Origin of the sequence: Phenylobacterium sp. CCH9-H3 (assembly GCF_001557235.1) — a bacterium.
Taxonomy (GTDB): domain Bacteria; phylum Pseudomonadota; class Alphaproteobacteria; order Caulobacterales; family Caulobacteraceae; genus Phenylobacterium.
Window position 1 is genome coordinate 1 of sequence record NZ_LSJI01000247.1, and the last position, 57645, is coordinate 57645.

The 57645-nt window shown below is 68.4% G+C and carries 53 protein-coding genes; 40 read left to right on the forward strand and 13 right to left on the reverse strand.

Going from position 1 to position 57645, the window contains the following annotated elements; all coding sequences use genetic code 11:
- The coding region (locus tag AX721_RS21920) for a TonB-dependent receptor (RefSeq protein WP_369807992.1) at positions 1-1898 on the forward strand (1898 nt) is incomplete at its 5' end.
- 33 nt (positions 1899-1931) lie between these two features.
- A complete protein-coding gene (locus AX721_RS21925; RefSeq protein ID WP_068878099.1) occupies positions 1932-2354 on the forward strand; it encodes a hypothetical protein in 423 nt (140 codons plus the stop codon).
- Positions 2355-2405: 51 nt separating this feature from the next.
- Here AX721_RS21925 and AX721_RS21930 read toward each other — a convergent pair whose 3' ends face one another.
- From AX721_RS21930 to AX721_RS21940, 3 genes are all read right to left on the reverse strand, one after another.
- On the reverse strand, positions 2406-3221 hold the full coding sequence (locus tag AX721_RS21930; protein ID WP_068878100.1) for an arylamine N-acetyltransferase: 816 nt from the start codon (positions 3219-3221) through the stop codon (positions 2406-2408).
- A 56-nt stretch (positions 3222-3277) separates the two neighbouring features.
- Complete coding sequence (locus tag AX721_RS21935; protein WP_068878101.1) at positions 3278-4489, reverse strand: LLM class flavin-dependent oxidoreductase; 1212 nt, start codon at positions 4487-4489, stop codon at positions 3278-3280.
- Positions 4490-4576: 87 nt separating this feature from the next.
- On the reverse strand, positions 4577-5587 hold the full coding sequence (locus AX721_RS21940) for a DNA topoisomerase IB (protein ID WP_068878102.1): 1011 nt from the start codon (positions 5585-5587) through the stop codon (positions 4577-4579).
- 71 nt (positions 5588-5658) lie between these two features.
- Here AX721_RS21940 and AX721_RS21945 point away from each other — a divergent pair, with 71 nt between their 5' ends.
- The 6 genes from AX721_RS21945 to AX721_RS21970 all read left to right on the forward strand — a co-directional run bounded on the left by AX721_RS21945 (position 5659) and on the right by AX721_RS21970 (position 11061).
- Positions 5659-6486 (forward strand): 23S rRNA (adenine(2030)-N(6))-methyltransferase RlmJ, encoded by an 828-nt coding sequence (locus tag AX721_RS21945; protein ID WP_068878103.1) that lies wholly within the window; start codon positions 5659-5661, stop codon positions 6484-6486.
- A 70-nt stretch (positions 6487-6556) separates the two neighbouring features.
- Entirely contained in the window at positions 6557-7081 is a 525-nt protein-coding gene (locus AX721_RS21950) for a hypothetical protein (RefSeq protein ID WP_068878104.1), read from the forward strand.
- A 37-nt stretch (positions 7082-7118) separates the two neighbouring features.
- Positions 7119-7682, forward strand: a complete 564-nt coding sequence (locus AX721_RS21955; RefSeq protein ID WP_068878105.1) for a sugar transferase — start codon at positions 7119-7121, stop codon at positions 7680-7682.
- A gap of 187 nt (positions 7683-7869) precedes the next feature.
- Positions 7870-9834, forward strand: a complete 1965-nt coding sequence (locus tag AX721_RS21960) for an AsmA family protein (protein WP_255373689.1) — start codon at positions 7870-7872, stop codon at positions 9832-9834.
- Between the two features lie 58 nt (positions 9835-9892).
- Entirely contained in the window at positions 9893-10387 is a 495-nt protein-coding gene (locus AX721_RS21965) for a cytochrome c (RefSeq protein WP_197422674.1), read from the forward strand.
- Between the two features lie 2 nt (positions 10388-10389).
- Entirely contained in the window at positions 10390-11061 is a 672-nt protein-coding gene (locus AX721_RS21970) for a cytochrome b/b6 domain-containing protein (RefSeq protein WP_068878107.1), read from the forward strand.
- A 39-nt stretch (positions 11062-11100) separates the two neighbouring features.
- Here the strand turns inward: AX721_RS21970 and AX721_RS21975 are convergent, their stop codons facing one another.
- The gene (locus AX721_RS21975; RefSeq protein WP_068878108.1) at positions 11101-11433 is read right to left on the reverse strand and encodes a hypothetical protein; all 333 of its coding nucleotides are present in this window, start codon (positions 11431-11433) and stop codon (positions 11101-11103) included.
- Between the two features lie 172 nt (positions 11434-11605).
- Between AX721_RS21975 and AX721_RS21980 the strand changes: the two genes are divergently transcribed.
- The 4 genes from AX721_RS21980 (at position 11606) to AX721_RS21995 (ending at position 14591) form a co-directional block, all read left to right on the forward strand.
- Positions 11606-12361: a hypothetical protein gene (locus AX721_RS21980; protein ID WP_068878109.1), complete on the forward strand. Its 756-nt coding sequence runs from the start codon at positions 11606-11608 to the stop codon at positions 12359-12361.
- 53 nt (positions 12362-12414) lie between these two features.
- Positions 12415-13557 carry an L-lactate dehydrogenase gene (locus AX721_RS21985; RefSeq protein WP_068878110.1) on the forward strand — a complete coding sequence of 381 codons (1143 nt, stop codon included), beginning with the start codon at positions 12415-12417 and terminating at the stop codon, positions 13555-13557.
- A gap of 110 nt (positions 13558-13667) precedes the next feature.
- Positions 13668-13847: a hypothetical protein gene (locus AX721_RS21990; RefSeq protein ID WP_068878111.1), complete on the forward strand. Its 180-nt coding sequence runs from the start codon at positions 13668-13670 to the stop codon at positions 13845-13847.
- Between the two features lie 75 nt (positions 13848-13922).
- Entirely contained in the window at positions 13923-14591 is a 669-nt protein-coding gene (locus tag AX721_RS21995) for a phosphatase PAP2 family protein (RefSeq protein WP_197422675.1), read from the forward strand.
- Here the strand turns inward: AX721_RS21995 and AX721_RS22000 are convergent.
- Entirely contained in the window at positions 14588-15868 is a 1281-nt protein-coding gene (locus AX721_RS22000; RefSeq protein ID WP_068878113.1) for an amidase, read from the reverse strand. The two genes, AX721_RS21995 and AX721_RS22000, sit on opposite strands and share 4 nt — an antisense overlap.
- A 46-nt stretch (positions 15869-15914) precedes the next feature.
- Here AX721_RS22000 and AX721_RS22005 point away from each other — a divergent pair, with 46 nt between their 5' ends.
- Both AX721_RS22005 and AX721_RS22010 read left to right on the forward strand, forming a co-directional pair.
- Positions 15915-17330, forward strand: a complete 1416-nt coding sequence (locus tag AX721_RS22005; protein ID WP_068878114.1) for an AMP-binding protein — start codon at positions 15915-15917, stop codon at positions 17328-17330.
- Between the two features lie 45 nt (positions 17331-17375).
- Positions 17376-18146 carry an SDR family NAD(P)-dependent oxidoreductase gene (locus tag AX721_RS22010; RefSeq protein ID WP_068878115.1) on the forward strand — a complete coding sequence of 257 codons (771 nt, stop codon included), beginning with the start codon at positions 17376-17378 and terminating at the stop codon, positions 18144-18146.
- Here the strand turns inward: AX721_RS22010 and AX721_RS22015 are convergent.
- Entirely contained in the window at positions 18143-18544 is a 402-nt protein-coding gene (locus tag AX721_RS22015) for a hypothetical protein (protein ID WP_068878116.1), read from the reverse strand. The two genes, AX721_RS22010 and AX721_RS22015, sit on opposite strands and share 4 nt — an antisense overlap.
- A gap of 157 nt (positions 18545-18701) precedes the next feature.
- On the opposite strand from AX721_RS22015, the gene AX721_RS22020 reads away from it, so the two are divergent.
- The 4 genes from AX721_RS22020 to AX721_RS22035 all read left to right on the forward strand — a co-directional run bounded on the left by AX721_RS22020 (position 18702) and on the right by AX721_RS22035 (position 25009).
- On the forward strand, positions 18702-19520 hold the full coding sequence (locus AX721_RS22020; protein ID WP_068878117.1) for an acyl-CoA thioesterase II: 819 nt from the start codon (positions 18702-18704) through the stop codon (positions 19518-19520).
- A gap of 97 nt (positions 19521-19617) precedes the next feature.
- Positions 19618-21720 carry a M13 family metallopeptidase gene (locus AX721_RS22025; protein ID WP_068878118.1) on the forward strand — a complete coding sequence of 701 codons (2103 nt, stop codon included), beginning with the start codon at positions 19618-19620 and terminating at the stop codon, positions 21718-21720.
- A 4-nt stretch (positions 21721-21724) separates the two neighbouring features.
- Positions 21725-22537 carry an RNA methyltransferase gene (locus AX721_RS22030; protein ID WP_068878119.1) on the forward strand — a complete coding sequence of 271 codons (813 nt, stop codon included), beginning with the start codon at positions 21725-21727 and terminating at the stop codon, positions 22535-22537.
- Positions 22538-22603: 66 nt separating this feature from the next.
- On the forward strand, positions 22604-25009 hold the full coding sequence (locus AX721_RS22035) for an ATP-binding protein (RefSeq protein WP_068878120.1): 2406 nt from the start codon (positions 22604-22606) through the stop codon (positions 25007-25009).
- On the opposite strand, the gene AX721_RS22040 is transcribed toward AX721_RS22035, so the two are convergent.
- Positions 25006-25980, reverse strand: a complete 975-nt coding sequence (locus AX721_RS22040; RefSeq protein ID WP_068878121.1) for a glycosyltransferase family 2 protein — start codon at positions 25978-25980, stop codon at positions 25006-25008. The two genes, AX721_RS22035 and AX721_RS22040, sit on opposite strands and share 4 nt — an antisense overlap.
- A gap of 344 nt (positions 25981-26324) precedes the next feature.
- On the opposite strand from AX721_RS22040, the gene AX721_RS22045 reads away from it, so the two are divergent.
- The gene (locus AX721_RS22045) at positions 26325-27089 is read left to right on the forward strand and encodes a class I SAM-dependent methyltransferase (RefSeq protein ID WP_082765227.1); all 765 of its coding nucleotides are present in this window, start codon (positions 26325-26327) and stop codon (positions 27087-27089) included.
- A 27-nt stretch (positions 27090-27116) separates the two neighbouring features.
- On the opposite strand, the gene cysN is transcribed toward AX721_RS22045, so the two are convergent.
- Both cysN and cysD read right to left on the reverse strand, forming a co-directional pair.
- Complete coding sequence (gene cysN, locus AX721_RS22050) at positions 27117-29021, reverse strand: sulfate adenylyltransferase subunit CysN (protein WP_068878123.1); 1905 nt, start codon at positions 29019-29021, stop codon at positions 27117-27119.
- Positions 29021-29974: a sulfate adenylyltransferase subunit CysD gene (cysD, locus tag AX721_RS22055; RefSeq protein WP_082765228.1), complete on the reverse strand. Its 954-nt coding sequence runs from the start codon at positions 29972-29974 to the stop codon at positions 29021-29023. The genes cysN and cysD overlap by 1 nt, the downstream gene beginning before the upstream one ends.
- Before the next feature lie 288 nt (positions 29975-30262).
- Between cysD and AX721_RS22060 the strand changes: the two genes are divergently transcribed.
- Complete coding sequence (locus AX721_RS22060) at positions 30263-31567, forward strand: MFS transporter (protein WP_068878124.1); 1305 nt, start codon at positions 30263-30265, stop codon at positions 31565-31567.
- Here AX721_RS22060 and AX721_RS22065 read toward each other — a convergent pair.
- Both AX721_RS22065 and AX721_RS22070 read right to left on the reverse strand, forming a co-directional pair.
- Positions 31564-32184 carry a CatB-related O-acetyltransferase gene (locus tag AX721_RS22065; RefSeq protein WP_068878125.1) on the reverse strand — a complete coding sequence of 207 codons (621 nt, stop codon included), beginning with the start codon at positions 32182-32184 and terminating at the stop codon, positions 31564-31566. The two genes, AX721_RS22060 and AX721_RS22065, sit on opposite strands and share 4 nt — an antisense overlap.
- A 53-nt stretch (positions 32185-32237) precedes the next feature.
- Positions 32238-33101: a glycosyltransferase family 2 protein gene (locus AX721_RS22070; RefSeq protein WP_068878126.1), complete on the reverse strand. Its 864-nt coding sequence runs from the start codon at positions 33099-33101 to the stop codon at positions 32238-32240.
- An 85-nt stretch (positions 33102-33186) separates the two neighbouring features.
- Between AX721_RS22070 and AX721_RS22075 the strand changes: the two genes are divergently transcribed.
- The 18 genes from AX721_RS22075 (at position 33187) to AX721_RS22155 (ending at position 51877) form a co-directional block, all read left to right on the forward strand.
- Positions 33187-34755: an AlkA N-terminal domain-containing protein gene (locus AX721_RS22075; RefSeq protein ID WP_231733134.1), complete on the forward strand. Its 1569-nt coding sequence runs from the start codon at positions 33187-33189 to the stop codon at positions 34753-34755.
- Positions 34736-35254, forward strand: coding sequence for a methylated-DNA--[protein]-cysteine S-methyltransferase (locus tag AX721_RS22080; protein ID WP_068878127.1), 519 nt, complete (start codon positions 34736-34738; stop codon positions 35252-35254). The genes AX721_RS22075 and AX721_RS22080 overlap by 20 nt, the downstream gene beginning before the upstream one ends.
- 229 nt (positions 35255-35483) lie before the next feature.
- Complete coding sequence (locus tag AX721_RS22085) at positions 35484-37436, forward strand: right-handed parallel beta-helix repeat-containing protein (protein WP_068878128.1); 1953 nt, start codon at positions 35484-35486, stop codon at positions 37434-37436.
- Positions 37437-37581: 145 nt separating this feature from the next.
- The gene (locus AX721_RS22090) at positions 37582-38469 is read left to right on the forward strand and encodes an endonuclease/exonuclease/phosphatase family protein (RefSeq protein ID WP_156467324.1); all 888 of its coding nucleotides are present in this window, start codon (positions 37582-37584) and stop codon (positions 38467-38469) included.
- Between the two features lie 82 nt (positions 38470-38551).
- A complete protein-coding gene (locus AX721_RS22095) occupies positions 38552-38785 on the forward strand; it encodes a hypothetical protein (RefSeq protein ID WP_156467325.1) in 234 nt (77 codons plus the stop codon).
- A 145-nt stretch (positions 38786-38930) separates the two neighbouring features.
- Positions 38931-41435 carry a hypothetical protein gene (locus AX721_RS22100; protein WP_068878131.1) on the forward strand — a complete coding sequence of 835 codons (2505 nt, stop codon included), beginning with the start codon at positions 38931-38933 and terminating at the stop codon, positions 41433-41435.
- A 36-nt stretch (positions 41436-41471) separates the two neighbouring features.
- Positions 41472-41879 (forward strand): DUF4112 domain-containing protein, encoded by a 408-nt coding sequence (locus AX721_RS22105; RefSeq protein WP_068878132.1) that lies wholly within the window; start codon positions 41472-41474, stop codon positions 41877-41879.
- Positions 41880-41963: 84 nt separating this feature from the next.
- A complete protein-coding gene (rfbB, locus tag AX721_RS22110) occupies positions 41964-43013 on the forward strand; it encodes a dTDP-glucose 4,6-dehydratase (RefSeq protein WP_068878133.1) in 1050 nt (349 codons plus the stop codon).
- Entirely contained in the window at positions 43010-43885 is an 876-nt protein-coding gene (gene rfbA, locus AX721_RS22115; protein WP_068878134.1) for a glucose-1-phosphate thymidylyltransferase RfbA, read from the forward strand. Before rfbB ends, rfbA begins: the two co-directional genes overlap by 4 nt.
- Before the next feature lie 280 nt (positions 43886-44165).
- Positions 44166-44768: an FxDxF family PEP-CTERM protein gene (locus AX721_RS22120; RefSeq protein ID WP_068878135.1), complete on the forward strand. Its 603-nt coding sequence runs from the start codon at positions 44166-44168 to the stop codon at positions 44766-44768.
- 181 nt (positions 44769-44949) lie between these two features.
- Positions 44950-45417, forward strand: coding sequence for a DapH/DapD/GlmU-related protein (locus AX721_RS22125; RefSeq protein WP_068878136.1), 468 nt, complete (start codon positions 44950-44952; stop codon positions 45415-45417).
- 38 nt (positions 45418-45455) lie between these two features.
- Positions 45456-45692, forward strand: coding sequence for a hypothetical protein (locus AX721_RS22130; RefSeq protein WP_068878980.1), 237 nt, complete (start codon positions 45456-45458; stop codon positions 45690-45692).
- On the forward strand, positions 45682-46416 hold the full coding sequence (locus AX721_RS22135) for an SDR family NAD(P)-dependent oxidoreductase (protein ID WP_068878138.1): 735 nt from the start codon (positions 45682-45684) through the stop codon (positions 46414-46416). Before AX721_RS22130 ends, AX721_RS22135 begins: the two co-directional genes overlap by 11 nt.
- A 20-nt stretch (positions 46417-46436) precedes the next feature.
- Positions 46437-47876 (forward strand): AMP-binding protein, encoded by a 1440-nt coding sequence (locus tag AX721_RS22140; protein WP_156467326.1) that lies wholly within the window; start codon positions 46437-46439, stop codon positions 47874-47876.
- Positions 47876-48949: a hypothetical protein gene (locus AX721_RS22145; protein ID WP_068878140.1), complete on the forward strand. Its 1074-nt coding sequence runs from the start codon at positions 47876-47878 to the stop codon at positions 48947-48949. The genes AX721_RS22140 and AX721_RS22145 overlap by 1 nt, the downstream gene beginning before the upstream one ends.
- A 4-nt stretch (positions 48950-48953) precedes the next feature.
- The gene (locus AX721_RS22150) at positions 48954-50183 is read left to right on the forward strand and encodes an acyl-CoA reductase (RefSeq protein ID WP_068878141.1); all 1230 of its coding nucleotides are present in this window, start codon (positions 48954-48956) and stop codon (positions 50181-50183) included.
- A 243-nt stretch (positions 50184-50426) separates the two neighbouring features.
- A complete protein-coding gene (locus tag AX721_RS28835; RefSeq protein WP_369796595.1) occupies positions 50427-50885 on the forward strand; it encodes a 4'-phosphopantetheinyl transferase superfamily protein in 459 nt (152 codons plus the stop codon).
- 68 nt (positions 50886-50953) lie between these two features.
- Positions 50954-51877, forward strand: a complete 924-nt coding sequence (locus AX721_RS22155; RefSeq protein WP_068878142.1) for an EpsD family peptidyl-prolyl cis-trans isomerase — start codon at positions 50954-50956, stop codon at positions 51875-51877.
- Between the two features lie 93 nt (positions 51878-51970).
- Here AX721_RS22155 and AX721_RS22160 read toward each other — a convergent pair whose 3' ends face one another.
- On the reverse strand, positions 51971-53326 hold the full coding sequence (locus tag AX721_RS22160) for an ATP-binding protein (protein WP_068878143.1): 1356 nt from the start codon (positions 53324-53326) through the stop codon (positions 51971-51973).
- A 381-nt stretch (positions 53327-53707) separates the two neighbouring features.
- On the opposite strand from AX721_RS22160, the gene AX721_RS22165 reads away from it, so the two are divergent.
- Together AX721_RS22165 and AX721_RS22170 are read left to right on the forward strand one after the other, a co-directional pair.
- The gene (locus tag AX721_RS22165) at positions 53708-55057 is read left to right on the forward strand and encodes a Wzz/FepE/Etk N-terminal domain-containing protein (RefSeq protein ID WP_068878144.1); all 1350 of its coding nucleotides are present in this window, start codon (positions 53708-53710) and stop codon (positions 55055-55057) included.
- Entirely contained in the window at positions 55030-55713 is a 684-nt protein-coding gene (locus tag AX721_RS22170; RefSeq protein ID WP_068878145.1) for a CpsD/CapB family tyrosine-protein kinase, read from the forward strand. The genes AX721_RS22165 and AX721_RS22170 overlap by 28 nt, the downstream gene beginning before the upstream one ends.
- On the opposite strand, the gene AX721_RS22175 is transcribed toward AX721_RS22170, so the two are convergent.
- The gene (locus AX721_RS22175) at positions 55710-57347 is read right to left on the reverse strand and encodes an O-antigen ligase (protein ID WP_068878146.1); all 1638 of its coding nucleotides are present in this window, start codon (positions 57345-57347) and stop codon (positions 55710-55712) included. The genes AX721_RS22170 and AX721_RS22175 overlap by 4 nt on opposite strands.
- Between the last annotated feature and the right edge of the window lie 298 nt (positions 57348-57645).

The following is a 57645-nucleotide window of genomic DNA, read 5'->3' on the forward strand; positions in this document are numbered from 1 at the left end:
CGCCGGAGGCCCTGCGGGGCGAGCCGCGCCTGGACGAGGCGCTGAAGAGCGCCCCGGGCGTGTCGCTCTTCCGTCGCACCGGCTCGGGCGCGGCCAACCCGACGACCCAGGGCCTGTCGCTGCGGGCCATTGCGCCCTCCGGCGCCGGCCGCGCGCTGGTGACGCTGGACGGCGCGCCGCAGAACGATCCGTTCGGCGGCTGGGTGATCTGGAGCGGCCTGCCGTCCGAGGGGATCGAGAGCGCCACCGTCGTGCGGGGCGCCGGCGCGGGCCCCTATGGCGCCGGAGCGCTGACCGGCGTGGTGGCCCTCGAGGAGCGGGCGACGCCACAGGGCCTGGCGATGTTCGACGTTTCCGGCGGCGAGCGCGGCAGCTACCGCGCCGCGGTGGTCGCGGGCGGCCCGGGCGTGCTGGTGACGGCCGCCGGGTCCAGGACGGACGGGTACTACGCGGTGCGCGGCGCGCGGCGCGGAGCCGCCGACACGCGTCTTCGGCTCGACGACGCCTCAGTGGCGGTGCGGCTGCAGCGCGAACTGGGGGACGTGCAGGCGGCGGCGCGCGTCTCGGCCTTCCAGGTGAACCAGGAAGCGGGCCTGCGAGGCGCGCGCTCGAACAGCACCGGACTGTCGGCGGCGCTCACCCTGGCGCAGCCGGCTGCAGAGGGCGTCGGCGGGTGGCGGCTGCAAGGCTGGGTTCGCAAGAGCGACCTGGAGAACAGTTCGGTGGCGGTTGCGGCGGGCCGGGTCGCCACGACGCCGGCCAACGACCAGTACAGCACCCCCGCCACCGGCTATGGCCTGAACGCCGCCTGGCAGGGCCGGCGGGGGCCGCTCAACTGGGAGGTGGGCGCCGACGTGCGCCTGGCCGACGGGACCGAGCACGAGCGGTTCCGCTTCATGAACGGGGCCTTCACGCGCGACCGCGAGGCGGGCGGCAAGACCCTGGTGGCCGGCGCCTACGTCGAGGCGGCCCTCGACGAGGGGCCATGGCTGCTCACCGGCGGCCTGCGGCTGGACCGTTCGCGCGCCTACGACGCCGTCCGCATCGAGCGCGACACGGCCACGGGCGCCGTTACGCTCGATCAGGCCTCGCCGAATCGTTCGGACACTACGCCCACCGGCCGCGTGGGCCTGCGCTATGCGTTCAGCGACGACCTCTACCTGCGGGCCGCGGCCTATGCTGGGTTCCGCGCGCCGACCCTGAATGAGCTGCACCGGCCGTTCCGGGTGGGCAACGACATCACCGAGGCCAACCCCACCCTGAAGCCGGAGACGCTGCGGGGGATCGAGGCGGGCCTTGGCGGGACCGCCGCGTCGGTCCGCTGGTCCGCAGGCGCGTTCTACAACCTGCTCAAGGACCCGATCGCCAACGTGACCGTCGGCGTGGGACCGGGGACGTTCCCTGTCGCCGGCTTCGTCCCCGCCGGCGGAACCTTGCGCCAGCGGCGCAACGCCGGCGAGATCGAGGCCTGGGGGCTGGAAGGCGAGGCCTCGGGCGACATCGGCGCGGCCCTCGGCTGGCGCGCTGCTGCGGCCTACACCGACGCGGAGGTGGACGGCGGGACGGCCACGCCGCAACTCACGGGGCTGCGCCCGGCCCAGACGCCGAAGTGGACGGTCACCGGCGGGCTGCGTTTCCAGCCGCTGGACGCCCTGACCCTGAGCGGCGACGTTCGCTACGAAAGCGCGCGGTGGGAAGACGACCTGAACAGCCGTCGGCTCTCTGCCGGTGTGCAGGTGGACGCGCGGGCGGCCTGGCGCGTCGCCGAGCACGCCGAGATCTACCTCGCGGCCGAGAACCTCTTCGACGCGACCATCGAGGTGGGCGAGACGGCGGATGGGGTCGAGAGCTATTCCGCGCCCCAGACCTTCCGGATCGGCTTCACCTACCGCCGTTAGCGGCGCTACCGTGCCCCGAAAGGGGAGGGTGGCATGAAACCGGCGGATTTTGGCAAGGCGGTGCTGGCCGCGCTGGCCGTCCTGGCGCTGAACCTGCTGGCGACGACAGCGATCATCTTCGCGTGGGCCATGCTGGTCGAGCCGCGGCGGGACCAAGCCTACTACAACCAGCTCGCGCCGCAGATCGGCGCCGTTTCGGGCCCGGTGGGCGGCGTGCTGCTCATGTTCGTTGCGGCCTGGGTGCTGGGTCGGCGACGCCCGGCGCGGGACGCGGTGGCGTTCGCCGCCACCATGTGGGTGGCCTACGCGGCGCTCGACCTGCTCAGCGGCCTGCCGATGGTTCCGCTGGCCGAACTGCTGACCGTCCGTTTCGCCCTGTCGCTGCTTGCCGCAGGTGTCGCCGCCCTCCTTGGCGGCGTGCTCGCGCGTCGGCGCAACACAGCTCCATCCCTTTGATTTGAGCGCAATCTCTTCGCCGAACCGGGTTCCGCTTCGGTGGATTGCGCTCTAGGCCGGCTGGGGCGCGAACAGTTCGTCGTGCCGCGCGAGGATGCGCGGCCAGGCCTCGGCCGCTTCAGGCAGGTCCAGGTCGAACTCGCGCTTCAGCAGCGCGATGAAGTCATCCGCGGTGTCGAGGAGCAGGTCCGTCTTCCACGTAGGCGTGATCCGCCGGAACACGCGGCCGCGAAGCATGCGAATTTCACCTTCCGTATGCCGCTGGGCGATGGCGGTCATCACGAAGACCGAGGCCGGCGAGGTCTGGAGCTCGTGGCACTTGGCCGCCAGCAGGGCCGGGTCGGCCGGGTCCAGGGTGAAGTCGAAGTTGGGCGCGCCGCCGTTGGCGTGGTTCTGCAGACGCCACCAGCCAGCCCCGATCTGCTCCAGCCGGAAGTCGTAGCCGTCGCAGGCGAAGGCGCCTTCGCGCAGTGGATAAGGCTCGCGCGGCCCGTCGCCGAAGCCCACGTCGGCGATCCAGGGCTCGCCATCCAGTTCGACAAGCAAAACCAGATGGTTGCCGATCGCCTCGTCGCCGCGCAGCTCGCGCATCACCCCGCCCGCCAGCTGCGTGACTTTGAACCCGATGGCCTCAAGAACGGCGCCCAATACCCCGTTCATCTCGTAGCACCAGCCGCCGCGGCCCTGCCGCACGATCTTGTCGAAGGCCGCGGCCGGACAGGTCGTGAGCGGCCGGCCGAGCTGGACGTCCAGGTTCTCGTAACTGACGGCCAACGCGTGAGCGCGGTGCAGGGCGCGCAAGGTCGCCAGGTCCGGGCGGGCGAATCCCTTGAATCCGATGCGGTCGAAATAGGCCTGAAGGTCCATGGACCAGCGTTAGCGGACCGGTGAAAGCTTCACCAGTCCGCTTCCGGGGTGGACAATCAGTCCGCTTTCGGCGGCGCTGCGGCCCCGACCAGAGCGGCGAGTTCGGGGCGGATGTCGGCGGCGCCCTTCTCGGCGATGTGCTGGGCGATGCGCGCGCCCATGGCGGCCATGGTCTGGCCCGTGAACTCGGCCTTGTTTCCGCCGACCCAGGCGATGGAGGCTTCCCGGTTGTCGTTGAGCTGCTGGAACCGCGGCGCGACATAGCGGGCGAAGAGCTCGTAGCTGCGCTTCTTGGCCTCCCAGGGCGCCCAGTTGTGGTCCATCAGCAGGAAGGCGCCGAAGCCGCCGCTCTGGTCCACCAGCTGCTGGATCCGGGCGGCCGCGTCATCCGGCGTGCCGATGATGGCCGTGCCGCTCTCCACCAGCGCCTTGACCGGATCGGGCCCCTCGGGAACCACCGGCAGGTTGGCGATCTCGCGGAAGTAGTAGATCCACTTGTCCAGGCCGAACCGGCACTCTTCCATGGCCTGCTCGCGGGTTGGGGCGATGTGCATGGGCCCAACGAGGCGCCAGGCGGACCGGTCCATGGTCTTGCCGTGGTCGCCGGCCATCTCGGTGGCGATGTGCCAGTTGGAGGCCAGGGCGTTGAAGGCCGCCGTGCCGGTGGCGCCCAGCGACAGCAGGCCCAACCCGTGCCGGCCCGCCGCGCGGGCGCCCGTGGGCGAGACCTGGCTGGCTACGGCGATCTCGACCGAGGGCCGCGAGTAGGGCGTCATCTGCAGGCGCGCCTGCCAGAGTTCGAACCAGTCGGACTTGTGGGTGACCTCCTCGCCCCGCAGCAGGCGGACGATCACCTCCAGCGCCTCGTCCATGCGGTCGCGCTGCGCTTCCGGCGGGATGCCCATCATGCGGGCGTCCGAGATCAGGGCGCCTGGCCCGACCCCGAACATTGTCCGGCCGCGGGTCATATGGTCCAGCTGGTTGATCCGGTCAGCCAGCATCAGCGGATGATGATAGGGCAGGGACGAAACGCCCGTACCTAGCCGGATGTGCTTCGTTCGCTCGGCGGCGAAGGCGATGAAGATCTCGGGGCTGGCGATCAGTTCGTAGCCGGCGGAGTGGTGCTCGCCGAACCAGGCTTCCTCGAAGCCGAGCGCGTCCATGTGCTGGACCAGTTCCAGGTCGCGTTCGAGGGCGAGGGTCGGGTTCTCCTCCACCGGGTGGAAGGGCGCGATGAAGGCGCCGAAGCGCAGGCGCGGGGCGAGCATGGGAATCCTCCGACAGCGCGGTTCGCCCGCGCCTTATCGGCGATCACCATAGCCGCGGTTACTAGACGCGGCGAGACTGCCGCCACGTCAGCGGGCCGCCTCCAGGAACCGCAGTACGGCAAGCTCGAACGCGCGCTCCTCCTTGCCGGGCTTGAGGTCGAGCTTTCCCTCGGCATAGGCGTCCAGGATGGCCGGGTGGATGTAGGCGCTGCGGGCGACCGCGGCGGTGTTCCCCAGCAGCCCGGCGACCGCCTTGACGCAGGTGTTCACGTTGCGCTTGGCCGCCGACAGGTCGGCGCACTCCGGCATGGTGAGGGCGCGGGCCGCGGCCACCGTGCCGGCCCAGGTGCGGAAGTCCTTGGCGGAGAAGTCGTCGCCCATGGCCTCGCGGATGTAGGCGTTGACGTCGGCGCTCTCGACCGCCCGGCGCTGGCCGTCCTCGTCGAGGTACTGGAACAGGCGCTGGCCCGGCAGATCCTGGCAGGCCTTCACCACGCGGGCGAGACGACGGTCGTTGAAGCCGGTCTGGTGGACCTTGCCGCTCTTGCCCTTGAACTCGAACACCGCGCGTGTCGCTCCGACCTTGGCGTGGCGGTCGCGAAGCGTCGTCAGGCCGAAGCTCTTGTTGGTCTTGGCGTATTCCTCATTGCCCACCCGGATAAGGGTCATCTCCATCACGCGGATCACGGCGGCGAGCACCTTCTCGCGGGGCAGACCACGGCGGGCGAGGTCCTCCTCCACCCGCTTGCGCAGGCGGGGCAACGCCCGGCCGAAGGCGAGCAGGCGGCCGTACTTGCCTGCGCCGCGCTCGGCCTGCCAGCGGGGGTGATAGCGATACTGCTTGCGGCCCCGCGCATCGCGGCCGGTGGCCTGGATATGGCCGTTCGCCCGCGGACTGATCCACACATCCGTCCAGGCCGGCGGGATCGCGAGGGCGCGGATGCGGTCGAGCGTCTTCTCGTCGGTGACCGGCTTGCCGTCCGGGTCCACGTAGTTGAAGCCGGTTCCGCGCGCGGCCCTGCGGCGCAGGCCGGGGTCCTGGTCGGTGACGTAGGTCAGTCCCGCGGGGACCGGCGTCTCGTTCATGTCCCTTGGCATCCCAGCCCTCCACCGGAGCTGCGGCAACGTGGTATGGCCACGCCGGTTCCTCCCTCAACCTCCGGATCGCCTTGAACTATCGCCACGCCTTCCACGCCGGGAACTTCGCGGACCTGGTGAAGCATGCCGGCCTGCTGCGCCTGCTGGCCGACCTCACGGCCAAGGGCCCGCCGCTGACCGTGATCGACACCCATGCGGGTCGCGGGCTCTACGACCTGGCGGGCGGCGAGGCCAAGAAGTCGGGGGAGGCCGAAGCCGGGATCGTGCGCCTGATGGCGGCGACGGACGCGCCGCCCGAGTTTGCGCCGCTCATCCGGGCGGTGCAGGGCCTAAATCCCGACGGCGGCGTGCGGCGCTACCCGGGCTCGCCGTGGCTGATCGCCGAGGCCCTGCGCCCGGCCGATCGCTACGTCGCCTGCGAGCTGCGGCCCGACGAGCACGACGCCCTGCGCGTGACGCTGCGCGGACGCCAAAACGTCCGCACGCTGAACCAGGACGGCTACGTGGCGGCGGTGGCGGAATGTCCCCGGGATGGGCGGGTCCTGGTGCTGGTCGATCCGCCGTTCGAGAAGCCCGACGACTACCGCCGGATCGTGGAGACCCTGGCCGCGCTTCGGCGGAAGAACCCCGGCGCCCAGGCACTGGTCTGGCTGCCGATCAAGGACCTGGAGACCCTCGACAGCTTCCTGCGCGACCTGGAGGACGAGGTCGACGCCCCGATGCTGGTGGCGGAGACGCGGATGCGGCCACTCAGCGACCCGATGAAGATGAACGGCTGCGCCCTGGTGGCGATGGGCGGCCCCGACCTGACCGCGCCGCTTGCCGTCATCTGCGGCTGGACCGCGCAAGTCTTGGGCACCGGCGGGGGCGCCCGGGTCTACCGCCTTTCGCCACAATAATTTCGCAACTGCGAAGCCAGCGTAGGTGTTATGTTGCGACGCACAATTCCGTGCCGCAAGGAATTCTTCCATGGCGTCCTTCGACCTTCCCGAAATCCCGCAACCCCGCGTGAGCCCGGCGCTTCTGGTCGGCGTGGCCTCGCCGCTCTGGAGCTACTTCGGGGCCGCCGCCGCCGGCGGGCTGGCCTACTGGTGGATGACCCAATGGGCCCGACCCGTGAACCTCGAAGCGCTGATGGGCGCCGCGAAGGCATTGCCCACGCCCGAGCCGCTGTTCGAACCGGCCGTCGAGGTGGTCGAAGCGCTGGCTGAAGCGACGGAAGAGGTCCTGGAGGACGCCGGCGAGGCGCTGCTGGAAGCCGCGCCGACGGCCGTGGGCGGCGAATCCGCGCCGATCAGTCCGCTGATGGAGACTGCTCCGGTCCCGGCCCTCGAACCGGAAACCGAGCCGGTGGCCGAACCCGCTCCGCTCGAAGCGGCCGCCGAGCCGGTGCTCGAGGCTGTCCCCGAGCCCGTGATCGAGGAGCCGGCGCCCGTCGGTGGCGAGCCGACCCCGAGGCCGCGGGGCAAGAAGGCGCCGTCCGCCGAAGCCTGACGTGGCGCGGCGGCCCGCCGGAGGCTAACAACGGCGGGTGGCGAAGCGGGCGTTCGATATCGTGGTGGCGCTGGCTGGGCTGGCCCTAGGGTGGCCCGTCCTGTTGGCGCTCGGGCTCGCGGTGCGCCTGACGAGCCCGGGGCCGGCCATCCACTGGTCGCGGCGCGTAGGGCGCCATAACCGCGAATTCGCCATGCCGAAGTTCCGCTCCATGCGGACCGACACGCCGGACGTCGCCACGCACCTGCTGGAGGACCCGGACCGCTGGGTCACGCCGTTGGGGCGCGTCCTGCGCAAGTCCAGCCTGGACGAGCTTCCGCAGCTCTGGAGCGTCCTGGTCGGCGACATGAGCCTGGTGGGCCCAAGGCCGGCGCTGTTCAACCAGCAGGACCTCATCGAACTGCGTACCGAGGCAGGGGTCGAGCGCTTGCGTCCCGGGGTGACCGGCTGGGCCCAGGTGAACGGCCGCGACGAACTGCCGATACCGGAGAAGGTGCGGCTCGACCGCGAGTACCTGGAGCGCCAGTCGTTTGGCTTCGACCTGGCGATCATCCTGGCCACCGCGCGGGCGGCCCTGACGGCGCGTGGCGTAAGTCACTAGATTTTCGGCGAAACGGACCGGTGCGCGGCGCGTTGAAGCGCCCGTGAGCCAGCAACCCGTTCCCTCCGCCCCGCCGCCCCGCGGGCGCAAGGCGCCGCCCCGGCCGGGCGCCCGCCGCCCCTTCAGGGATCGGCTCAGGTCTGCGCGGCTCAGGCCACCGAAGCTGACGCCACCGACGAAGAAAGCCCTGGGGTGGACGGGTGGGATCCTGGCGGTCGTGGCCGTCGCGATCGCGATCCTGATCCTCATATGGGACTGGAACTGGTTCCGCGGGCCGCTCGAGCGCATCGCCTCGGCGCGGATGCATCGCGAGGTGACCATCGCCGGGGACCTGAACGTCAACCTGTGGTCCTGGCGGCCCAGCGCCACCGTCGACGGCATCTCCATCGCCAATCCCGCCTGGGCGGGGCAGGGGAAGATGGGCACGATCGACCGGCTGCGGGTCCGTGTGCGGCTGGTTCCGTTGCTATGGGGCAAGGCCGATATCCGGGTCCTGGCGGTGGAGCGGCCCAACTTCAGCCTGCTGGCCGACGCAAGGGGCCGCAAAAACTGGGACTTCTCGGACGGGCGGGTGAAGGCGCCCATGAACCTGCCGCCGATCCAGCGGTTCATCATCCGGGACGGCCAGCTCAAGTACCTCGACGCCCAGCGCGACGTCCGCTTCCAGGGCACGATCAACGCCCGCGAACGGCTCGGCGCCGACAATCGCGGGTTCGAACTGACCGGCCGCGGCACGATCAACGGCGCTCCCTTCCGCGCCGAGGTGGTCGGCGGGCCACTGCTGAACATCGAGCGCGACAAGCCGTATCCCTTCGACATCGACCTGCGGGCGGGCCAGACCTACGTCACCGCCCGCGGCGCGGTGCCCAAGCCGTTCGACATGGGCCGCTTCCACATGAACGCCACGGCCCGCGGGCCCGACATGGCCCAGCTGTTCCCGCTGACCGGCGTGGCCCTGCCCAACACGCCGCCCTACAGCCTGCGCGGCCGGCTCTCGCGCGACGGGCTCCTGTGGAAGATCGACAACCTTGGCGGTCGGGTCGGCGACAGCGATCTGTCCGGCGACGTGTCGGTGGATACCGGCCGCGATCGCCCGTTCCTCAAGGCCGACCTCAGCTCGCAGAGCCTGGATTGGGACGACCTGGGCGCGCTCTTCGGCGCGGCGCCGAAGGTGGGCCCCGGCGAGACGGTCTCGCCCGAGCAGGCCGCCATCGCACGCACGATGAAGGCCCAGCAGCGCCTGCTCCCCGACGCCCCCCTCGACGTCAGCCGCATCCGGGCGATGGACGCCGATGTCAGCTACCGCGCGGCGTCCATCCGCGACGCGCCGGTGAAGCTGAACGCCGGCTCGGTGCGGGTGCGCCTTGAGGACGGGCTGCTGCGGGCCCAGCCGCTGAAGCTGGACCTGCCGCGCGGCCAGGTCAGCGGGCACGTCAACCTGGATGCCCGCAAGGCCACGCCGGTCACCGACCTCGACCTGCGGCTCACCAACTCGCGTATCGAGACTCTGATCCCGGTCCAGTTCCAGGGAGCGCCCGCCCTGACCGGATCGCTGGTCGGCCGCGCCAGGCTGACGGGCGAAGGGAACAGCGTCCACAAGGCGTTCGCCAGCGCCGACGGAGAGGTGATGGTCGTGGCGCCCGGCGGCGAGATCCGCAAGGCCTTCGCCGAGCTGATGGGCGTCAACGTGGTCAAGGGGCTGGGCTTGCTGAACAAGCGGGACACCACGCCGATACGCTGTGGCGTGGCCCACTTCGAGACGCGCGACGGGGTGATGCGGGCCAACAACATCGTGTTCGACACCGGGCCGGTGCTGGTGACCGGCAAGGGCTCGGTGAACCTGGCGACCGAGCGGATGGACCTGCGCCTGCGCGGCCAGGACAAGAAGTTCCGCCTGGTGCGCGTGCTGCTGCCCGTCACGGCCAAGGGGCCGCTAATGGCGCCCAAGCTGGGCGTGGAGCCCGGGGCGGCGCTGGCCCAGGGCGGGGCCGCGGCGACGCTGGGGTCATTGTTGTCGCCTCTGGCCGCTATTCTGCCCTTCATCGATCCCGGCCTGGCGAAGGACGCCAACTGCGCAGCCTTGCTGGGAGAAGCGCAGGCGGACGGCGCGCCGGTCAAGTCCGCGCCGAAGTCGTTGACGGCCAAGCGTTGAGGCCCTCAATCTCGACCGCATCAATAGGCCAAGAAGGAAGAGCGGCATGGTGTGGGCGGTGAGCAAAGGGTGGGCGCTGGCCCTCGCGGTCGGCGTCGGCGCGGCTGTGGCGGCGGGCGGGGCCGTCGCCCACGACGACAAGCTGCCGGCCAACGCCAGTCCGGCCACCAAGGCTGCCTATGCGCGCCATGAGAACTTCCGGAAGATGGGCGCGAACTTCAAGGCGCTCAACGACGAGCTCCGGAAGGGCGACCCGAACAAGGCGGTGGTGGCCTCCAACGCCAGGGCGTTGTCCGGCCTGGCCAACCAGCTTCCGACGTGGTTCCCGCGGGGCAGCGGGGTGGAAGCCAGGCCGATGAGCGAGGCCAAGCCCGAGGTCTGGCGCGACGCCGCCGGGTTCACCGCCGCATCCTCCAACCTGCAGACCCAGACCACCAAGCTGAACCAGCTTGCGGCGGCCGGCGACATCGACGGCGTGAAGGCGCAGGTCCGCGCCACCGGCGGCGCCTGCAAGGCCTGTCACGACAAGTACCGCCAAGAGAAGAAGGACTAGCCGTGGCCGAGCCTTCGGGCGGCGTCCGAGCCAGGCTGTGGGACGGTCCCGTGCGGATCGTCCACTGGCTGCTGGTCGTCCTGATCGCGTTCTCCTGGTGGGCCTCCGAGGACCACATGAACTGGCACCGATGGAGCGGCTACGCGATCATCGGCTTGGTGGTGTTCCGCATCTACTGGGGTTTCGCCGGTGGCGGGGCGGCCAGGTTCTCCAGCTTCGTGAAGGGGCCCAGGGCGGTGGCGGCTTATGCGGCGACCGTGGGGCGGCGTGAGGCGACGGCGACGCCGGGGCATAACCCGCTCGGCGCGCTCAGCGTCCTCGCCATCCTCGCCGTCCTGCTGGTGCAGGTGGGCACGGGCCTGTTCGCGGTGGACATCGATGCGTTCGAAGGCGGGCCGCTGTCGGACCGGGTCAGCTTCGATCTCGGGCGGCAGATCGCCGAATGGCACGAGCTCAGCTTCCGGGTGCTCCAGGCGCTCGTCGCCCTGCACGTCGCCGCGGTGCTGTTCTATTGGATCTGGAAGCGGACCAACCTGGTCGTCGCCATGGTGACCGGCAAACGGACGCTGCCCAGCGATCCCGGCCTGGCCCGCGCTCCGGCGTGGCGGCTGGCGGTGGGCGTCGTCCTGGCGGCCGTCGTCGCCTGGGCGCTCTCGAAGGGCTTCAGGTTCTAGCTTGGGCGGATGGCCGGTCGGGGCCGGCCATCCCTCGAATCAGCTACGGCCGGCCGCGTCGCGCAGGCAGTTGAGCCACGCATCCTCGCGCAGCTTCTCGGCCTCGCGGAGTTTGGTTTCGGCCTCACGGACCGCGGCGTCGTGTTTGCGCCATTCCAGGACCGCGCCCTCGCGGGCCTCCCGGGCCGCTTCCAGCGAACCGAAACGGGCCAGGACGGCGCGGGTGGAGTAGTTCACCGGCGGCCCCACCGTCTCGCGATCGGGATAGAAGCCGGTGATCGAGTCGGCGGTCTCGCTGTCGATGTGGAACACGTCGGCCCAGCCCGCGTGATGGCGCATCAGGGCCCAGGGTCGTTCGATCCGGTCGCTCACCGATAGTCTCCGTCGAAGGTGTCCGATTCCGCCGGGGCGGTTGTCACATGCCCTTTAGCGCGACCCTTGGCCCCGTCCAACGCCGGGATGAGGTTTTTGGCTTCCCTTGCGTCGCGTCAGCGTGGGAAATCCGGCGGATTGATTTGATCCTTTGAACGTGTGGGCTTCGACTTTGAGCAAGATCACGATCGGCCGCCAATTCTGCGGCCCGCCGAACTCCGGCAACGGCGGCTACGTATGCGGGGTGCTCTCCAAGGGACTGGATGGTCCGGTGACCGCGGTCCTGCGCGCGCCGATACCCCTGGATGCCGAGCTGAGTCTGGAAGCGCGCGGCGGCGCCAATGTCCTGCTGGGCGAGGCCGACGCGGTCATCGGCCAGGGCGGGCCGGCGACGCAGGCGCTGCCCGAGCCCCCGCCGGCTCCGAGCCTGGAGGCGGCCCGTGCGGCGGCAGAGCGCCATACCGGCCTGACCAACCGCGTCCATCCGATCTGCTTCACCTGCGGCACGGCGCGGGAGGAGGGCGATGGCCTGCGTGTGCTGCCCGGCCAGCTCGAGGGCGCGGAGGCGGGCGTCGTCGCCTGCACCTGGACGCCGCATCGCAACTTCGCCGCCGCTGACGGGACGGTGGGGGCGGAGGTGGTGTGGGCCGCGCTCGACTGCCCGGGCTATTTCGCCTGGGTCGAGAAGGAGGGTCGCCATGGCGCCCTCCTGGGCACCATGACCGGCGAGGTGGTCGCACCCGTCAAGGCGGGCGAAGAGTACGTCGTGCTTGCCTGGCCGATCCAGAAGGACGGCCGCAAGGAGATCGCCGGCACCGCCCTGTTCGATCGCGAGGGGCGGCTGATGGCGCGCTCGCACCAGGTGTGGATCGTGCTGGGTCCCCGGCCCGCGACCGCGGTCCCGGCCACGGAGACGACAGGCGCCTGACCCTTGCACGCCGCGCCCGTGGGTTCCACAACCGCTCCGCGGGGAGGGTCCATATGAAGGCGGCTTCGGTCTCGGACTATCGGGAGCTGGCGCGGCGTCGGCTGCCGCACATCTTCTTCGAGTACATCGACGGCGGCTCCTACGCCGAGGAGACCCTGCGGCGGAACGTGGCCGACCTGGAGGTGATCGCGCTGCGCCAGCTGGTGATGCGCGACACCACCAAGCTCGACATGACGGTCCAGACCCTGGGCCAGACCCTGAAGATGCCTGTCGGCCTGTCGCCGGTCGGCATGGCGGGCATGTATGCCCGGCGCGGCGAGACCCGGGCGGCGCGGGCGGCGGCGGCGGCCGGCGTGCCGTTCTGCCTCTCGACCGTGAGCGTCTGTTCCATCGAGGAGGTGGCCGCCACCGGCGTACCGCCATGGTTCCAGCTCTACATGCTGAAGGACCGGGGCTACATGCGCGAGCTCCTGCAGCGGGCCAAGGCCGCGGGCTCGCCGGTGCTGGTGTTCACGGTGGACCTGCCGACGCCGGGTTCGCGCTACCGGGACATCCGCTCCGGCTTCTCGGGCGCCGGACCTTTGCGGGCCGCCCTGACCCAGGCCTGGGACGGGATCACCCACCCCGCCTGGACCTGGGACGTCTTCGTCCATGGGCGCCCCCACACCTTGGGCTCCGTGCAGGGCGCGGTGACCGAGGGTCGGCGGGTGACGGACTTCCTCGCCTGGATCGCCAGGAACTTCGATCGCTCCGTCACCTGGAAGGACATGGATTGGGTGCGGGAGACCTGGGACGGCCCGATCGTGGTCAAGGGCGTGCTGGATCCCGAGGATGCTCGTGACGCGGTGCGGGCCGGCGCCCAGGGCCTGGTGGTCTCCAACCATGGCGGCCGTCAGCTCGATGGGGTCAAGTCCTCGATCTCGGCCCTGCCCCGTATCGCTCAGGCGGTGGGCGGGGACCTGGAAGTCTATATGGACGGCGGCGTCCGTTCCGGCCTGGATGTGCTCAAGGCCCTGGCTCTGGGCGCCAAGGCCTGTTTCGTCGGCCGGCCGTGGGCCTGGGCGCTGGGGGCAGGCGGGCAGCCCGCCGTCGAGAAGATGCTGGATGTCCTCAGGGCCGAGCTGGCGGTGGCCATGATCCTCACCGGCTGCACCGATGTGCGAAAGGCGGGCAGGAGCTTGCTCGACGAAGGTTAGATCGCCTTCCACGCGAGCGCTATTCGCCGTCACGCGAATTCTATTGTGCAGTGCGAAACCCTTTGCCTACCTTGCGAGTTCTGGACCCGCTTGGGTTTCGGAGGACGGGTATGCGTGACGAAAGACTTCTCGCCTATTCCCTCAGTCACGACACGGACGTGTGGCGGTGGTCCGTCTATGACGAGGATGGCGTGACGGTCGCCGATGGGGCGCACGACACGCAGGCGGCCGCTCAGGCCGCGGTGGAATACACCCTGCGCTCCGCCGGCAGCGACGTCCTGACCGTGTGACCGTTGCCCCGACGGGGCGGGGCCTCTAGCCTGTCGGGAATGTTGAGGCTGACGCCCGCGCACCTGTGGCGTTTCGTGAAACGTTTCGAGGCGCGCGTTCTCATTGGGCTTGCGCTTGCCGCCGGCGCCCTGTGGACGTTCCTGAATCTCGCCGAAGAAATGGCCGAGGGCGAGATCGACGCGGTCGACCGGCGGCTGATCCTGATGCTGCGCAATCCGGCCGACCCCAGCGACCCGATCGGCTCACCCAACGTGGAGGAAGCGGTCCGCGACGTCACCGCGCTGGGCGGCACCACTCTGGTGGTCGTCATCACGCTCGTGTCGGTCCTGGCCTTCCTGTTCCACAACAAGCGCGTCCACGCGCTCGTCATGGCCGGCGCCGTGCTGGCGGCGTGGGCGTCGAGCGACCTCAGCAAGATGCTGTACGGGCGGCCCCGGCCCGACCTGGTGCCGCATGAGGCCTACGTCTATTCGGCGAGCTTCCCGAGCGGCCACTCGACCATGTCGACCGCCGCCTTCCTGACGCTGGCCATGCTGATCGCGAGCCTGGAGCCGCGGCGGCGGAGCAAGGCGCTGGCCTATGTGCTGGCCGCGCTGGTCGTCGTGGGCGTCGGCTTCAGCCGGGTCTATCTGGGCGTTCATTGGCCCAGCGACGTGCTGGGCGGATGGTGTCTGGGCGCGCTGTGGGCCCTGGTCGGCTGGATCGTGCTTCGGGCCCTGCGCGCCCCGACGCGGGGCGCCTAGGAGCCGAAGCCCGCGAGGTCGGGCCTGCGGCCGTTCCAGCCCGAAACCCTTTCGAACGCGGCGCCGAGCGCCACAACGGACGCCTCGTCGCGCGGCCGCCCCAGGATCTGTAGGCCCACGGGCAGCCCGGCGTCGGTCAGGCCGCAGGGCGCGCTGATCGCCGGCAGGTCCAGGTAGTTCGCCGCCCGGGTAAGGCGGCTGAGCGGCGAGACCGTCTCGTCCACCGCCTCGATCGGCGGCGCCGGGATCGGGCAGGTGGGGCAGGCCAGGGCGTCGTAGTCCGCCAGCCAGGCGTGGAATTCCTGCTGATCGGCTTCCCGGCGCAGATGGGCCTCGGCGAGGCGTTCGTCCGAGATCTCGCGCCCAGCCTCGAACCGGCGGACGATCCAGGGATCCATGACCTCGCCGTAGGCCTCGATCCGGTCCTTCCAAATGCGCCAGCCTTCGCCGGCCATCAGCATGCCGTTGGGCGTGAACGAGTGGTCCAGGGTCTGGGGCGGGGCGACCATCTCCACGCCGAGGCCGGCGCCGCGCAGGCGGTCCAGCGCCTCCAGGTAGAGCCGGGCGACTTCGGGATGGACCTCGCCCAGCGCCTCCAGCGGGATGGCGGCCAGGCGGTACCCGCGGACGTCCGTGTCCAGCGCCGCCTCAGCGTCGAGCGGTCCGCGCACGGCCGCCTCTCCGTCCGGGCCTGAGATGACCGCGAGAGCCCTCGCCGCGGTCGCTACGTCACGCGCCAGCACCCCCACCGTATCGAGGGCGGGGCTAAGCGGATGAACACCCTTCAGGCTGACCAGCCCCCGCCCGGGCTTCAGGCCCACGACCCCGCAGGTCGCCGCCGGGATGCGCACCGAGCCCCCGGTGTCGCTGCCCAGCGCCGCGTCGCAGAGACCGGCCGCGACGGCCACGGCCGAACCGGAGGAGGAGCCGCCGGGCGCGCGATGCACCTTGGAGTCCCAGGGATTCCACGGCGCGCCGACCGCCCGGTTGGTGCCCCAGCCGCCGTAGGCCAGCTCCACCGTGTGGGTCTTGCCTACCGCCACATAGCCCGCCTGAAGCAGCCGCTCGACAACCGCGGCGTGGTGCGCGGGGCTGGGATCGAGCGGTACGCGCGCGCCGCCGCCGGTCGGCACGTCGGCGACGTCGAACAGGTCCTTGATGGCGATGACGGGACCCGTGGCCGCTTCGCCCGTCAGCGGCGGATCGAACACCTGCACGAAGGCTTTCAGGCGGCCGTCGTAGCGGCGGATGCGGGCGAGCGCCTCGTCGGGAGTCATGTGCAGGACTATCGCAAGCGCGGTTCCGGCGCGCTAGGAGGCTACCATGCCGCAAGCCTCCCCAAACCTCTACGACCTGCTGGCCACGCGCTTCCCCGCGGATCGTTCAAGGCCTTGCTTCCTCCTGAGCGACGGCGGCGCGATCAGCTACGGCGCGCTGGAAGCGGGCGCGGCGCGGGTGGCGGGGCGGCTGGTCGCGGAGGGCGTCCAGCCCGGCGACCGCGTGGCCCTGCAGGCGGAGAAGAGCGCCGAAGTCATCATGATCTACCTGGGCGTGCTCAAGGCCGGGGCCGTCTTCCTGCCGCTCAACAGCGCCTATACGCCGAGCGAGGTCGATTACTTCCTGCAGGACGCCGAGCCGAAGGTGTTCGTCACCGACCCGCCGGCCTGGGTCGCGGAGGCCGCCGTGTTTGCGCCGCTGGAGGACAGCGTGCCCCGCGCCGCCGACGACCTGGCCTCGCTCATCTACACCTCGGGCACCACAGGGCGGTCCAAGGGCGCGATGCTGAGCCATGGGAACCTGGCCGAGAACGCCCTGGCGCTGCATGCCGCCTGGGGCTTCACGGCCGATGATGTCCTGCTGCACGCCCTGCCGATCTTCCACGTCCACGGACTGTTCGTGGCGCTGCACAGCGCCCTGCTCAGCGGCTGCCCGATGGTCTGGCTGCCCAAGTTCGCCGATGCGGAGGTTCTGGCCGGCCTCGACCGCGCCACGGTGATGATGGGCGTGCCGACGTTCTACACCCGCCTCCTGGCCAACCCCGCCTTCACGGGGGCGAAGGCCGAAGGGGTGCGGCTGTTCGTTTCGGGCTCGGCGCCGCTCTTGCCCTCGACGTTCGCGGAGTTCGAGGCGCGGACCGGCCAGCGCATCCTGGAGCGCTACGGGATGAGCGAGGCGGTGATCATCACCACCAACCCGCTGCACGGCGAGCGGATCGCAGGTTCGGTGGGCTATCCGCTGCCCGGTGTGGAGCTGCGCATCGGAGGGGGCGAAGAGACCGGCGTCATCCAGATCCGGGGCCCCAGCGTCTTCTCGGGCTATTGGCGGATGCCGGAGAAGACCGCCGAGGAATTCACGGCCGACGGCTTCTTCATCACCGGCGATGTAGGCCGCCGCGATCCCGACGGCCGGGTCTGGATCTCGGGCCGGGCCAAGGACCTGATCATCTCGGGCGGCTACAACGTCTATCCCAAGGAGGTGGAGCTGGTGCTGGACGAACTGCCCGGCGTCGTCGAGAGCGCCGTCATCGGCGTGCCGCACCGGGATTTCGGCGAGGGCGTAGTGGCGGTGGTGATGGGCGAGGGCGACGAGGCGGCGATGATCGCCGAGGCTCGCGGGCAGCTCGCGGCCTACAAGACGCCCAAGCGGATCGTCTTCGTCAGCGAACTGCCCCGCAACGCCATGGGCAAGGTCCAGAAGAACCTGCTGCGCGAGCGATACCAGCACCTGTTCGAGGGCTGAGAGTTCGGGCAGGGTCCCGGCCGCAATCCAGGGAAGGGAAACGGCATGGACCTGCAGCTCAAGGGGAAGACCGTGGTGGTGACTGGCGCGACGCGCGGCATCGGGCGGGCGATCGCCGAGTGTTTCGCCGACGAGGGCGCCAACGTCGCCATCTGCGCCCGCAAGGCGGACCAGGTCGCCGAGACGGTGGGGGCGCTGGAGGCCAAGGGCGTGAAGGCTTTCGGCCAGGTGGTCGACATCGCCGACGGCCCGGCCCTCAAGGCGTTCGTCGGCGCGGCCGCCGAAGCGCTGGGCGGGATCGACGTGCTGGTCTCCAACGCCAGCGCCCTGGTCAACGGCAACGGCGAGGACACCTGGAAGGCGATGTTCGACGTCGACATCCTGGGCGCGGTCCGCACCTTCGAGGCGGCTCGCCCTCACTTGGAAAAGGCCGCCGCGGCGAGCGGCGACGCCTGCTTCCTGATCACCTCGTCGATCTCGGCGGCGGAGGCAAGCCGGCCGGACGCCTACGGGGCGATGAAGGCGGCGCTCATCCATTTCGCCAAGGGCGTGGCGCGGGAAGAGGCGCCGAAGAAGGTGCGCTGCAACGTGGTCTCGCCGGGCACGGTGTTCTTCGAAGGCGGCGTCTGGGGCCAGGTCAAAGCCGGGATGCCGGACTTCTTTGAACAGATGATCAAGCGCAATCCCACCGGCCGCATGGCGACGCCCGAGGAGATCGCGGCGGCGACGGTGTTCCTTGCCAGTCCCCGGTCGGCGTTCACCACCGGCATCAACATGGTCGTGGACGGCGCGATCTCTAGTCGCGCGAACTTCTAGGCGGCCTCGGTGGCCCGGCGTCCGCCGGGCCGAACGTCGCCCTGCTGGACCTGTCGCAGCCGCGCCACATAGATCGGCCCGGCGGCCATCGCCACGCCCAGCACGTCGGCGGTGACCTTGATGGGGGAGATCATCTCGCCAGCCACGCAGGGCGCCAGCTCGGCCAGCAGCACCACCCACGCCGCTACTAGCGGGATGTCGCCGCGGCGGATGTAGGGCATCAGGGCGTAGGCGGCGGCCGTGCCGACGTAGAACAGCAGCAGCCGAGCCAGGAACGGCTCCGTCAGCGGGCTGAGCGAGAGCGCGAGCATGACGGCGCCCATGGCGGCGCCGACCGGCGCGTAGAGGGCGCGGGGAAGGGCCGACCGGGCCGGCAGCGAGAGGGGCCGTTCGAACATATTGGCCCACAGGGTAAACGGCGCCCGTCACCTCACGCTTAATCTTCTTGGTTAGGAGGATGTGAGTGATTTCGCGCCATGCGTGTGCGATCTACCTGTGCACGCAGCGAGGCTGCGGGCCTTGCATCGGTTACGGCGACGCGCTTTCAGAGGAGCGATGGACAAGCTCTTCTTCGACCTGCGGCCCACGCACAATCCGCATCGCTGGTACCTGCCTGTGGACCCGTCGATCTGCGTCGGGCCGCCGGGCAGCCTGTTCATGTTCGGCGGCGTCGGCATGGCTTCCGCGGTGGCCGCGCTGGAGCGGACGACGGGGCGCCCGCTGATCTGGGCGACGGCGCAGTACCTGGGCTTCGCCCGCCCCGGCAGCGTGGTCGACATCGACGTCTGGGCCCCGGTCCAGGGCAAGTACAACACCCAGGCCAACACCAAGGGGCACGTGGACGACAAGGAGATCATCTCGGTCAGCGCCGCCCTCGGCAGCCGCCCGAGCGACATCTCCGGACAGTGGTCCGAGGCCCCGGCCGTGCCGCCGCCGGAGGACTGCGAGCCCAGCAACCACTGGCGGGCGGCCACCGAGGGCCTGCACAGCCGGATGGAAGTGCGGATCGCCAAGGGCCGCTCGGGCGTGGAACGGATCGGCAATCCGGAGCCCGACGGGCGGACCTTGCTCTGGGCCCGGCCGCGGGAAGGCTTCGCCATCGACGCCAGCATGCTGGCGGTCATGGCCGACTTCGTACCCCAGGGCGTGGGCAATGCGCTGGGCAAGAACGCCGGCGGCAACAGCCTGGACAACACCCTACGGATCCGGCGGATCGTGCCCACGGACTGGGTGCTGTGCGACATCCGGATCAGCGGCGTCTACGGCGGCTTCGGCCACGGCGCCATGCACCTCTATGCCCAGGACGGCGAGCTGATGGCCACGGCCAGCCAATCGCTCATCGTCCGGGTGCGGGACAGCGCCGAAGACCGCTGACCATGACAAACCTGTAACCCGCAACGGACGTTGCGCCGGGGTATGCAGGCGCAAACAGAGCGTGGCGCTGGCCCGCGCTTCAGGGAGCTTCACCCGTATGATCGTCCGCTTGTCCTGGTTCGCCGCAGCGTCGGCCGCGGTACTTCTGTCGGCGAGCGCCACCGCCGTCTGGGCGCAGTCCAGGCCCGCGCCGGCCCCGGCGGCGGCCGCGAAGGCCCAGGTCGGGAGTTTCGGCTTCGATGTCTCGGGCATGGATACATCGGTCGCGGCCGGCGACGATTTCTTCCGCTACGCCGTCGGCAAATGGGTGGACCGCACCGAGATTCCGGCCGACCGCTCCAGCCTGACCAGCTTTGCCGTGATCAGCGAGACGGCGGCGACGCGGACGCGCGCAATCATCGAAGACTCGGCCCGGGCCCGGGCGCCTGAGGGTTCGGACGCGCGCAAGATCGGCGACTACTTCGCCAGCTTCATGGACGAGGCCCGGATCGAGGCCCTGGGCGCTGCGCCGCTGAAGCCCGAACTGGACGCCATCGCCGCCATCCGCACCCGCGCGGACCTTTCGCGCATCCTGGGCGCCAGCGTCCGCGCCGACACCGACGCCCTGAACGCGACCAACTTCTACACGGATCGGCCCTTCGGCGTCTGGATCGCCGAGGACCTGGACGACACCTCGATCTACCGACCCTATCTCATGCAGGGCGGCCTAGGCATGCCGGACCGCGAGTACTACCTCGCCGACACGCCCCGCTTCGTCGAGCTGCGGGGCAAGTACGTGGCCCATATCGCCGCGATGCTCAAACTGGCCGGCTATTCCGACGTCGAGGCCAGGGCCCAGCGGGTGATGGCCCTGGAGACCGCCATCGCCAGGATCCACGTCCCCGTGGATCAGAGCGCCGATGTGGCCAGGTCCAACACTGTCTGGACCCGCGCGGAACTGCCCGCCAAGGCGCCGGGGATCGACTGGGATGCGTTCCTGGGCGCGGCCGGCATGGCGGATCAGTCGCGCTTCGGCGCCTGGCAGGCCAGCGCCATTTCCGGGATGGCGAAGCTGGCTGGCGCCGAGCCGATCCAGGCCTGGCAGGACTACCTGGCCTTCCACGCGGTCGAACGTGGCGCGCCCTACCTCTCCAAGGCCTTCGTGGACGAGCATTTCGCCTTCAATGGCCAGGCGCTGTCGGGCGCGCCCCAGCAGCGGGAACGGTGGAAGCGCGGCGTGGACTTCACCTCCAACGCCCTGGGCGAGGCCGTCGGCAAGCTCTACGTCGAGCGCCATTTCTCGCCACAGGCCAAGGCCCAGGCGCAGGAGATGGCCGCGAACGTGCTCAAGGCCTTCGGCCAGCGGATCGATGCTCTGGACTGGATGACGCCCAAGACCAAGGCGCGCGCCAAGGCCAAGCTGGCGAACTTCCGCGTCTATGTGGGCTATCCCGATCGCTGGCGGGACTATTCCGGCCTGTCGATCATCCCCGGCGACGCCTACGGCAACTGGAGTCGCGGGGTGCTGTTCGAGTACCGGCGCAACCTGGTCAAGCTGGGCAAACCGGTCGACCGGACCGAGTGGTTCATGACGCCCCAGACGGTGAACGCGCTGTTCGCGCCCAGCCAGAACTCGATCATCTTCCCCGCGGCGATCCTTGAGCCCACGTTCTTCGACCCCAACGCGGACGCCGCGGTGAACTACGGCGCCATCGGCGGGGTCATGGGCCATGAAGTCAGTCACGGATTCGACGACACGGGCGCCCTGTTCGACGAGGACGGGAACCTCAAGAACTGGTGGGAGCCGGAGGACATGGCCCGCTTCAAGGCCGAGACCCGCAAGCTGGCCGACCAGTACAGCGCCTACGAGCCGTTGCCCGGCGTGCACATGAACGGCGAACAGGTGCTGGGCGAAAACATCGCCGACGTGGCGGGCCTCGCGGCGGCGTACGACGCCTATCGGCTCTCGCTCAAGGGCGCCGCGCCGCAGACGATCGACGGTTTCTCGGCCGACCAGCGGTTCTTCCTCGGCTGGGCGCAGAACTACCGCGCCAAGTTCCGCGAGCCGACCCTGCGGCGGATGGTGGTCACGGGCGTGCACTCGCCGGGCCCGTGGCGGGCGCTGACCGTGCGCAACCTTGACGCCTGGTATCCGGCCTTCGACGTGAAGCCGGGCCAGACGCTGTACCTGGCGCCGGGCGAGCGCGTGAAGGTCTGGTAGCGGCTTGCCGACCATCGTCCGCATCCGCGACGCGGGCGATCCGCGGCTGGAGGCCTATCGCGCGGTCCGCGAGCGTGACCTCGCCGGTCGGGATGGCCTGTTCGTCGCCGAGGGGCGGGTCGTGCTGGAAAAGGCGGTGGCCGCCATGCCGGAGGCCATCGCCTCCGTCCTGGTGACCGAGGCTCGGCTGGAAAGCCTGGCGGAGGTTCTTGCGGGGCTGCCAGCGGGCACGCCGGTCTATGCGGCGGGGCAGGGGGCCATGGACGAGGTAGTGGGCTTTCCCATCCACCGCGGCATCCTGGCCGTGGGCCGCCGGCCGGCTCGCGACCCCGCTACGCTGCTGGCAGGCATGCCGCCGGAGGCGCTGGTCGTGGGTCTGGTCGGCATCGCCAATCACGACAACATGGGCGGAATTTTTCGCAACGCGGCGGCATTCGGCGCGGCTGCGGTCCTGCTGGACGACACCTGCTGCGACCCGCTCTACCGCAAGGCGATCCGGGTCAGCGTGGGCGCAGCCCTGACCATACCCTTCGCGCGCGCCGGCAATGCGACGGCCCTGATGGCCGGCCTTGGCTGCGCCGGGTTTCAGACCCTCGCCCTGTCCCCTCGAGGCGCGGTCGAACTGGCCGATCTGCGCCGTGGGCCGAAGGTCGCCGTCCTGTTCGGAGCCGAAGGTCCCGGCCTGCCGGACGCCGTGCTCGCGGAGGCGCAGGGAGTTCGGATCGTGATGGCCGGCGGGTTCGATTCCCTGAACGTCGCAACTACCAGTGGCATCGTGCTGCATCACCTGGCCGCGCAACGGAATAGGCTCGCTTAAAGAGGCGCTTAACGGAAACCATCGATACTTCAGCCGGATCGTCGGGAGGACGGTCGGGGGGAGTGAATGGGCCGCGAGCCGGGGCGAAACGCAGCGACGACGCCGATCGATCTGGAGGATTCCAGGGCGGTGTTCGACCGTGCCACACGGCTCGCGCGGTCGCTGTTCGGGAACGTCGACAGCCAGATCACCCTGAAGCTGGAGACCGGCTTCTGGCGCAGCCGCAGCAAGGAGACGGTCCCCGACGCTGCGTCGGTCCGCGAGGTCATGCAGCGGGGCGAGGTCGTCTGGTCCGGAGACTGCGCGGTGGATCCGCGGTTTTGCGACGATCCGGCCGTCGCCGGGCCGCCGCACGTCCGCTTCTACGCGGGCGCGCCCATCAAGCTGGCCGACGGATCGACGCCTGGCGCGCTGTCGGTGATCGGCCTGGAGCCCCGGCCCTATGACGCCTCGTTGGCGCGCCGGCTGCAGGACCTGGCCGACTTCGTGGCCGACGAGTGGGCGCGGGTCAGCGCCCGGCGCGGCCAGGCCGGCGCCGAGCGGACGATGTCCGCCGTGGTGAGGGCCATGCCCGTGGCGGTGGTGCTTACGGATCGGGAAGCGCGGGTGCAGTACGCCAGTCCCGCCTGGATGAAGGCCCGCGGCCTCGAAGGCGTCGAGGTGGTCGGCAAGACCCTGTTCGAGCTGCGTCCCGACATCTTCGAGGCCTGGCGCGAGGGCATCTTCTTCTGCATGGACGGCAACAGCCGTTCGATCGAGCGTGTGCCGATCCCGACGGTCGACGGCGGCCAGGGGTGGGTTAAGGTCGAGCTCGCCCCGTGGATGGACACCGAGGGGGACGTGGGCGGCCTGATCATGACCTCCTACGACATCACCCACATCGTCGAGGCGCTGGAGCGGACCGAGCGGTCGGAGCAGCGCCTGAAGGTGGCGCTGGAGAGCGCTGAACTGCACGTCTACGAGATGGACTACGTGCGCCGCGAGCTCTTCAAGGCAGGTGCGGAAGACACGTTTTTCGAGCAGCCGAAGACCTACGACGATCTCTTTACCGACATCTGGGCATCCATCGATCCCAGGGACAAGCCGGCCGTGATCGAGGCCTGGGCGCGCCACCAGGCGGACGGCGCGCCGTATCGCCCCGAGTACCGTGTGGCGCGGGCCGATGGGAAAGAGATCTGGGTCGCCGGCACCGCCCGGCTCGTCACGAACGATGAAGGCAAGCCGATCCGCCTGGTCGGCGCGCTGCGCAACGTCACCAGCCAGAAGGCCGACGAGCGGGCCCTGGTGCGGGCCAAGGAGGAGGCGGAAGCGGCCAATCGCGCCAAGAGCGCGTTCCTGGCCACGATGAGCCATGAGATCCGCACGCCGCTCAACGGCGTGCTTGGCATGGCGCAGGCCATGGCCAACGACGACACGCTCTCCCCCGTCCAGCGCGAGCGGATCGAAGTGATCCGCCAGTCCGGCGAGAGCCTGCTGACGATCCTCAACGACGTGCTCGACCTTTCGAAGATCGAGGCGGGCAAGCTGGACCTGGAGAGCGCGCGGTTCGACGTCGACGAGGTGGCGAAGACGGTCCACGCCACCTTCCAGGCCATCGCCGAGACCAAGGGGTTGGACTTCGAGTTCTGCGTCGATAAGGCGGCGAAGGGGATCTACGAGGGCGACCAGGTTCGCGTGCGCCAGATCCTCTGGAACCTCGTCTCCAACGCCCTGAAGTTCACCGAGAAAGGTGGCGTGAAGGTCAGGATCGGCCGCCGGGATGAAGCCCTGTCGCTGACGGTGTTCGACTCGGGCATCGGGATGACCGCCTTCCAGCTGACCGGCCTCTTCCGCAAGTTCGCCCAGGCCGACGCGTCCACCACCCGCAAGTACGGCGGCACGGGCCTGGGCCTGGCCATCTGCCGCGAACTGGCCGAGGCCATGGGCGGCACGGTCAGCGCCACCAGCGCGCCCGGGATGGGCTCGACCTTCACTGCTGTACTGCCCCTGAAGAAGGTCGCCGACGCTGCGGCCAGGTCGAGGAAGCCGCCGAAGGCCAGGGCCCGCCGGGCGACGCCCGCCGAGGACAGGCCGGTGCGCGTGCTCGCCGCTGAGGACAACACCATGAACCAGCTGGTTTTGAAGACCCTGCTGGCGCAGATCGGGATCGAGCCCGAGATCGTCCCGGATGGCCGCGCCGCCCTGGAGGCCTGGGAGCGCGAAGCTTGGGACGTGATCCTGATGGACGTTCAGATGCCCGTCATGGACGGACCCACCGCGACCGGACTGATCCGCACGCGCGAGCGGTCGGACGGCCGGACCCGCACGCCCATCGTGGCCCTCACGGCCAACGCCATGCCCGACCAGATCGCGGAATACCTGCAGTCGGGGATGGACGCCTTCGTCGCCAAGCCCATCGAAGCCCAGCGCCTCTACGAAGCCCTCCAGACCGCCATCAACGGCGGCCGCACCGGTGAAACCGCGGCGGCCTAGCGAAGAGCGCGGTAGCCTGCGGCGAGTTCGCGAATGATGGCTGGGCAGTCTCCGAAACGCCTGAAGGTGTAATCCAGAGTGGCGCGGAAATCCGCGCGACGGATCATTCTCCACCCGGCCGAGCTTGGCCGCCGGTCGAAGATGAACCTGGGAACCTGCACCAGCGAGCGCAGCACCTGGTGCAGGTAGATCATTGCGAACTGGTGAGGCGCGCAGTTCTTCTCGCCAAACAGCGCGCGGTTCCTCCGCATGAAGTAGATTTGCAAGGGCCCGTTCGGGTCCCCAATGGACGCGCCGCCTTTATGTTGGACCACCGCGTTCTTGAGGACGATCGACGGAAAGCCGAGCCGCCGCGCCCGATAGCACCAGTCCGTCTCCTCGTAGTTCAGGAAGAACCGATCGTCGAACGGCCCCACGGCGGTGAAGACATCGCGATGGGCGAAGAGGCTGGCGCCCATGATGAAGTCGCTCTCGATCCGTTCGCCGGCGCTGGCGAACAACGACTCCGACGCGGGAAATTTCCGGGGCAGGCCGGTCATGCGCGACGCGCGCGCGCCCCAGAATTGAAGCGTGTCGCCGCTTTCGTATCTGATGACGCTGCCCAGAACGGCCCTGTCGTTCAGTTCCCGGGCGCCCGTGATCAGACTTTGCAGGGTCTGCGGTGTTACGAAGGCGTCGTTGTTCAGTAGATAGACGTAGTCTGCGCCCAGCTGTTGGGCCCGCACGATCCCGACGTTGCAGGCCCCCGCAAAGCCGAGATTCTCAGGGCTTTCGATCAGGACCGACCGAGATCCTAGCTCTCGAAGCTTGCCCACAGACTCATCGGATGACGCGTTGTCGACGACGATGAAGACCCAGTTGCCGTGGTTTGAGAGCTGCAGCCGCTCATAGGAAACGAGCGTGTCGCGCCAGCCATTCCAGTTGACGACCACGACGCCGACGAGGGGGGCGTCGCGAACTTCGGCACTCATGTCGCTTGGTCCGGCACTAACGTCCCAACTTCAGGCGCTTCGCGGGTTCAGATGACCCAACTAGGGAGGTGAAGCGCGCCTGTGTCGGATATCGCAGCCGCGAAAATCGCCGTCAACGACGGTTAGGTTGAGTTGCGGGAATGCGTTGGATCCGAGCGATCGACGGTCAGCGGAGCCTGCGCGCGGGGCGCTCCCCGCCCCGGTCGGCCGGGCCGGCTGGCCTTACAGTCGCGGAGTTCGGGCTTTCCATGCGCGAAGGTCGTCGATTTGACCTCTCGTTCACCTATTCTGTTGACTCGCGTTCACCCACCGACATTTTCTAGCTGGCGCAGGCGGGATCAGTGATGCTTTCTAGTTTGGAACGCGCGGCAGCCCCGGCCAGCCCGGATTTCAACGCTGCAGGCCTCGCGCCTCAAGCGGCGGGCCTGCGGTATGATTGGAACAGCACGTTCGGGCCGGACGACGTCGGCGAGGTTCCAGCGATCGTGCGCGAGTGGGTGCCCGACGGTGCGCGTGTTCTGGACGTGGGATGCGCGACGGGTTCGCTGACTCTCAAATTCACCGGCGGTAAGAACTGCAAGGTCGTCGGCGTCGAACCGGATGCTGCGCGCGCCGCCGTGGCGGTCTCCCGCGGACTCGACGTTCAGATCGGTCTGCTCGACTCTCGCCTGCTGCAGTCGCGTGGCCCCTTCGATGTGATCATCTTCAGCGACGTCCTCGAGCACGTGGCTGCGCCGGCCGCGCTTCTGGATCTCGCCAAGACCGGTCTGGCGCCCGGCGGCGTCGTCGTCGCCTCGGTGCCGAACGTCGCCCATTGGACCGTCCGCGTGCAGCTACTGTTCGGTCGGTTCGACTACACGCAGAGCGGCATCATGGATGCGACGCACCTACGGTGGTTCACGCAGAAAAGCATCCGGCGCCTCTTCGAGCACGCCGGCATGCGCGTCCTGGAGATCAAGCCCTCGGCCGGCGCGTGGATGGGCGTCTACGATCTGCCGCCGTTCAGGGTCCTGCCGCGCGCCCTGAGAACCCAACTGGTGCGCGGATTGGCGCGGGCGCTGCCGCGCCTGTTCGGGTGCCAGATGGTCGTCCGCGCGACCCCGGTCTGATCCAGTAAAGGGCGATGGGTCCTGCCTTCAGATCCCCGGGTCGAACCCGGCCTCCAGCCAACCGAAGATCGCCTCCGCCGCCTGTTCGGCGGTGAGTTGGGTGGTGTCGATGCGGATCTCGGCGTTCTCGGGCTCCTCGTAGGGGCTGTCGATGCCGGTGAAGTTCTTGAGCTCGCCCTTGCGGGCCTTGGCGTAGAGCCCTTTCACGTCGCGCTTCTCCGCCTCGGCCAGGGGCGTGTCGACGAAGACCTCGACGAACTCGCCTTCGCCCAGCAGTTCGCGCGCCAGCCGACGTTCCGCCCGGAAGGGCGAGATGAACGAGACCAGCACGATCAGGCCGGCGTCGACCATCAGCTTGGAGACCTCCGCGACGCGGCGGATGTTCTCCACGCGATCCTCATCCGTGAAGCCTAGGTCGCGGTTCAGGCCGTGGCGGACATTGTCGCCGTCCAGCAGGTAGGTGTGGCGGCCCTCGGCGGCGAGACGCTTTTCCAAGAGGTTGGCGATGGTCGACTTGCCGGAGCCGGAGAGGCCGGTGAACCAGACCACCCGCGCCTTCTGCCCCTTGGCGGCCGCGCGCGCGGCCTTGGAGATGTCGGTGGCCTGCCAGTGGATGTTCTGGCTGCGGCGCAGGGCGAAATGCAGCATGCCGGCGCCGACGGTGCGGTTGGACATCCGGTCGATGAGGATGAAACCGCCCAGGTCCTTGTTCTCGGCGTAGGGGTCGAAGGCGATCGGCGCCGAGAGCGACAGGTTGGCGACCCCGATCTCGTTCAGCTCCAGCCGGGTGGCCGCCAGCTTCTCCAGCGTGTTGACGTTGACCTTGTGCTTGGGCTCGGCGACCTGGGCCGAGACCGTGCGCGTGCCCAGCTTCAGCAGATAAGGCCGCCCCGGCAGCAGGGGCTCGTCGTCGAACCAGACGATGGTGGCCTCGAACTGGTCCGCGACTTCCGGCGGTTGCCCGGCCGCCGAGAGCACATCGCCCCGGGAGACGTCGATCTCGTCCTTCAGGGTGATCGTGACCGACTGGCCGGCCACCGCCTCGGGCAGATCGCCCCGCATCGTGACGATGCGCTCGACCGTGCTCTCGCGGCCGGAGGGCAGGGCCTTCACTTTGTCTCCCGGCCGGATCACGCCCGAGGCCACGAGGCCCGAGAAGCCGCGGAAATCCAGGTTGGGCCGGTTCACCCACTGCACCGGCATGCGGAACGGCTTGGCCTGCAGGTCGTCCTCGATGGGGGCTTCTTCCAGCCAGCGCATCAGGGGCGGGCCGGAATACCAGGGTGTCTTGTCCGAGGGCTCGGTGATGTTGTCGCCCTTCAGCGCCGACATCGGGATGGCGGTGAAGGCCTTGATGCCGATCTGGGCGGCGAAGTCGTGGTACTCGGCCAGGATGGCGTCGAACACCTCCTGGCTCCAGCCCACGAGGTCCATCTTATTGATCGCCAGCACCACGTGCCGGATGCCCAGGAGGCTGACCAGATAGCTGTGCCGCCGGGTCTGGGTGAGCACGCCCTTGCGCGCGTCGATCAGGATGATGGCCGCATCCGCCGTCGAGGCGCCGGTGACCATGTTGCGGGTGTACTGCTCGTGGCCGGGGGTGTCGGCCACGATGAACTTGCGCTTGTCGGTGGAGAAGAACCGGTAGGCGACGTCGATGGTGATGCCTTGTTCGCGCTCGGCGGCCAGGCCATCCACCAGCAGGGCGAAGTCGATATCGCCGCCTTGGGTGCCGACCCGTTTCGAGTCCGCCTCGAGGGCCGCAAGCTGGTCCTCGAAGATCATCTTGCTGTCGTAGAGCAGCCGGCCGATCAGGGTCGACTTGCCGTCGTCCACCGAGCCGCAGGTCAGGAACCGCAGCAGGCTCTTGTGCTCGTGCTGGTGCAGGTAGGCGCCGATGTCCTCGGCGATGAGCGCGCTCTGGTGGGCCATCAGAAATAGCCCTCCTGCTTCTTCTTCTCCATCGAGGCGGCCTGGTCGTGATCGATCATCCGGCCCTGGCGCTCGCTGGTGGTCGTCAGCAGCATCTCCTGGATGATCGCGGGCAGGGTGGCCGCGGTGCTCTCGACGGCGCCGGTTAGCGGATAGCAGCCCAGGGTGCGGAAGCGGACCGACTTCATCATCGGGACCTCGCCTTCGCGCAGGGGCATGCGGTCGTCGTCGACCATGATCAGCGTGCCGTCACGCTCTACCACCGGCCGCACGTCGGAGAAGTAGAGCGGCACGATCGGGATCTGCTCCAGGTGGATGTACTGCCAGATGTCCAGCTCGGTCCAATTGGAGATCGGGAACACCCGGATGCTCTCGCCCGGGTTCTTGCGGGCGTTGTACATCCGCCAAAGCTCGGGACGCTGGTTCTTGGGATCCCAGCGGTGCTGGGCGGAGCGGAACGAGAAGATGCGCTCCTTGGCGCGGCTCTTCTCCTCGTCGCGCCGGGCGCCGCCGAAGGCCGCGTCGAAGCCGTATTTGTCCAACGCCTGCTTGAGGCCCTCCGTCTTCCAGACGTCGGTGTGGACGGCGCTGCCATGGGTGAACGGATTGATGTTCTGGGCGACCGCGTCGGGGTTCTTGTGGACCAGCAGCTCGAAGCCGAGCTCCTTGGCCATTCGCTCGCGCATCTCGTACATCGCCCGGAACTTCCAGGTCGTGTCCACGTGCAGCAGCGGGAAGGGCGGCTTCGAGGGATAGAAGGCCTTGGCCGCCAGGTGCAGCATCACGGCCGAGTCCTTGCCGATCGAATACAGCATGACCGGCCGCTCGCACTCGGCCACCACCTCGCGCATGATGTGGATGCTCTCGGCTTCCAGGCGCTGCAGGTGGGTCAGGGTCTTGGAGGACAAGGCGCCTTCCAGGTTTTCTGAACGGGTGAGGACGCTGGCGTCCATGGGCGGACCTTACATCAAAGCGAATGAAACCCGCGCGCTGAGGCGGGCGGGGCGGCCCCGGTCGTTGAGTTAGCGGCGAGGCCCGGGCGAGGCAAGGCGAGCGGTCCCCAGGAATTCTTGGGGTGGCGACAGCGGAGGTGGACGCCTGCCCCGGCTTACCATGCTGAAACGCAATGCCGCTTGGCGGCTGCGGTCGGGACATGCCACAACCCTTGGCAAGGAAGCGCGTACCCGTTTTTCGAGCCGGAACACCGGCCGGGACGGCCAGGGTTAGGGGCGGTTTTTCAAATGAGCGCAGCGAGCTCGACGCCGGCAAAAGCGTCGCCGGGATACAGCTATTTCGTCGTCTGGTTCCTGGCGGTCGTCTACACGCTCAACTTCCTGGATCGGCAGATCATCTCGATCCTGGGCAAGCAGATCTCGGCGGAGCTGCACCTCTCCAAGACCGAATTCGGGTTGTTGGGCGGAACGTCCTTCGCCCTCCTTTATACCACCTGCGGAATCGGCGTGGCCCACCTGGCCGACCGGATGAGCCGCACCTGGATCATCGCGGCGGCCTGCGCGATCTGGAGCCTGTTCACCGCGCTCTGCGGCACGGCGCAGAACTTCGTCCAGATCCTGCTCTACCGGATGGGGGTCGGCTTCGGAGAGGCTGGCGGCTCTCCGCCCTCCTACTCGCTGATCTCCGACTATTTCCCAGCCGAGCGGCGGGGAACGGCGCTGGCGATCTATTCGTTGGGCGTGCCGATCGGATCGATGCTGGGGGCTTTCGCGGGCGGCAAGCTGGCGCTGGCCTACGGCTGGCGCACGGCGTTCTTCGTGGTCGGGGCGCCGGGGATCGTCCTCGCTATCCTGATGCTGCTCCTCGTGCGCGAGCCGAAGCGGGGCGGCCTGGACGTGATTTTGGATGGGGCGGCCGAACATCCGCCGGCGCCGCCGCTGCTGAGCGCGATCGGCAGCTTCTTCGCCAACCGCACGCTGGTCCTGACGGCCGTGTCCAGCGCCATGTCGGCCTTCGTGGGATATGCCGGCCTGGTCTGGAACCCGCAGTTCCTCGAAGGGGTGAAGGGGATGGCCGCCGCGGATGTGGCGACCTGGTACGCCCTGGCGCTGGGCGCGACCGGGGTGGTGGGCACGGTGGCGTCCGGCTGGCTGGTGGACCGGCTGGGACACAAGGACCGCCGATGGTTCGCCTGGGTGCCGGCCATCGCCTTCGCCCTCTCGATCCCGTTCTGGTTCGGCATGCTCTGGGCGCCCACGTGGGAGTTGGCCATGCTGTTCCTGCTGGGGCCGATGCTGATGAACCAGGCTTATCTCGCGCCGGCGTTGACGGTGGCCCAGAACGCGGTCGCGCCGGCGCAGCGCACCATGACCGGCGCGATCCTGCTTTTCGTCCTGAACCTCGTGGGCCTCGGCGTCGGCCCTGTCTACGTCGGCTGGATCGCGGACAGGATGGAGCCCGCGCACGGCGACCAGGCGCTCGCCTATGGCTACGCCGGCGTCATCCCCTTTGTGGTGCTGACGGTGGTCGCCCACCTGGCCGCCTCGGTGTCCATCGCCCGCGACAAGCGCCTGGCTGCGGCGCTGGGCTAGGTCCGGGGCAACCCCAACTGCGCCAATTTCGCGGCCGTCGGATGCATGATCGCTTCCGGCGAACGGCGGACGAGGTCTGCAAGCTCCGCCTTGCTGAGCTCCCACCAGCGTGAAGCTTCTAGAGCCGCCTGGGTCTCGGGATCGAACCGATAGCGGACGACCTTCGCCGGCATACCGGCCATGATCGCATAGGCCGGCACATCCTTGGTCACCACGGCCCCTGCGCCGATGATCGCCCCGCGGCCGATGTGCTTGCAGCCCGGGGCAATGGTGACGTTATGCGACACCCAGACGTCGTCTTCGATGACGAGCCAGGGCGGATCCAGGGGGTTCTCGGTGACCACGCCGAAATAGGGATCATAGAGATAGGGGTGAGTGGTCAGGGCTTCGATCGGATGGTTGCTGTCCAGGACCCGCGAGGAGCGTGCGAAGGAACAGTATCGACCGATGCGTGTGCGCGCAGGAAATCTCCAGCGGTCGAAGCAGCCGTAGGAATAAAGGCCGACCTCGACGCCGAAGCTCTCCGCGAACCAGCGTCGAAGTTCGAGGTCTTCGTACTCGTTGCGCGTCAGCCGCCGGAGCTTGATCCGCTCCTTGAGGGTATTGAGTAAGCCCATTCCGCCTTCCCAGCCTGTCGTCCGAGTTTGCCGCGCGCCGCGTCGAGCGATCGTTAATGGCTGCGAACCAGGAGCCTCAGGGCATCGGCCGAACGCCACAGCCGCAGCCCATAGAGCATCGCGAGCGCGCCGAGCCGATCTCGACCGCGACGCAGCTTTGGCGTCGTCAGCGGGTGGAGCGAATGCACCACAGCGGAGGCCGGCATCGCCAGCGACTTGATCAGCCACTTCAGCCGGCCGAGCTTCTGCGCGCTCTGCAGCCCGAAAGCCTCCTCGTTCAGCCGCGCCCACTTGCGGACGATCTCGCCCCACGTCCGCCGCGCGGGGTGTCCGACCACAGCGTCTGGGGCGTAGCCGATGGTGTAGCCGGCGGCCCGCGCGCGATGGCACCAGTCCAGGTCCTCGGGCACGCCGACCCGAAACCCTCCGACAGCGTCGAATGTCGACTTTTGGCAGAACAGATTGGCGGTGACCGAGAAGCTCTTTCGCTCGACGTAGTAGCGGTTGTCGAAGGCGAACACCCGCTCGAAGGCCTCGACGGCTGTCATGTGCGCCTCGTCGCGCACCAGCACGCGCATGGCGCCGCCGACGAGGTCGAACAGTTCCAGCTTGGCTAGGCCCTCGGCCAGCCAAGCGGGCTCCGGGATACAATCCGAGTCGGTAAAAGCCAGCACTTGTCCCGTGCAGGCGGCTACGGCGCCGTTTCGCGCCGGACCGGCGCCCTTCTCGGTCACGACGACCAGACGGGCTCGGCCGGCGATGATGCGCGCGATCTCCGCTTCACCTTGAGGCGAGTTGTTGTCGGCGACGACGATCTCATCGGGCGTCACGCTCTGCGAGGTCAGCGCCGTCAGGCAGGCGTCCAGGCCGGCCGGGTCGTTGTAGTGAGGGACGATGACGCTGACGCTTTGCCGCATGATGTTCGTTCCATAGCTCAATTCGATTGCGGTGGGTTAACCGCGGCGGTCCCGCCTGGCGGGAGCGTCGATTGCGGTGCGATCTATGTCCGAAAACCGCGAGACATCCGCCGTTCGCGCGCCCATCTTCCGCGGCATGGACATGGATTTCGAAGCCTGCCGCCGCGCCTTCGTCACCCGCGACCCGCGGTTCGACGGCCGGATCTTCGGCGCCGTGAAGACGACCGGGATCTATTGCCGGCCGATCTGCCCCGCGCGGACGCCCAAGCCGCAGAACATGACCTTCTATCCCACCGCGGCGGCGGCGCAGGAGGCCGGCTACCGTCCTTGCCTGCGCTGCCGGCCGGAGGCGTCGCCTGATCTTGGTGCGTGGCGCGGCACCTCCAACACCGTGTCGCGCGCCCTTGCCTTGATCGAAGGCGGCGCCATGGACACCGGCGATGTGGACGCTCTGGCTGGGCGGCTGGGGGTCGGCGAGCGCCAGCTGCGGCGCCTGTTCCGCCAGCACCTGGGCGCCTCCCCCGTGGCGGTGGCGCAGACGCGGCGTGTCCTGCTCGCCAAGCAACTCATCCAGGAGACGCGTCTGCCGATGGGCGAGGTGGCGCTGGCCTCGGGCTTCGGCAGCGTGCGTCGGTTCAACGAGACGTTCCAGCAGCTGTTCGGCCGCCCGCCCGGCGCGCTGCGCCGCTCGAAGCAGGCCGAGACGCCGGCGGCCGACGGCATCCTCGTACGCCTGCCCTACAAGCCCCCGTACGACTGGGACGCGATCATCCGCTTCCTCGCCGACCGCGCGATCCCCGGGGTCGAACGGGTGGAGCCCCGCCGTTACGCCCGAACCCTGGCCATCGACGGGGCCTGTGGAGTCGTGATCGTCACGCCCCGCAGCGACGGCGCCTTGCAGGCCGAGGTCCGGTTCCCCAAGCTCAAGTCCCTGCCGGCCGTCATCGCGCGGGTGCGGCGGGTGTTCGACCTCTCGGCCGACCCCACCCTGATCGGCGCGCACCTGAGCCAGGATCCGGCGCTGGCCCCCCTCGTGGCGGCCCGGCCGGGGTTGCGCGCGCCCGGGGCGTGGGACGGGTTCGAACTCGCGGTCCGCGCCATCCTCGGCCAGCAGATCACGGTGAGCGCCGCCCGCGGCCTCGCGGCCAAGCTGGTGGCGGCCTATGGCGAGCCGATCGACGACCCGGCTGCAGCAGACCTTGGCCTCACCTGCGTCTTTCCGTCGCCCGGCCGGCTCGTCGGTCAGGACATCGCGGCCCTGGGGATGCCGAAGGCCCGCGGCGCGGCGCTGGAGGCCCTGGCCCGGACCGTTGCGGCCGACCCGGCGATCTTCACCCCCCGCGCGGATCTGGAAAGCGCCATCGCCGCGCTCAAGGCTCTGCCCGGCGTGGGCGAGTGGACCGCCCAGTACATCGCCTTGCGGGAACTCCGCGAGCCCGACGCCTTCCCCCAGGCCGATATCGGCCTGATGCGGGCGATGGCCGACGAGGCGGGGCTCCGGCCCACCGCCGACCAGCTGCTCGCCCGCAGCGAGGCCTGGAGACCGTGGCGGGCCTATGCCGCCCAGCACCTGTGGGCCGCCGACCCGGGCCTCGCCGCCGCCAAGGGCGCCCGCTCGAAGAGGATCAAGACCGATGACCGCCAGGCCGCCTGAAACGCTCACCCTCGACCGCATTCCTACCCCCATCGGCACGGCGCTGGTGGTCACCGACGACGCCGGCGTGCTGCGCGCCTTCAACTGGACCGACTACGAGCCGCAGATGCGGGCCTGGATCGGCCGCCGCTATCCCAAGGCCGCGCTGGCGGAAGGGCAGGGGCCCCTGAGGCCGAGGTTCGAGGCCTATTTCGCGGGGCAGACGGGCGCCTTGGACGACATCCGATGGGAGGGCGCGGGGACTGCCTTCCAGAAGATGGTCTGGGAGGCCCTCTGCACGATCCCGGCCGGGCGGACCTGGAGCTATGCCCAGCTCGCCGAGAAGATCGGCCGGCCGACGGCGGTCCGGGCCGTCGGGCTGGCGAACGGCTCCAATCCGGTGGCCCTGGTCGTGCCTTGCCACCGCGTGATCGGGTCCAACGGCTCGCTGACCGGCTACGGCGGCGGCCTCCACCGCAAGCGCTGGCTGCTGGAGCACGAGGGGGCAAGTACAGTCTAGCTATTGAGCTTCAAATGAATATCGTCGATATGAAAACTGTGGTTCGACTGAAATTCAATTTTTGCGAACCTTGAGCATGGTTAGCAAAATCATAAACTACAGATGAGTTAACCAGCCAGATAAACCATTCCGAAATCGCGGCGTCGTACCTTCCACGGTGAATGGTGGGGTACGAGCTGGCGGCGGAGATCGCGCCTCGCACCCATGGGAATACTCTCTGGAGGCGTAGGTGGTCAGTATCATCGTCAAGGATTCGGCCGGTTTGGTCAGCGCCATGAAGACGGCGCAGAGCGGGGATGTCATCCAGCTTGCCCCGGGCACGTACTCGGCGTTCTGGACCCGGGACATCCAAGTGAACGGCAACGTGACCATCACCTCGCTGGATCCCGGCAAGGAGGCGGTCCTCACGGGCTTCAACCTCAGCAACGTGAGCGGCTTCACGTTCAAGGGGCTCGAGCTGTCCGTCAACCCGACGGGCAGTGACAATCCGTTCCAGATCTTCGGATCGAAGAACATTGTACTGGACGATCTCAACGTCCACGGCAGCCTTGACTCCAACGGCGCCAACGACGCCTCGGCGCTTCAGATCCGGGCCAGCGACGGCGTGGTCGTCAAGAACTCCGAATTCCATGACCTGAAGATGGGGATCACCCATCTGGACGACCGGAACATCACGATCACAAACAACTCGTTCCACGACATCCGTATCGACGCCGTTCGAGGCGGTGGGTCTTCAAACGTCACTATCAGCAAGAACTACTTCACCGACTTCGACTCAGTCGCCGGCGACCATTCGGACGCCATCCAGTTCTGGACCTCGAACGTCTCGACGCTGACCACAAACATCGTCGTGTCCGACAATGTGATGGTGCGCGGCGCCGGGACGACGTTCCAGGGCGTGTTCATGCGCGACGAAACCGGTTCGCGGTACGAGAACGTGCAGGTGACCAACAACCTGGTAGTGGGCTCGCTCTACCAGGGCATCATGGTCAACGGCGCGACCCACGTGAAGATCGCCGGCAACACGGTGGCTGGGCTGCCGGACCAGCTGGCCTGGATCCGGGTGGTGGGTTCGGACGACGTCGTGATCTCGGGCAACAGCACGACGAAGCTCGACCTGGCTTCCAACACGAACGTGACGCAGAGCAACAACAGTTTGCTGACCGCCGCCATCATCGACGGCGGCAAGCTGCTGCAGCAGCAGTGGATCGCCAGCCACACCGGGCTCTACAGCGGACTCACGACCACCAAACTCGCGGCGGCCGCTGACCTCAGCGTCGCCGCCATCGAGGCGACACGCCTGCAGGTCGTGACGCTCAAGGGCACCGACGGCGCCGATCGCATGAGCGCCGACGGCGTCCACAACATGAGCATGGTCGGCGGCGCCGGCAACGACTACATGTCGAGCGGGGGTCTCAGCCACTCCACGATGGTGGGCGGGACGGGCGACGACACCTACTGGGTGCGCAGCGACTCCGACCAGGTGATCGAAGGTGCGGGCGAAGGCAACGACACCGTCTACACCACCGTCGATTTCGTCCTGCCGGATCACGTCGAAGTCCTTCGCCTAGCGGGCGTTTCCCTCGAGGGCCAAGGCAATGCGCTGGACAACAAGATATTCGGGTCGACCGGCGACGACCGCATTCTCGGGCTCGGCGGCGCAGACAACGTGCAAGGTCTCGAGGGCGACGACGTCCTTCTGGGGGGCGACGGCGCCGACATCCTGACCGGCGGCCTGGGGAACGACACGCTCTCCGGCGACGCCGACGCGGACTCGATCAAGGGTAACGAGGGCAATGACTCCCTCGCCGGCGGCGCGGGCAACGATACGCTGGAAGCGGGTGTCGGAGCCGACACCATGTCGGGTGGCGCGGGCGCTGATCAGTTCTTCTTCCGCAACGGCGACATCAGCTCGACGGCCGACGTTATCACGGACTTCAGCCGTGCCGAGGGAGATCGGATCGCCCTCAACATGATCGACGCGAACGTCAACCTCGCGGGCGACCAGAAGTTCGCCTTCATCGGCACGCAGGCCTTCCACAAGGTGGCCGGCGAGATGCGCTACGATCTCATTGGCAGCCAGGCGCACATCCAGTTCGACACGAACGGCGATGGAGTGGGCGACCTACGCCTGATCGTCGGGGTCGGAGGCAGCCTGCAGTCAACGGACTTCATCCTCTAGGGGTCAGGCGACCGCGGCGGGGACCCGTCTTTCCGGGCGGGTGCTCGCCATGGAGTGTCCATGATATGGGGCTCCTGTGAGAGTCTCTTCCGTCGCCGCCCTGCTGGCGCTTCTCCTTTCGACCGCAGCGGCCGTCCCCGCGCTATTGGCGCAGGGCGGCCGTTTCGATGAGCGGCTGGACGTTCTGACGCACTTCGCGCCGGCGTACCTCGCCCTCTCGATCCTGGCTCTGCCCTTTGCGCTGATGGCCGCCAGGCCGGGCGGGCCTTTCGCGCTCGGCCTCGTTGCGCTCGGTCTCGCCGGCAGTTGCGCGCTCATCCTGCCGGAATTCCTCGGCGACGACGGGCGGAAGCCCGCCGCAAGTGCGACGGCGAGGCCCATCAAGATCGTTCAGTTCAACGTATGGGGGCGGAATCAGCGGGGTGAGGCCGCCGCGAGATGGATTCTCGCGCAGTCGCCGGACATCGTCATCCTGCAGGAGGGTGGACCGCTGAGGGGGCCGCTGCTGGCGGCAGGATACCACCGGACCTGCCAGGGATGCGGAGCCGCCGTGTTTTCGCGCGGATTTCAGGTCATCGAGCCGCGGGAGCCCGAGAACCCGCGCGGCTTCCGGTCGGTGGTTACGCTGGTGGATGAGCATGGTCCCTTCACCGTGATCGCCGTACACCGCCACTGGCCGACCCGCTTTGCTTTGAACAACGGACAGACCGCCGAGTTTCGAGAGGTGGTCAGCCGCTACCCGCGCGAGCGGATGATCATCGCCGGCGACTTCAACTCCACGCCGTGGTCCTTTGCCCGCCACCGCGATGACCGCGAGTTCGGCCTGATCCGCCGAACGCGTGCTCTGTTCACCTGGCCCGCCGAGAAGATCAGCCACAATCGGCTACCGGCCCCGTTCCCCTATCTGCCTATCGATCACGTCTATGCCGGGCCCGGGTGGGCCACGGTCAGCGTAGAACGGGGGCCCCGCCTCGGCTCGGATCACTATCCCGTGGTTGTCACCCTGGCGCCTCGAGACCCCGCCGCCAGATGACAAACATTTCACGTTCCGCCCGCTCCCGTTTTGCGTGGTCCTGCCGTATAGCAACGGTAGGCGGAATCGCAGGGGTGGGCCCATGGCGACATTGACGGAAATGGTGGCCGCGGTCGTCGTGCATTCGTCGGCGGCCGCCTTCTCGCATTTCGGTGTGACCATCGACACGCCCAAGGTCGAGGCGCCCCGGCCGGCCGCCTCGGCGGCGGACCAGCGGACGATCGCCCGCTCGCCCCGGCAGCCGCCGCCCGCCGAACGGGTGCTGAAGGCGAACTGCTCCGAGCCCCACGCCCGCACGCCCGTCGTCAAGGCCTGACCTTCCGCGGCATTCCGCCGTCCGGCGTCCGAATCATCCGTCCGCCTGTTTGCGTCGGCTCGCGCCGAGGGTAATCCTGCGCGCCTGGATAGATGGGCGCCGGCATCGGCGCGCTGGCCGGACAGTCGGGAAGGAACGGGCGTAGATGAGGTTCTCCAAGCGGCCGCGACCGATGGACTTCGGGGGCCCGGACGAGGATCCCCACGCGGCTGAGCCGGCCAACCGGGCGGCGGAGCGCGTGGAGGCGCCGGAGCCGGTCGGATTTCGCACGATGGAAGCCCCCCGAGGCGCCCACGCCGTCGTCATGCCCGGCGCGCGCGCCGTGGCGGCGCCCGGCGAACCCGATGCCTATGCCGAGTTCGACCTGGACGACCCGCCTCCATCCGGCTGGCCGACCTGGCTGATCGCTTTCGCCGTGGCGGCGCTCTGGGCGCTGGCGCCCATCGCCTTCGCGGTCGGCTATCGCAACAAGGTCGCCCCTCTCCAGGACGACGCCTTCGCGTTGACCGTCTTCGCCCTGCTCGCCGTCGGTCCAGCCGTCTTCGTCCTAGGCGCCGCCTATCTGATCCGCCAGGCGCAGAAGCTGGGGTACGAGACCCGCCGCGCCCGGGCGATGGCCGAGGACATGCTGGCGCCCGCCGTCGCCGCCGCGGCCCGGGCCGGCGACGTCACCTTGGCGGTGCGCGAAGAGATCGAGCGCGCCGCCGCCGCCGCGGACGAGGCGCGCGAGACCCTGCTCGCCATGCGCGAAGCCCTGGCGTTCGAGACCGACAAGCTGACGGGGACGACGGCCCAGTCGGCGCGCGCCGCCCAGGAACTTGCGTCCACCCTGGGCCGCGAGCGGGCCGAGATGGCCGGCCTCGCCCAGACCCTCGACGCCCAGGCCAACAGGGTCACCGACGCCGTCGCGCAACAGGCGCGGATGATCACAGAGGCCACCGGCGTGGCCGAGACGCAGATCCGCGAAGCCGAGGGCGTCCTCCAGGCCCGGGCCGCCGATCTGGCGGCGGCGGCCGGGGAGGCGAGCGGCGCCGCGCGGACCGCCGGCGAGGATCTCACCCGGCACATCGCCCGCCTCGAGACCGCCGGTCTCGGCGTCGCCGACCAAGTGCGGGCGGTCGAGGCCGGCCTCACCGAGCAGCGCGCCGCCCTCGTGGCCCTGAGCCAGACGCTGAAGGGCGATCATGAGGCGTTCGCGGCCAACGCCGATGTCCATGCGGCCACCCTGGGGCAGTTCATCGACCAGGCTCGGGCCTCGGCCGCGGAGATGAGCGAGCGCGCCATCACCGGCGGAGAGCAGCTTCGGCGCCTGATGTCGGATGCGGCGCTGCAGTTCCGCGACATCGCCGAGACCGCCAAGGCCGAGCGCGAGGAGTTCGGCCAGTCGACCCTGCAATCGCTGGAGGCGGTGTCGGCCGCCGCCGCCGACCAAAGGGCGCAGCTGGAGGCCCAGACCCGCGCGGCCATCGAAGCCCTGGCCAAAGCGGCCGAAGAGACCCGGGCCGCGGCCGCCCGCCACGCCGGCACGGCGCGCGAACAGGTCGACCAGCTCTCCGAGGCGGCGTTCAGCGCGGGCCAGAAGGCCAACCAGGTGTTCGAGGCGCGGCTGGAGGAAGCGAGGGCGCTGGTCGAGCAGTCCTCCAGGATGGTCGAGGAGGCGGGCGCGGTCACGGCGCGCAAGCTGGAGGACGGCGCCAAGGCGGCGCGGGCCACCCTGGACGAGTTGGCCGCCATGATGGCCGAGCTGGAGGCGCGGGCGGCGAGGCTGCCGGCCGCGGCCGCCGGCCAGGCCGACCGCGTCCGGGCCGCCGTCGCGGACGGGATGGACGAACTGATGGCCCAGGCCCGCCGCACGGCCGAGGAAGCCCAGGCCATCGACGCCGCCTTCCAGGATCGGGTGCGCCGCAATTTCGAGATGCTGTCGGAGGCGGTGAAGCTGATGGGCGTGGCGGCCGTCGCGGCGCCCCCCATCGCGCCGCCACCGCCGTCGGCGCCGGTTCGTAAGGCGAAGGCGTCGCCTCCGCCGCCCGCCGACGAGGACGTCGAAGAGGCGCTCGACCTGGGAACGCCCATCGAGCCGGCGGGCGCCGCGCTGGCCGATCGGATTGGCCTGCGCAACCGGATCCGCCTGACGCCGACGGCCACCGACCGAGAGTTCTCGGCGGTGTTCGAGGCCGCGGGCGGGCCGCCTGCCGCGCCGCCCGGGACCGAGGCCGAGGACGGGGATGAGGGTGGCGAGACCTGGACCTGGAAGGACCTGCTGGCCTCCCTGGACGGCGCCGACGGCGAGGGCGAGCGACTGGAGGACCTGCTGGGCGCCGAACTGGCCCGCATGGGGGTCGACCCGGCGAAGCTGCTGCCCGGCGGGCGCATCGAGGAGATCGCGGCCGCGCTGCAGACGGGCGACCGCGACGGCGGCCGGGAGGTGGTGCGCAAGCTGGCGCCGGCCGCCACGCGCCGCATCGCCCGCCGGCTCTTCACCGACGACGACGTGAAGCGCCGCACCGAGATCTACCTGCGCCGCTACAAGACGCTGATCGACGACGCCGTCCAGCGGGATCCGGCGGGCCTGCTGCTGTCAGGCATGCTCGCGGCGGACGGCGGGCGCGTGTTCCTGCTGCTGGACGCCGCCGCGGGCGACATGATCTAGCGGGAACCGGCCGCCGGCGCGCGGCTTTCACTGCCCATGGACGAAGACCGTGACCGCGCGCATCGGGCCTGGCGGCGGGCCGAACGTGTGAAGCAGCTCTCGGACCGTGTGGTCGGCTTCGGCCCATGGGGCCTGGGCGTCGACGGCGTGTTGGCCTGGGTGCCGGTGGCGGGAACGGTCTATTCCGTGGGCGCCGCGGCCCTGCTGCTCGCCGAGGCGGTCCAGGCCGGCGCATCGCGCAAGACCATCGGGCGGATGGCGGCCTATCTCGGCCTCGATAGCGTCGCTTCCGGCGTGCCGCTGATCGGCTGGGCCATCGACACCCTGTTCACCGGCCACGCCTTCGCCGCCCGGGCCCTCCAGAAGGACATCGAACGCCGGCACGGGCGGCCCGCGGACGAGACGCCGGCGAAGCTCGATCTGAATCTGGTCACCGGTCGTTAGCGGGTCGTGACCCATAACCAACCGCCTTGAACCGGCCTCCTTTCATAGTAAGGAGGGCCGTCGTTTGCAGCGCCGGGGGCGTCATTGAAGATCCTGATTACGGGCGGAGCGGGCTTCATCGGGTCTGCGGTCGTACGCCGCGCCATGGCCGATGGCCATCAGGTCGTGAACCTGGACGCGCTGACCTATTCAGCCAACCTCGACAACGTCGAGAGCGTGGCCAGCCAGCCCGGTTACGTGTTCGAGCACGTCGACATCTGCGACCGCGCCAAGGTCGAGGCGGTGTTCGAGACGCACCAGCCCGATGCGGTGATGCATCTGGCCGCCGAGAGTCACAACGACCGGGCCATCGAGGGGCCGCTGGATTTCGTCCGCTCCAACATCCTGGGCACGGCGATCCTCCTGGAGGTGGCTCGCGCCTACTGGAACAGGCTCGACGGCGCCCGCAAGGACGCGTTCCGCTTCCACCACATCTCCACCGACGAGGTGTTCGGCGCCTTGGGCGAGGACGGGGACTTCACCGAAGAGACGCCCTACGATCCGCGTTCGCCTTATTCGGCGTCGAAGGCTTCGTCCGACCATCTGGTCCGGGCCTGGGGGCACACCTACAAGTTCCCGGTGGTCATCACGAATTGCTCGAACAACTACGGCCCGTACCAATTCCCCGAGAAGCTGATCCCGACGGTGATCACCCGGGCGCTGGAAGGGAAGACCATCCCGGTCTACGGCGACGGCCGCCAAGTGCGCGACTGGCTGCACGTGGACGACCACGCCGAGGCGCTGCTGCTGGTCCTGGCCAAGGGCAAGCTGGGCGACACCTACTGCATCGGTGGCGACGCCTCGAAACGCAACCTCGAGGTCATCAAGATCATCTGCGCCCACCTCGACAAGATGGCGCCCGCCAACACCAGCCACGCCGACAAGATCACCTTCGTCACCGACCGCCCGGGCCACGACTTCCGCTACTCGATCGACGCCACCAAGCTTGAGCGCGAATTGGGCTGGACGCCGCGGATGCCGCTGGACGCCGGGCTCGAGGACACCGTGCGCTGGTACGTGGACAACTACGCGTGGGTCGAGCGGATCCGTGAGCGCGGCTTCCATTCGGACCGTCTGGGACTGGTGAAGGCATGAGGCGCGGGATCGTCCTGGCCGGCGGCGCCGGCACCCGGCTGCATCCCCTGACCATCGCGGTCAGCAAGCAGCTGCTGCCGGTCTACGACAAACCGATGATCTATTATCCGCTGTCGGTGCTGTTTCTGGCCGGCATCCGCGAGATCCTGATCATCACCACGGCCGAGGACCAGGCGGGCTTCAAGCGGCTCCTGGGCGACGGCTCGCGGTTCGGCGTGCGGTTCGAATATGTGATCCAGCCGACGCCGGGCGGCCTGGCGGAGGCCTACCTGCTGGGCGAGGAGTTCGTCGGCGGCGAGCCGTCGACCCTGATCCTCGGCGACAACATCTTCTTCGGCCAGAACTTCGTGCAGATGCTGAAGAACGCCGATGCGCGCCGGGACGGCGCCACGGTGTTCGGCTATCCGGTGCACGATCCGGAACGCTACGGTGTGGTGGAGCTGTCCGCCGACAACCGGGCGCTCTCCATCGAGGAGAAGCCGGCCAAGCCCAAGTCGAACTACGCGGTCACCGGCCTCTATTTCTATGACGGCCGCGCCAGCGAGATCGCCAAGACGCTGGAGCGCTCCGCCCGGGGCGAGCTCGAAATCACCGCCCTGAACGACGTCTACCTGCAGGAAGGCAAGCTGCACGTGGAGCTCTTGGGCCGCGGCTTCGCCTGGGAGGACGCCGGCACGCACGACAGCCTGATCGGGGCGGGCGAGTTGATCCGCGTGTTCGAACAGCGCCAGGGCCTACGTATCGGCTGCCTGGAAGAGATCGCCTTCGAGAACGGCTGGATCGATTCGGCCGAGCTCATGAAGTCGGCCGAATTCCAGGGCAAGAGCGAGTACGGGCGCTACCTGCGAGGACTCGCGTCGGGCGCGAAGTAGGGCTGCGCTGCGTCGCAACCCAAATTTCCTCGCGTGTCTGATCGGTGGGCGCCGCCCGCTGGATTGCCGGCGAGTTTATATCGCTGAACTTACGTCAAAATTCCGACAACGACGTTCTTGTTGTGCTCGCGGTATTGTTAATTGTGCAGCGCGAGGGCATTTCAGCGGGGACCACATCTCCAGGTAGGCCATTTCTACTCGCTCCTCAGGCGAAGCCGAATGACACCCCTGTCCGGTGATCGTTAGAGTCAACAACGAGTAAATGTAGGGGTGCTAAACCATGCAAGCTTTCAAGACGCTCGCGGCGGCCGCCGCGATCGCGGTTTCCACCGCCGCGATCGCCACGTCCGCCTCGGCGACCACTGTGATCGACAACTGGACGAATGTTCCGAACCAGCCGGTCACGCTGACCTTCAGCGACAACAAGATCAGCGACCCGACGGGCGCTGGCATCTACGTCAACGGCGCCGACGCCAGCGACGGCACGTCCTATCACGAATGGGACGGCACGAACTTCACCGACACCTTCAACTTCGCCCTGCCGAGCGGCACGGTCGGGTTCAACCTGAGCTCGGTGAGCTTCGTCGCCCTTAGCGGTCTGAACTTCACCAGCGTGACGTTCAACGGCGTCGCCCTGACGCTGACGCAGGTTCCCAACACCTTCGTCTGGAACGCCTTTACCACCAGCCCGCTCCCGGTCGTCGCCGGGGGGCCGCAGGTGCTGGTCGTCAAAGGCAACGGCGGCGTGAACGCCTCCTGGAGCGGCACGGGCGCCTTTGCTCCCGCCGCGGTTCCTGAGCCCGGCACCTGGGCCCTGATGATCATGGGCTTCGGTGGCGCTGGCGCCATGCTTCGCTCGCGTCGCCGCGTAGCCGTCGCCTAAGAGACGAAAAGGCCGAGACTACAGGACCGCCGCCCGAGAGGGCGGCGGTTTTGTTTTGCGCCTACGGAGTGTGAGGATTGTCCGCTGAATGGCGGCGTGGATCTTGCAGCGCTACCCGTCGCGCGACCGCCATGTTAGGCGGGGGCGCAAATCGGTCGACTGAGAACGGAACTCCAGGATCATGGCGAAGCCGCTGCTGACCCGCATTCGGAATGCGGTTCGACCCGCACTCATCGAGGCGCGACGGCTCTACCTCAACCGCGTCTGGGGGATGGATATCGGCAAAGGCGCCACCATCTCGCTGAAGGCGAAGCTCGACATGAGCAACCCCCATGGCGTGCACATCGGCGAGGGCACGTCCGTGAACTTCGACGCCGTGATCCTCACTCACGATTTCGTAAACAATAAGCACGTGGATACCCGCATCGGCCGGATGTGCCATATCGGGGCGCGAAGCATCGTCATGCCGGGCATCGAGATCGGCGACCATTGCATCGTGGCCGTGGCAAGCGTGGTGATGAAGAACGTTCCGCCGAACTCGCTGGTGGCCGGTAACCCGGCTCGGGTCATAGAGCAGGGGATCATGACCGGCCCGCGCGGGATGAAGATCGACGTCTACGAGGCCACGCAAACCGAGGCCGCGAGCTAGCCCCCGGCGGGGGCGCCAACTTAGTTCTGGGGATGTATATGACTGTAGAGGCTAGGGTTCTGAGCGCCTTCCGTGAGGCGCTGGACATCGAGGGCGATGTCGACCCCAAGGAACTCGTCTATCGCGAGTACAAGAAGTGGACCAGCATGGCCCACATGACGCTGATCGCGATCCTGGAGCAGGATTTCGACGCCATGCTGGAAACGGACGAGATCGTCGCCATGTCGTCGTTCGACAAGGCGGTCGAGACCATGAAGAAGTACGATGCCGGCTGATCTCGACCTGACGGGCAAGGTGGCCATCGTCACCGGCGCGTCTCGCGGGATAGGGGCGGCCATCGTGCGCCGCCTCGCCGATCAGGGCGCTACGGTCATCGCCGCGGCGCGCACGGTGAACGAGGATACGTTCGCCGGTTACGGCGACCGCGTCGCGCCGGCGGCCGGTTCCCTTGAAGATCCCGCCTTCGCGAAGGAACTGGTCCGGACCGCCTTCTCGCGTTTCAAGCGCCTGGACGTGCTCGTCAACAACGCCGGGGTCATGCGTCCGGGCGTTATGGGCGCGACGCCCGAGGCGGACATCCAGCAGGTGCTGCGCCTGAACCTAGAGAGCGCGGTGCTGTTGACCGAAGCCGCCGTCCGGCTGATGGCGCGCAGCGGTGGGTCGGTGATCAACATGTCCTCAATCATCGGCAGGTTGGGGGCGCCTGGCCAGTTCGCCTACGCCGCCTCAAAAGCCGGTCTCATCGGGGCCACGCTTGCGGCGGCGAAGGAACTCGCGCCCAAGGGCGTGCGCGTGAACGCCGTCGCCCCCGGCTTCATCGCCACTGAGATGACCGACGCTCTCTCGGACGAGGCGCGGGCGGAAGCCGTCAGGCACATCGGCATGGGCCGGCCGGGAACGCCGGAAGACGTCGCCGACGCCGTCCTCTTCCTGGCGTCCGATCTTTCCCGCTACGTCACCGGCCAGGTCATCGGCGTCGACGGCGGGTTCGTGCTGTGACCTTTCGGGTCGGGGACTGCGTGGCGCCCGCGCTGGACATGACCTGCGGCGGTTTGCTGCCGGTGCTGGCCGATCGCGAGCCGGCGCCGGCCCTGACGGATGCGCGTGAAGGCGCCGCCGGTCCTTGGCTGACCCGCGCCGATCTGCGCGCCAGCGTGGCGACTACGGCCGGCGCCTTCGGCGCGGCCGAGAAGAGCCTTGTCTTCGTGCTCACGCGAAACGACATGGCGACGGTGACGGGGATCCTGGCCGCACGGGCCCTGGGCCACGCGGTGGCGCTGCTCGACGCGAAGGCCGATCCCGGAGCGCTGCAGGCCCTGGCGGCGGCCTACGACCCCGAGTTCCTCGTTTTCGAGGGTGCGCCGCCACTGCCGGTGGACGACATCTCGACCGTCGAGGGAGTCAGCGTTGGACGCCGTTCGGGTCGACGGGACACGAGGCTTCATCCCGATCTGGCGCTTCTGCTCTCGACATCGGGAACCACGGGGAGCGCCAAGTTCGTGCGGCTGTCCGCAGACGCAATCCTCGCCAACGCCCGGCAGATTGCGACCGCGCTCCGGATCGGTCCCGCGGAGGTTGGCGTTGGCCATCTGGCCCTCCACTATTCCTATGGCTGGTCGGTGCTGGCCTCGCATCTCGTGTCCGGGGCGGCGGTGGCGCTGATGGACGATTCGATCATGTCGCCGACGTTCTGGCCGACGGTCGAGGCCGCGGGCGGCACCCACTTTCCCGGCGTGCCGTTCCACTACACCGCCCTGGCCCGGTTCGGCCTTGAGGTCGTCCCGGCCTCCGTGACTACCTTCACCCAGGCGGGCGGGGCGCTGGACCTGCGCTTTCAGCGCAAGATCCACGAACAGGCCCAGGCGCGCGGCGCGGGCTTCTACGTGATGTACGGCCAGACCGAAGCCGGCCCCCGTATCACGACGCTCCCGGCTTCGGACTTCGAAGCCAAGGCGGGATCCGTGGGGCTCGCGCTTGAGGGCGGCGTCCTGACCATCGTCGACGACGAAGGCAATCTGCTGCCGGCCGGGCAGGCCGGTCACGTGACGTATGCGGGCGGCAACGTCATGATGGGTTATGCGACCGACCGGGCGGAGCTCGCCGCCGGCGACGACCAACAGGGTCGCCTCGAGACCGGCGACCTTGGTTATCTCGACGAAGACGGCTTCCTCTTCCTCACCGGGCGCAGCAAGCGCATCTCCAAGATCTTCGGCCTCCGGATCAGCCTGGACGAGATCGAGGCCCGGCTGACCGAGGCGGGACCCTGCGCTGCGCTCGACGCGCAGGAGAGGATCCTGGTGTTTCACGAGCCCGACGCCGACGACATCCGCGCGCGGATCTCGGCCTTGGCGGAGTCCCTGGGGCTGCCGTCCGCTGCATTCAACGCGCGCGTTGTCGACAGCCTGCCGCGCAAGTCCAGCGGCAAGCTCGACTACAATGCGCTGAAGGAGTTGCTGTGATGTTCGACAAGCTCCTTGCGGCCCCGCCCTGGTCTGTCCGGTCGGTTGAGAAGGCGGCGATGATGCTGGAGGGGCTCAACGCGCTGAGCGCCCTGCACTACGAGCGTTGCGAACCCTACCGGCGAATCGTGGACAAGGCCTGGGGCGGGCCCCGCAACTACGCGCGCCTGCAGGACATTCCGTACCTGCCGGTGAGCATCTTCAAGGAGCTGGACCTAGCCTCCACGCCGGATCACTCGCTGGTCCTGAAGTCCAGCGGCACCACCGGCCAGATGCAGAGCCGCATCTACGTGGATGGGGAGACTGCGCAGCGGCAGTCCACAGCCCTCGTCAACACGTTCACGCCCGTCCTTGGACGCCAGCGACTCCCGTTCCTGGCGATTGACACCAAGGCGGTGTTGACCGACCAGACGATGACGGCGCGGGGGGCCGGCGTGCTGGGCATGATGAAGTTCGGCGCTCGCGCCACCTTCGCCATGGATCGCGACCTCGTGGTGGACAAGGGCGCGGTGCGCGAGTTCCTGGCCGCCTACGGCGACAAGCCGTTCCTGATGTTCGGCTTCACCTTCCTGGTCTGGTCGAAGCTGTACGAGAGTTTCGAGGACGGGGAGTTGGATCTCTCGAACGGCATCCTCATCCACTCGGGCGGCTGGAAGAAGCTGGAGGCCGACAAGGTCTCGAACGAAGTTTTCCGCGCGGCGCTGCAACGCCGTTTCGGCCTCAGCCGCATCTACAATTTCTATGGGTTCGTCGAGCAGATCGGCTCCGTTTTTGTGGAAGGCGACGACGGTCGGCTGTACCCGCCGAACTTCACCGAGGTCATCGTGCGCCGTCCGGACACTTGGGAGCCCTGTGAGATGGGCGAGGAGGGGGTCGTCCAGGTGCTGTCCCTCCTGCCGACGTCCTATCCTGGCCACAGCGTGCTGACTGAGGACTGGGGGGTCGTGGACTATGTGGACAAGGGCGTCGGGGGCCGCTTCGGCCAGGCAGTGCGCATCCTGGGCCGGGTGCCGAAGGCCGAATTGCGGGGATGCAGCGACGTGATCGCCGCCTCGCAGGACCGGGCGGCCTGACCCGGTGACCGACATCACGATCAACCAGGTCGGCGGCGACGTCCTGAACCTCGATGCAGACGCCTTCGTGGCCCGCCTCGGGGAAGCGCGGAGCCGGCTGTCGGAGCCGTTCTCCGAAACGCGACTCGCCTTGGCCGCGGAGGTCGGCTCGACGATCCTGCGGCGCGGCGGGAAGCACGCCTCGTCCGCCGTGGTGCATTTCGCCTACTGGACCCGCTCGGCGGCGCTAAAGCGCCTCGCCGCGGAGTTCCGCGAACGGCTGCCTTCCGGCTGCCTGGCCCGTCCGATCGGCCTCGTCTTCCACCTGCCGCCGCAGAACGTGGAGACCGTGTTCCTCTATTCGTGGATGCTCTCCTACCTGGCCGGCAACGCGAACGTCGTTCGTCTGCCGACTGTCCTTGGCGAGGAGATGCGCAGCCTTCTCGACCTGTTCCTGGCCGCCTTCGAGCGCGCAGGCGAGACCTCGCAGATGTTCGTCAACTACCCGTCGGCCTCGGACATCAGCGTCCGGATCTCAGCGGAGAGTGACGCCCGCGTCGTATGGGGCGGCGACGCGAAGGTCCGAGCTTTCGCTGACGTACCCCTGCGGCTCGGCGGCAAGTCGGTATGGTTCGGCGACCGCTTCTCTCTGTCGGTCCTGAGTGGCTCCGAACTGCTGGTGTTGGACGACAAGGCGCGCCGGTCGCTGGCGGAAGCGTTCTACAACGACGTGTACGTCTTCGATCAGATGGCCTGCTCCTCGCCGCACGTGGTCTATGTCGCGGGGGACCGCGACAGCCACGGGGCGGCCGTCCGCGCGCTGTTGGACTCCGTCGCCGAGGTGGCGCGGGAAAAGCAGGCAGCGCCGGCCACCGGCCACGCCATCCGGAAGATGGTCGAGGCGTTCGCGTCGGCGGGACGGGGCGATGCGGACTCGCTCTATTGGGGCGACAATCTGCTGACCGCGGCGGAAGTCGTCTCGTCGTCCGAGCATGCTGAGCGGCGCATCGGCGGCGGCTATCTCGAGTACCGGTTCGTCCCCGACTTGGACGCTCTTGAGCCCGTGCTTCGAGAGCACCATCAGACGCTGACCTATTTCGGCTTCACCCGGGACCAGATGTTCGCCTTTGCCGCAGGAAGGGCCGACCCTGGCCTCACCCGCATCGTCCCGGTCGGCCAGGCCCTGGATTTCGACTTCGTCTGGGACGGCTACGATCTCCCGCGGGAGCTGACGCGCCTCGTTCGCGTGATCTGAGCGATGCCGTCCACCGGCCCCGACATCGAGATTTGGGTCGCCGACGCGTCGAATTCGGCATGGGCCGCCGCGAGCCGCGGCGGAGGGGAGGATCCGGAACGGCTCAGCGCGGTCGGTCGCGAACTGGAGGCCGCGATCCGCGGACAGGGTGGATACTTTGGGCCCTCCAACATCTCCCACAGCGGACAGCGCGTCGCGCTTGCCGTCGGTCGCAGCCCGAATGTCGTCCGTCTCGGTGTCGACATGGAGGTTCGCCGACGCCCGCCTCGGCCGCGCGCCTTCGCGCGGCGGATCCTCGCGCCGGGAGAGGAGAGCGCGTCCGACTTGGTGGGCGCGTGGACCGTCAAGGAAGCTGCGTTGAAGGCGACTCGCGAGGGTTTGGCCGCGGATCCCAGGGCCTGGCGATTCGATGACCTGGAGTGTCACGATCCAAGGCTGGTGACGGCGCCGTCGGCCTGGGGGCCGCCCGAGAACTGGGCCTTCCTGCGAACCGAGGTTGAGGGACCCGCCGCGTTGGCCTTGGCCGTGCGGTTGAATAAGATTCATTCACTGGATGTGTGCGTCCGATCGGTCCACGGTCCGGGCGATGTCTCGACGCCGGACCCATGTTCTTCGTTCTGCCTCCGGTGGTCGCCAAGGGGCCTGCCGGCTGCAAGTTGCGCTGGCGCCTTTCGAAACCGGTCTGACAAAGTTAAGAGTTGAGCAGCGAAATTGAGGGACGCCCAGCGTGGCGTTCGCTCGGGAGGGGTACGTTGAAAGCCAGATATTTCATGGTCGTCGCCAGCGCGGCTCTGCTGCTGTCGGGATGCGATCAGGTCAAGAAGCTCGTGGGCGGTGGCAAGCCGAGCGGCCAGGTCGTCGCGACCGTGGACGGCGAGGAAATCACCAGCCTTCAGCTGCGCGCCGAAATGGGTGGGTTCGGTTCGCGCGACCCCAAGGTCATGAAGGCTGCTCAGCAGCAGGCCCTGGAGCGGATCATCCTGCGCAAGCTCCTGGCCAAAGAGGCCCGCAAGGAGAAGCTCGACAAGTCTGCGGATTTCACGATCCAGCTCGAGCGGGGCGAAGAGAACCTCCTGGCCCAGATGTACCAGCGCCGGCTGGCGAGCAAGGTGACCCAACCTTCGCAACAGGCCGCGGCGGACTATATCGCCAGTCATCCTCAGCAGTTCGCGGACCGCAAGGTATACTTCGTCGACCAGCTGATCGCCGCGCCGAACAAGATTCCGCCGGAACAGTTCCGGCCGCTCAAGTCGCTGGGCGAGGTCAAGGCGCTGCTGGACAGCCAGAACGTGCCCTATCAGGAGGGCGCGACCGTCATGGATAGCCTGACGGCCAACCCGCAGCTCATGAGTGCGGTGAGCGCGCTGCCTCCGGGCGAAGTGTTCGTGGTGCCGCAGGGGAACTCTCTGCTCTTCAACCAGATCACAGGGTCACGCTCTGCGCCGTTCGCAGGTGACCAGGCGAAGAACTTCGCCATGAATGCGCTTCGCACCCAGAACGCGCAGCAGACGGTCGGCAAACAGATCGCCGACATGCGCAAGGCGGCGGAGCCGAAGGTCGTCTACAACGCGGCCTTCAAACCCGCGCCGCCGGCCAAGGCTGCGACGCCGGCCGCCAAGGCTGCTCCTGCGCCGGCGGCCGCGCCCGCCGCTGCACCCGAAGCTCCAGCCGCGGCCGCTCCGGCGGCGAAGTAGGAGATCCGGCCCGGACCACCCGGCTGGACTCCGGAGGGCGCGCCCGGTCTCGAAGCGAAAGAATTGCTTCGAGACCGGCCGTGGTTGACGCTGCTAGATCGCCGCGGCCGCGCGCGGCGAGGGCGCGTCGCGGGTCAGGTTGCGTTGCGCCCACATCATCCAGATGAGCGTGGGCAGGCCCTCTTCGACGAAGCTGTAACGGGTTCCGATATCGTCGGAGTTCACCGGCTTGAGCAGGCGCTCGGCGCAGAGCGCGTCGATCGCCTCCTGCGCTTTGCGGGCCGACACCGAGCTCGCTTCCTCGATGTCCGAGGCGTCGAACACGCCATCCGCGGCGAGGGCGGCGCGCGCGCTCATCGCCAGGGCGTCTTGACGGCCTGCATCGAAGAGGCGGCGCACGTGCGTCTGCGCCGGTGTCGCGATCCGCCCCTGGAATTCCGCGATCGCCCGGTCGATGGCGCTGCCGACGTCGGCCGGCAGAACCGTCGTGCGGTTCTGGTCGAGCGCCGCGTGGCCGGCGTGATGGCAGATCAGATTGGCGATATAGGGCGAGCCCCGCGCCACTTCGACGACGAAGGCGGTGGCGTCCGGCGCGAAGCTGAGGTTCGTCTCCCGCTCGCCGTTCGCGACGATCTGGGTGACTTCCGCCTCGCTCATCTTCGGCACGCGGAGGGCGAAAATGTTCCGCCGGATGGATGGGATATGCTCGACGAGTTCGGTGAGGTCGGCCGCGACGCCGGCCAGCACCAGCTGGACACGGCCTAGCCGGTCCGAGAGGTTTTTGATCACCTCGGCGATGTCTCGCCGGAACGATCCGGAAAGAGCTCGGTCGAACTCATCCAGGATGATCAGCACGCGGGTGCCGGTGAGCTTCGCGCAGAGGTCCCCGAATTTGCGGGGCGAGAGCGGCTCGTCGGGCAGGAGGTCGGCGAGCGTCGAGCCCTTCTCGGCTTCCGTGCCCGTCGGAGAGAAGCCGGAATGGAAGAGCAGGGGGATTTCGGAAGCGACGGCGCGGAACGTCTCGTCGAAGGTCGAGTTCGCCCCGCACGAGGTGTAGATGACGATATAACGCGCATCGATCGCCGTCTGCGTCAGGACGTGGAGCAGCGACGTCTTACCGATGCCGCGCTCGCCATAGAGGATCACGTGCAGGCGCTGATCCTCGATCGCCTGGATGACCGTCTTGAGCACGCCTTCGCGACCCGCGAACTGCCGGCGCTCCGCCACCGGTTGCGAAGGGGTGAACGCGAAGCGAAGCTTTGCGCGGACCGCGTCCGCCCGGCTGCCGCGCGAGTTGAAGTGATCGCTCGCCGTGCTGTTGAACCGGGGGCCGGTCGCTTCCAGGCGAGCCCGGGTCTCACGGATCGCCGGCTTGACGGCCGACGTCTCGATCATCGCCGCCCGAGCCGGCTTCACCTTGGTCGAGGGCTTCTTGAAAAGCGCTCCCAACCTCATAGTCCAGCCGGCCAAGATTCACCTCCGTAACGGGATATAGGACCCAGAACGCCACATCTCGGCGCGGGGGGGCCGGGCCGATATTGGCGGATCTTGCCTTCTGTTTGCTTAACCACCGCGCGAAGGCCCTTATGCGACTTTGTTAGGCATGCACATAGCATCACGCTCGAAATCCCCCGTGTGGCGGATCGATCCGCCGATCCTCGCGAGGGGACGATCCGGACAGCTGAGATACGAAACGCAGCGCCACGCATATGCAGGTGGATATGGCAGGCGTGTGGCGGCGCCGCATGCACTTAAATTTCAGAGATGGTTCGACTAGATGTATCTCCCCGATAGGAAGGGTCGAGCCGACCCGCCCGCGGCGGAGGAATCATGACCTGGTCGCTCGTCGTGCGGATCCTGTGGGCGCGCCGTCTCCTGGTGCTGCTGCCGCTCGTCGCGTGCCTGCTCGCCGGGCTCTACGTGATCGCCGTGGCTCCCAAGCAGTACCAGGCGTCTGCCCGCGTGGCGCTCAACTACATCAAGCCCGACCCCGTCACCGGCACTGTAATCCCCTCGAAGATGGTGGACGCCTACATCACCTCGCAGGAGCGCACGATCCGGGACATCCAGGTGGCCGGCCCCGTCGCCCAGCGGATTGGCTGGCTGGACAACCCTGACCTCATCGCCGCCTATGATGCGGCGACGGGCGGGCGAGGCGGGGACTTCGAACGATGGGCCGCGAATCGAGTCGTAGCGTCCACAACGGTCGGGCGTGTCGCCGACAGCAATCTCATCGAGATCCGCTTCGTTTCCACGTCGCCGGAGGCCGCGGCCGATATCGCCAACGTGATCCGCGACGCTTACATCGAAACCACGCTCGAGGGGCGGCGGCGGTCCGCCGAGGGGGCAGCGGACCTGCAGTTGAAGCTGGCCGAGCGGGCGCGTGAGGAACTCCTTGCCCTTCAGGTCGAGAAATCGGCGCTCGAAAAGCAGACAGGTGTGGTTCTCGCGGCGGGCGGTATCGATATCGAAGAGCAACGGCTAGGGAGCCTGGCCGCCCCGCCGCGCACTGCAAAGACGCGGGTGCGGGTCGCGCCCCGAAGTCCTTACGAACTCGCACTGGCGCGCGCAGACGCCATGCTGCAGACGCTGCAGGCTACTCTTGGCCCCCAACATCCCACTGTGATTCAGAAGCAGCGTGAGCGCGCGATTCTGGCCTCGCAGGTGGCTCAGGCCGCCGCGCGCGCGGATCGGGGCGCGCGCCTGACGGCGCTGGAAGAACAACTCAAGGCGGCGATGATCGAGGAGCAGAAGGAGAAGGTGATCAGCCGCAACGACGAGGTGCTGACGCTCCGGGTGCATGAGGATGAAATTTCCCAGAAGCGGAGGGCCTTCGCCGACGCCACCAAGCGCGCCCTCCAGATGAGGCAACTCGCGACGATGGAGGAGAGTGGCCTATCGCCGGTCGGCGAGGTGACCATTCCCTCGAAGCCAATCTTTCCCAACCCTCCCATGATCATCGGGGTGTGCATCGCGCTGGGCCTCGCCATCGGGGTGCTTACCTGCCTCTTGACCGAGATGCTTCGGCTTCGTGTGCGAAGCCCCGATCAACTCGAGGAGGCCGTAGGCCTTAGGGTGCTTGCCGTGCTGCCGAAGGTGCAGTCCACGGCGCGGCTTGTCGGTGGTGCGCGAGAACGACGTCTCCTAAGCGGATGGCGGCGACGGGCGGCGACGGCGTGACGGGGTTGGCTCAGACCGTGTCCGAACGCGAGACGCTTCAGGGCGCCCATCCCTCGTCGCGGGCGCTTTCCGCGGCGATCACGGGGTTGGTGCAGGAGGTCTTCGACCAATTGATCAGCCGCGGCGTGCGTGGGCTCGCCATCTGCGGTGTGGCCGAGGGGGACGGCGTCAGCTTCGTGGCCGCCCGCCTCGCCACTGCGCTCGCGCGCTCCGGCGTGACGACGTTGCTCATCGACGCCAATCTGCGAGCGCCGGGCCAGCGGGCGCACTTCCCGGACGCGGTCGAGCCGACGCTCGGGCTCATCGATCTCGTCTCCCGGCCGGGGGTCGATCCGGAGGCGGTGATCGTGCCGAACGTGAGGCCGGGCCTCTCCGTCGTGTTCGGTGGGGCCCCGATACCGGGCGTCGACGATGCGCTGTCACAGTCAGCGTTCGCAGGATTCGTGGAGCGTTGTCTTCGCACCTTTGAATTCGTCGTGTTCGACACGCCACCTGCGAACCAGACCCCAGACGCGCTCCGGATTGCACGGCTTGCTGGCTATGCGTTGCTGGTCGTGCGGCGAGACCAGACGTTCGTTTCGGATCTCAACCACTTCATCGAAGAGCTTCGGGACCAGGGCGCGACCATCATCGGCTCACTGCTCAACGAGGGTTAGGCCATACGCGCCGCGGGCAGCCTTTCCTTGTTTCGCTCGTCGCTCCGAACATTGGCGACCGCGGCCAGGCATGCCGCGAGCATCATGTAGATGTAGGCGCCGTTGGTCTCCTGGCTAAGAACGCTCTTCACGACGATGTAGGCGATCAGGCTCACGACGAACGGAATGATCATCCTGGACTCCGGATGTGAGGGGTAGTCGAACACGACCTTCCCGCCGATCCAGATCGTGCGGAGAATCATCCCGAAATAGAGTGCGAAACCCAGGATCCCGAAGTCGAGAAGCAGGGTGAGGTAAAAGGAATCGATCGAGCCCACGCCCGCCTGGTTCTTGAAGCCAAGCACCTTGCCTGCGGTGCCGATACCGTACCCGAACGGGTTCTCGGCGATGCGCGGCATCGCCATCTCCCATTGAATCTTGCGTGCGTCAGTGCTCGCCTGCTGGGCGCCGCTACCCCACACGCGCGCCCGCAACCGCCCGACGAGGAAGGTGGAGATGAAGGCGACGATGAGGATCGCGGGATAAGAGAACACGATGGCGGGAGCGAAGATGCTTCCCTTGTGTTCGCGCCAGCGGACCACGGCCCACATGAGGAGGTAGAAGATCGCGGACACCATCCAGGCGACGAAGCCCAGCCGCGAGTCCGTCAGGATGATGACGTGAAGGCCCATCACGACGTAGGCGGCGGCCAGGAGCCGCTGATAGAGCGGATATCGCCAGGTCACGAAGTGGATGGCGAAGGCCGACGACAGGCCGATCAATTCGGCCAGGCTAAGCGGCGTCGTGGCCGTCGATTGAACCCGGTGGATTCCCGTCGCAGCCCGAGCGCCGCCGGCGAGGATCTTCATCACGACAGGGTCGTCGATGCGTAAGAACGACGGTGTGTGGCCGGCCCATGGAACGCTGCCGAGCTCGTTCTCCCAGAGGCCGAGTAGGCAAGCGCCGGCGACCACGATCAGGAAGGTCTTTGCCCAGAACTCGGCGAAGCCGGCCTGGCGGAAGAGATAGATGCTCGTGAAGAACGCCGCGCCGGACATGATCTGACCGGAGATGAAGTCGTTCAATGAATCCGTGCCGCTCGGCGACCACAGGATGGAGGCGGCCTGCAGCAATGAAAAGGCGATGAGGCAACGCCAGATGAAAGGGTCGGCCCCGAGGGTCTCGCCCATGCGTCCGCGGAACGTCTTGGAGACGGAAACGCATATGAGAAGCACAAGCACAAGGAGCGACCCGAGCGTACGGTTGACGGTGAGCCAAGGTAGCCCGGGCAGCACGACAGCGAGGTAGTTGGGCCAGAGCGCCTGCGCCGCGACGAAGGCAAAATAGAGTGGCACGAGGGATCCAGAGGGGGCGTACTCGCCGGGGGGCAGGGCCCAGATGAGCAGTACGACCAGAAGCGCCAGCGGCGCCCCCAGCACCATCAACGAAGGGGTGCCGATCGTCGCGAAGCGAAACCCGTAAAAAAGGGCCACGAAGACAATGGTGGTGATCAGGACCAGCCGCAGCCAGACCGGATAGCTGCGGGTCTGGTATCCACCGCGCGTGGGCGGGGACGACTGCGATCTCGCGCGACGCTGGCGAGGCTCGGCTTTGGCTCGCTCGGGGGCGGACGCCCTCTTCAGGCTGAACTTCAAGACGCGCTCACCTCTGGCCGCGGCGATGAACCCGCCAACGCGAGGCCGGCAGGATCCTCGATATACTCAATGCGCTCCAGGCTTGAACAAATTATGGAGCGTTCGGGCAAGTGGGGCGCGGCTAGGCCGCCTTGGGCCGGCTCGCTCGCGGCTTCAGACCAGCCAAGCGCTGGCGCAAGAAGGCGATCAATGCTTCGGGCTCCGTGGTGGCGATGGTGCGGGGGCGGTTGCGGGCGGCCTCCAGAGTGTCAAACGGCGTTCAAAAGGGACCCCCGATCGGCGTCGAAGAGGGACCCCC

Coding starts and splice junctions, on each gene's coding strand:
- AX721_RS22005 (WP_068878114.1), top strand. CDS start 15,915: ATGCCGCAAGCCTCCCCAAACCTCTACGACCTGCTGGCCACGCGCTTC.
- AX721_RS22100 (WP_068878131.1), top strand. CDS start 38,931: ATGAGGTTCTCCAAGCGGCCGCGACCGATGGACTTCGGGGGCCCGGAC.
- AX721_RS22135 (WP_068878138.1), top strand. CDS start 45,682: ATGCCGGCTGATCTCGACCTGACGGGCAAGGTGGCCATCGTCACCGGC.
- AX721_RS22145 (WP_068878140.1), top strand. CDS start 47,876: ATGTTCGACAAGCTCCTTGCGGCCCCGCCCTGGTCTGTCCGGTCGGTT.
- AX721_RS21925 (WP_068878099.1), top strand. CDS start 1,932: ATGAAACCGGCGGATTTTGGCAAGGCGGTGCTGGCCGCGCTGGCCGTC.
- AX721_RS28835 (WP_369796595.1), top strand. CDS start 50,427: ATGGAGGTTCGCCGACGCCCGCCTCGGCCGCGCGCCTTCGCGCGGCGG.
- AX721_RS22130 (WP_068878980.1), top strand. CDS start 45,456: ATGACTGTAGAGGCTAGGGTTCTGAGCGCCTTCCGTGAGGCGCTGGAC.
- AX721_RS22080 (WP_068878127.1), top strand. CDS start 34,736: ATGACCGCCAGGCCGCCTGAAACGCTCACCCTCGACCGCATTCCTACC.
- cysN (WP_068878123.1), bottom strand. CDS start 29,021: ATGGCCCACCAGAGCGCGCTCATCGCCGAGGACATCGGCGCCTACCTG.
- AX721_RS22000 (WP_068878113.1), bottom strand. CDS start 15,868: ATGACTCCCGACGAGGCGCTCGCCCGCATCCGCCGCTACGACGGCCGC.
- AX721_RS22010 (WP_068878115.1), top strand. CDS start 17,376: ATGGACCTGCAGCTCAAGGGGAAGACCGTGGTGGTGACTGGCGCGACG.
- AX721_RS22035 (WP_068878120.1), top strand. CDS start 22,604: ATGGGCCGCGAGCCGGGGCGAAACGCAGCGACGACGCCGATCGATCTG.
- AX721_RS22075 (WP_231733134.1), top strand. CDS start 33,187: ATGTCCGAAAACCGCGAGACATCCGCCGTTCGCGCGCCCATCTTCCGC.
- AX721_RS22015 (WP_068878116.1), bottom strand. CDS start 18,544: ATGTTCGAACGGCCCCTCTCGCTGCCGGCCCGGTCGGCCCTTCCCCGC.
- AX721_RS22060 (WP_068878124.1), top strand. CDS start 30,263: ATGAGCGCAGCGAGCTCGACGCCGGCAAAAGCGTCGCCGGGATACAGC.
- AX721_RS21940 (WP_068878102.1), bottom strand. CDS start 5,587: ATGCCAAGGGACATGAACGAGACGCCGGTCCCCGCGGGACTGACCTAC.
- rfbA (WP_068878134.1), top strand. CDS start 43,010: ATGAGGCGCGGGATCGTCCTGGCCGGCGGCGCCGGCACCCGGCTGCAT.
- AX721_RS22125 (WP_068878136.1), top strand. CDS start 44,950: ATGGCGAAGCCGCTGCTGACCCGCATTCGGAATGCGGTTCGACCCGCA.
- AX721_RS22040 (WP_068878121.1), bottom strand. CDS start 25,980: ATGAGTGCCGAAGTTCGCGACGCCCCCCTCGTCGGCGTCGTGGTCGTC.
- AX721_RS22155 (WP_068878142.1), top strand. CDS start 50,954: ATGGTCGTCGCCAGCGCGGCTCTGCTGCTGTCGGGATGCGATCAGGTC.
- AX721_RS22045 (WP_082765227.1), top strand. CDS start 26,325: ATGCTTTCTAGTTTGGAACGCGCGGCAGCCCCGGCCAGCCCGGATTTC.
- AX721_RS22105 (WP_068878132.1), top strand. CDS start 41,472: ATGGACGAAGACCGTGACCGCGCGCATCGGGCCTGGCGGCGGGCCGAA.
- AX721_RS22095 (WP_156467325.1), top strand. CDS start 38,552: ATGGCGACATTGACGGAAATGGTGGCCGCGGTCGTCGTGCATTCGTCG.
- AX721_RS21950 (WP_068878104.1), top strand. CDS start 6,557: ATGGCGTCCTTCGACCTTCCCGAAATCCCGCAACCCCGCGTGAGCCCG.
- AX721_RS21990 (WP_068878111.1), top strand. CDS start 13,668: ATGCGTGACGAAAGACTTCTCGCCTATTCCCTCAGTCACGACACGGAC.
- AX721_RS21985 (WP_068878110.1), top strand. CDS start 12,415: ATGAAGGCGGCTTCGGTCTCGGACTATCGGGAGCTGGCGCGGCGTCGG.
- AX721_RS21930 (WP_068878100.1), bottom strand. CDS start 3,221: ATGGACCTTCAGGCCTATTTCGACCGCATCGGATTCAAGGGATTCGCC.
- AX721_RS22165 (WP_068878144.1), top strand. CDS start 53,708: ATGACCTGGTCGCTCGTCGTGCGGATCCTGTGGGCGCGCCGTCTCCTG.
- AX721_RS21935 (WP_068878101.1), bottom strand. CDS start 4,489: ATGCTCGCCCCGCGCCTGCGCTTCGGCGCCTTCATCGCGCCCTTCCAC.
- AX721_RS22065 (WP_068878125.1), bottom strand. CDS start 32,184: ATGGGCTTACTCAATACCCTCAAGGAGCGGATCAAGCTCCGGCGGCTG.
- cysD (WP_082765228.1), bottom strand. CDS start 29,974: ATGGACGCCAGCGTCCTCACCCGTTCAGAAAACCTGGAAGGCGCCTTG.
- AX721_RS22025 (WP_068878118.1), top strand. CDS start 19,618: ATGATCGTCCGCTTGTCCTGGTTCGCCGCAGCGTCGGCCGCGGTACTT.
- AX721_RS22020 (WP_068878117.1), top strand. CDS start 18,702: ATGGACAAGCTCTTCTTCGACCTGCGGCCCACGCACAATCCGCATCGC.
- AX721_RS22070 (WP_068878126.1), bottom strand. CDS start 33,101: ATGCGGCAAAGCGTCAGCGTCATCGTCCCTCACTACAACGACCCGGCC.
- AX721_RS22120 (WP_068878135.1), top strand. CDS start 44,166: ATGCAAGCTTTCAAGACGCTCGCGGCGGCCGCCGCGATCGCGGTTTCC.
- AX721_RS22170 (WP_068878145.1), top strand. CDS start 55,030: ATGGCGGCGACGGGCGGCGACGGCGTGACGGGGTTGGCTCAGACCGTG.